The sequence below is a fragment of the Acetivibrio sp. genome (assembly GCF_035371925.1).
Classification (GTDB): domain Bacteria; phylum Bacillota; class Clostridia; order Acetivibrionales; family Acetivibrionaceae; genus Hungateiclostridium.
In genome coordinates, this window is record NZ_DAORXT010000008.1 from 1 (window position 1) to 54,046 (window position 54,046).

Here is a 54,046-nt window from a genome sequence, read left to right on the forward strand (position 1 = left end):
TGAGTCACTTCTTTTTTATCATGTTTGGGCAATTAATTTTACAACTTACCTTCATATCCTCATGGCCAACTTCTGTTGTCGGCTTTATTATAACTTTTTTATTGAATAAATTTTGAATTCTTGTAAGGTTGTCATTGTCTTCTCCCCTTAATACCTCGGCTACAGAGGGATGAACCTCAACCATAATAGCATTTGCTATTGTTTTTGTAAAGTATTTGCTTATCTCTTTTTCAACATTCCGTGCTACAGACTCGGGCGTAAGTATTTTTCCCCTTCCCTCACAATAAGGACAGTCATGGAGCATCATGGATTCCAGACCTTCTCTCACCTTTTTCCTTGTCATTTCAATGAGACCTAAGCCAGTCATACCAACCACAGTAGTTTTTGTACGGTCCTTTTTCAACACCTGCTTTAAAGCTTCCAGTACCTGACGCTGATGCTCCGGCTCATGCATATCAATAAAATCGATAATGATTATACCGCCAATATCCCTAAGCCTCAATTGCTTTCCAATCTCTTTAACTGCATCAAGATTGGTTTTTAGCACAGTTTCTTCCAAATTGTTTACTCCGACATATTTTCCGGTATTTACGTCTATGACGGTAAGAGCCTCGGTTCTCTCAATTACAATATATCCTCCGCATTTAAGCCAGACCTTTTTAGCCAATGCCTTCTGTATCATGCTGTCAATCTGATAATATTCAAATAAATCAATGTTTTTGTTGAAATACTCAACCCGAAGCTTCAAAGCCGGTGAAAGCATTTCAACAAGTTCAAGAACCTTGTTGTATTCCTGCCTGTCATTAATAACAAATCTATCAATGTTCCATGTAAAAATATCTCTGACAGCTCTATAAATTACACTCAAATCCTTGTGTAAACAACGGGGAACCGGTCCGCCCTGTTCTCTCTGCTTTATCTTTGCCCAAAGTTTAACCAAAAAATTCAGATCATTTTTAAAATCTTCTTCTCTTTTCCCTTCAGAAACAGTTCTCACAATAATCCCCATATTCTTGGGCTTAATCTTTTCTGCAATTTTCTTTAGCTTCGCCCGCTCTTCTTCCTGCTCTATTCTCCTGGAAATACCGATGTAATCGGCATTAGGAAGAAGTACCATCTGCCTTCCCGGCAGCGTTATATGGGTAGTAACTCTAGGTCCTTTCGTCCCTATGGGCTCTTTGGTTACCTGCACCGTTATCTCTTGACCCGGCCTTAATATCTCTTCAATATTATAACTTTTTACTTCATTGTAAATATCTTCTTCATCTTCCGAAAACTCTTTCTGAGGTATGGCATCTCCGACATACAAAAATGCATTCTTTTCATACCCAATATCTATAAAAGCCGCCTGCATACCAGGCAGAACACTTTCCACTCTTCCTCTGTAAATATTGCCGACAAGTCTCTCCGAATCGTTTCTTTCTATAAATACCTCAACCAGTTCCCTGTCTTCCAAAAGAGCAACTCTTTTTTCATTAAGCCCCACGTCTACTACAATTTCGCTAACCATTCTACCACCTCATACAAATAGTAATACATGACCCCCCAAAGGATCCGTCAACTTTTCTTTGTTTCCTGTAAAAAGACCGGAACGATGAATTTTCAAAATATCAAAATCAATACCTGAATATTTGCCAAAAGCCCTGATAACAAATTCCGGTTTTAAATTTGCCATACTTCCCGCAGCAAGCAGCATTTTAAAACAGAAAACCACCGGTTCTTCAATTTGCCTAAATTGATTATCCTCGGCTTTAAGCATATCAATATATCTTAAAATCCAGGGATTTACACAGCTGTTTTCTGCAAAATCAGCTTCCGCATTACCTAAAGCATCCACATTGACACTGTAAATCATTGGCCGTATATCAATTTCCTTTATCTTTCCCTTGGATTCTTTTTCAAAAAATATTCTCTCCTCATTAAGAAAATTCTGAAGCTCTCTTTTCAAGTCCTCTATTACAACTTTTCTATCCGCCAAAACCAATACCTCATATGAGGCTCCCGCAACTTGAGCCATAATATTGGAATTTGTATGGCTCTTTTTTGCATCAACAATTCTTATGCCCTCCGGAAGATTAGGATTGAGTCTTTGTGTGAATTCACCGGGCTCAATATCATTTTCAAGTTCAAAATCGGCATACTCCGATTCACTGGTAACTCCAACAGAAAGGGGAAGCCCAAACACCATGTGGGGGTGAGGGTTGAATCCCTGCGAATATGCCATGGGAATCTTGGCACGTCTTAGAGCTCTGTCAAACATCTTCATCAAATCCAAATGAGAAATGTATTTTACTTCCTCATCCCGTACAAATTTTACCCTGATACTACTCAATGCAAACTCCCCCTTCAAACACAGCTATCCCACAACCGGAACAGTTTACTCTGCAGTTTGGGGTAACTTCCTCTTTTAAAGCCTTTTCATGTTCTCTTTTTAAGAATTTCTTTGAAACCCCGACATCAATATGATCCCAAGGTAAAATCTCATCATATGACCTTTTTCTGTTGGCATAGAATGAGGGGTCAATTCCGCATTCAAAGAAAGCCTCCATCCATTTGTCAAACTTGAATTGCTCTCCCCAACTGTCAAATTTGCAGCCTTTTTCAAAGGCCCTAAGCAGCACTTTCCCCAATTTTCTGTCTCCGCGGGCAAAAATGGCTTCCAAAAAGCTAAGCTGCGGATCGTGCCAGTTGTATTTGATGTTCTTGCTTTTTATTTTACTTTTTAAGAAAAGCTGTTTTTCTCTTAAAGTGTCCATAGTGTCTTGCATTTCCCATTGAAAGGGCGTAAAGGGTTTTGGAACAAAGGAGGATGTACTTATAGTAACATTAAGCCCTTTGCCTCTTTTCTCTTTTGGCGTACTTTTATATGCATCAACAACTTTATATCCAAGCTCTGCTATGCCTTCGATATCATCAAAGGTTTCCGTAGGAAGTCCCAGCATAAAGTAAAGCTTTACTCCGCTCCAACCGCCTTCAAAAGCTGTGGAAACAGATTTTATAAGGTCTTCTTCGGTTACACCCTTGTTTATAACATTGCGAAGCCTCTGTGTTCCGGCTTCAGGTGCAAAAGTGAGACCGCTTTTTCGAACCTTCTGTGCCTTTTCCATAAGCTCAAGGGAAAAGGAATCCACCCTAAGAGACGGAAGCGAAAGGTTTACCTTTTTGGGCTCCATCTCTCCAATCAGTCCGTCGGTAAGCTCTTTTAGCTCCGTATAGTCGCTTGTGCTGAGAGAAGTTAAAGAAATTTCCTCATAGCCGGTACTCTCCTGAAGCTTTCGGGACAACTCCAAAAGCCTGTCCGCCGACCTTTCCCTTACGGGCCTGTAGATAAAGCCTGCCTGACAGAACCTGCATCCCCTGATGCAGCCCCGGAATAATTCAACCATTATCCTGTCATGGACAATTCCCGTAAAAGGAACCACTATTTTTTCCGGGAAAAAGACCTTGTCCAAATCCTTTATGATTCTTTTTCTTATTATCTTCGGATACTCGTCCTTTTTGGGCGAAAAAGAATTTATCGTACCGTCATCGTTGTATTTCACATCATAAAACTGAGGCACATATATTCCCTCAATTGAAGATATGGAATGCAAAAACTCTTCCCTGGGCAGGTTTTTCTTTTTCCACTGTACATACACATCCATAACTTCATTAATTATTTCCTCGCCTTCACCCGTCATAAAAAAGTCTATAAAATCAGCCAAAGGCTCAGGATTGTATGCACAAGGACCTCCGGCACAGACAAAAGGATGCTCCTTTGTCCTTTCGCTGCTTAAAACAGGGACTTTTGCAAGGTCCAACATATTTATTATATTTGTATAGCTCATCTCATACTGAAGGGTAAAGCCTATAAAATCAAATTCCTTTATAGGGTCATGGGTCTCAAGGGCAAAAAGAGGTATATCATACTCCCTCATTTTTGCTTCCATGTCAACCCAAGGAGCAAAAACCCTTTCACAGTAAGTATCAGCCCTCTCGTTCAGAAGATGATACAAAATTTTCATACCTAGATGAGACATTCCAACTTCATAGACATCTGGAAAACAGAAAGCAAACCTTATATCAATATCCTTTAAGTCTTTCCTGACACTATTCCACTCATTTCCAGTATATCTTGACGGTTTCTCCACATTTTCCAATATTCTATCACTAACTCTAATACCCAACTTAACCTCCATAAAAACCAAATGAATAGATATATAATATCACGTATATGTTTGATATATACCAAAGTTAAAACAAAATAAATATGTTCCAACTCTTATACCTTATTCTGAATTTTCAAACCATATTTTGCCCAAATCCAATTACCCACATATTTTATAAACATGTTTTATATATATAATAATAACCAATATACACTTTTTTATCAACATCAACCTATATTAGCGGAACATCATATTCAGCAAATCTATTCCATTTCAATTTTACCGGATACAGGAAATATCTGAACCCATGTTTGTCCGGGATTTAAAACTATTTCTTTTCCTTCGCTGTCCAAATATTTGGTTCTTTCCGTCCTGGAGGCTTTTGACCATGTAATCTCAATGCACTTTCCGTTGGTAATATAATAACCTTCTCCGCTTCCTACAGTGTTAACCTCCTGCCTTCCTGCCTGGTCTCCCTTTATATCATAATTTTTGACCTTTTGAATAATAATATTCTTTGTCGTAAGCTGTTCTTGAGTCTGCCTTTCGATATGGGGCTTTCCGTTTCTGAATCTCAAGTAAAGCTTTTTGTCGCCGTCATACTCATAATAGGACTTGTACTCTTGAGAGTATGAAAGGTTTATTTTTTCTGCCTTTTTACCGTTTGTGAGCTCTTGGTCTTTCTCGCTATATTTAAATACCATTTCTTTATCGGTAGTGGTTTTATAATTTACTTGCTTTACATATTCCTGAAGCTTCTCCATGGATGTATAGGTGTCCTGCCAGTTTGACTTGTCATTGGTAATATCCCAGAAAACACCGTAAGCACCGTTTATATTGTTTATCTTGAATTTTGATATGTCGGACATGGCCATAGGACTCCATCCGATATGCACATAAATTGCATCGTGCTCCATTGCATAGTCAAGGAAATAATGCCGTGCGCTTCTGACGGGACCTATAAGTTCTGTTTTTTGCCCCCAGAATACGGGCATAAATCTCGTTATGCCCCCCTCAACAATTGCCTCATAAATAACCTGTGCCTGGCTCATTCCTCCTTGGGGTAGGCAATTTGAACCCTGATTGTCAATCATTACGGCATAAGGTCTTACTCCTTTTTCAGGGAAAACAAAATCAATTTTTTCTTCAGCGCTGTCCGGTTCGGGACTTTGCTGGTCCATATAATCGAAGTTGATATTTTCCTCTGTAGGCATAGGACTTGCATCTATGTCATTTCCCGTATCTCGGCTTTTGCCGCAGGAAACGGCAAACACCATAAGTGCCAATACTCCAAATAAAATTGCTACCTTTTTAAAAGAAATACTCTTTATCATTTTAAACCCCCATTATCTTTTGTGAATCACGTTATATTTCTACATAAAAAAGTAAAATCCTTTTAATTTCATCAGAAAAAAGCAATTTATGCCTACATTCCCCGTATAAGTAAAACCCCGAATCTGAATCTTAAAGCACCAGATCCGGGGATGTCTCTTTTACTACTCTTCGTCGAATTCGAATTCTTCTTCCATTCTCATTTTAAACTCTTCAAAAACAGCCTCCAATTCATCATCATCTTCAACAGTCACAAAGCTGTCTTCACCGTCTTCATTCTGCTCAATTCTTAAAACAACCACTTCCTCTATGTCCTTTTCTTCTTCAGTCTGTTCAACCGGCAAGAGAACCACATATTCGTTCCCATTGTACTCAATTGTATCCAGATGCTCAAACTCAGTTTCCTCGCCGTTTTCATCAATTAATACCACAAGATCGTCTCTTTCTTCAGTCATAAAATATTCCTCCTATTTTCCATTATCAAATATAGATTATATCACAACCTTCGATAAATTCCAGTACATATAACTATTATTTTCACTTTCTCAATATTTATAGCAAAAAAATAATTTTTACAAAACCCTTCCCAAGCTGTCAAGATATCCTTGCAGAATATATACCGCAGCAATTTGATCCACTACCAGCTTCTTTTTTGATTTTTTCACTCCCATTTCATGCATGGTCCTGTTGGCAGCAACAGTAGTAAGTCTCTCATCCCACTTTATTACTTCAATATTTTTTATCCTTTCCTTTAAAAATTCGATAAACTCTATTGTCTTCTCTCCCCTGGCCCCTACAGTACCGTCCATGTTTTTCGGGAAACCTATAATGACAGTTTTTACATCATACTCCTCAATCAATTCAGATATTCTCTTAATCGGAACCTCCACATCCCCTTTCCAGTTTATGGTTTCAAGTGCTTGAGCTGTCCATCCCAACGGGTCGCTAATGGCAATCCCTATTCTGCTGTCGCCGTAATCAATCCCCATTACCCTCATAGATACCTCCGCCACTTCATTATTATTGTTTCGGTTCAGAGTTTTTTCTTGCAAATTATGATACTTTGATAGCAAATACAGGACATACCGATGCGCAGTAGCTGCATAATACACATTTTTCTTCCGAAACTTTCGCTTTTTTGTCAACCAAGCTTAGAGCACCTTGCTTGCATCTTTCCACGCATCTTCCGCAACCTTCACACCACCAGTCAATATGAAGCTGTCTCTTTTTACTCTCAAGACTATTTTTGACATCTTGAGGCACTTCTCTACCCTCAAATATGCAGACATTCATAATAACCTCCTCTATTGACTGCATACCGAGAGCTATGGAATGTATATACGGTATATTTAATACAAAATCCATTGCATCCTTATAGGACTTAACCAGATTACCCCCACCCAAAGGCTTCATGCTGTATATGCCTTTTCCTGCCGAATAAGCCTTTTCAACGGCTTTGAGCATATCGTCAATTGTTCCGTCTCCTATACCGATACCGGTCTTGTTTACTATGGGATGAATTACATCAACCTCCAGCATCTCACAGCAGGCTTCCACAACTTCAACATTGTGGGTAGATACCCCAACCGCTTTTATTATTCCCTTTTCCTTCATAGAAATATAATAATCCAGAGCTTCTCTATGCCCCTTTAATGTAAGCCTGCTTTCCTGCTCATGAAGCAAAAAAATGTCTATTACATCGATATCCAGTTCCTTTCTGGCTTTCTCAAGACTTTCTTTGGCTCCTTCAGTGGAATAAGCATAGGACTTTGTCGCAACCACAATATTTTTGTTTGTTTTTTTGAGCGCCTTTCCAATGTGGGGATAAGTGCCGTAAAGTTCTGCCGTGTCAATAAAATTGACCCCAAGCTCAAAAGCCTTTAAAATTATTTCGGCTCCAAGCTCAGGAGTAAGATTTGCTTGAAGAGGCCCAATTATAAGTCCGCCAAAACATAACTTTGAAACTTCCAAACCTGTGTTACCCAGTTTACAATATTCCAATTGCCACACCAGCCTAACAACTTTATTGTTTATCAAATGAAACCGTATAAAAAACTCCGTACATATCATACGGAGCCTTTATTGATAGATTCTTCCAGATAGCATCTTAATATTTCCTCTAAAAGCTCGTCCCTTTCCAATTTTCTGATAGAACTTCTGGCATCCAGATGATTAGTTATGTAGGTCGGATCCCCCGAAAGAATATAACCTACAATCTGGTTAATGGGATTGTAACCCTTCTCTTTTAAAGCCTGGTATACAGACAAAAGCAATTCCCTGGCTTCGTTAACCTTTTCTTTTTCAACATTAAACATCATAGTTTCATTGTTTGACATAACTAATCACTCTCCTGTCCAAATAAGGACTAATGGTAAATAGCACCAACCCAAGTCCATAACACTACGCGTATATATATATATAGTAATACAACAGGATAAATTATGCAATATTTTTAAGAGCAATTCACATCAATTCTGCTTATTTGATTATGTTGTATCTTTTATTATCGCAATTTCCTTGAAATTTTAACAAACTTCAAACTAACATAAGAGTCAGCTTACAATCTCGCCTATAATATAATCATCCTTGGTATCCTTTAGAAGAACATTAAAAATTTTCCCCTCTAAATCTCTGTTGCCCCTGCATTCAACCCTTATATAATTTGGTGTCAGTCCTTCCATAAAACCTTCCTTTTCCTTTACTTCCTGCTCAAACAACACCGGCAAAATCCTGCCCGTGAAGCTTTTGTTGTACTGTAGGGTCATCCGGGAAGAAAGTTCAATCAATCTTCGGCTTCTTTCTTCCTTTTTTTGCGGTGAAACCTGGTCAGGATAAGATGCCGCAGGTGTGCCCTTTCTGCGGGAATATTTGAATATATGCATCCTCGCAAAAAAGACTTCTTCAAGGAACTTATACGTTTCGTTGAATTCTTCATCGGTTTCTCCGGGAAATCCAACCATTACATCGGTTGTAACGGCGACATCCTTCAAATTATCCCTAAGAAGCTTTACAGACCTAAGATACTCCTTAGTAGTATACTTTCTGTTCATCCTCTTTAAAGTACTGTCACATCCGCTCTGAAGGGAAATATGAAACTGAGGACACAGTTTTTCCATTCCCGCTATTGCGTCAACAAAACTTTCCGTCACTGTTGTGGGCTCAATTGAGCCGAGCCTGATTCTTTCTATCCCTTCAATTTCATGAACCTTTTTTATAATATCAAGCAAAGAAGTAGTCTTTATATCTTTTCCATAAGATGCAACATGTATTCCGGTAAGTACTATTTCTTTGTAGCCGCTTTGTGCAAGTCCTGTCACTTCCCTAAGTATGTTTTCTTCCGGGCGGCTTCTTACAGGACCCCTTGCATAAGGGATTATGCAGTATGTGCAAAACTGATTGCATCCCTCCTGTATCTTAATAAAGGCCCGGGTGCGTTCCTTGTAAACATCAACACCCAATTCCTCAAATTCCCTGGTCTTCATTATATCTTCAACATAATTTCGCTTACCGCCAAAAGACTCAAGCTCCTTCAGATACTCTAAAATTTTGCTCCTGTCCTTGGTTCCGACCACCATGTTTACCCCTTCAATTTGGCTTACTTCCTCCGGAGCAGTCTGGGCATAGCAACCGACTACAATAACTACGGAATCCCGATTGTTTCTTTTTGCTCTCCTTATCATTTGCCGTGACTTTCTATCACTCAAATTTGTAACGGTACATGTATTTATCACATAAACATCGGCTTCTTGCTCAAAGTCAACTATCTTATAGCCTGCTTTTTCAAACATCTCGGTAATTGCCTCAGTCTCGTATTGGTTTACCTTGCAGCCTAATGTATAGAATGCAGCTCTTTTCATTGCTTGTTTAAAACTCCTCTACTTTATTTTGATATGAAAAAAATAGTTATAAAATACTAAGTAAATTTTAGCAATATCACGATTGACTTGCAACTTCAAACAGGTTAATATAATAGCAGGAAAATAAATAATGCCGAACGAATATAAAGGGGGAAATTGTATGAAATCATTTAATATTTCACTTAAGTCCATCACTGATGTTAAGGATTTTGTTAATATAGTTAATAAATATGATTTTGATATTGATTTAACATCGGGACGTTATGTGGTTGACGCAAAATCCATCATGGGCATCTTCAGTCTTGACTTAAGTAAACCCATCAGAGTAGATGTTCACACTGACGATTGCGGAAATTTCTGCGAAGAAATCAAAAACTTTATGGTTTAGCTTGTAATGAGGAGGTAAATAGATTTTACCTCCTCATATTTGTTATCCTTTCTTTTCATTCTCGGTGTTTCAAGCTTCTGACCTGTTATATATCTTCCTCCGACAAAACTGAAATTCCGTTTCTTATAAGAAGCTCCGAAGTTACGCCGTTGCCCTTTTTTGTTTTTCCCGAAAAGGTACCGTCGTAAATGCTGCAAAATCCGCAGGACGGACTTCTGGCCTTCAGTATTGCTTTTTTGACCCCCATGGTCCTTGCAATGTTCAGAACCTCCTGTGCGCCCTTTATAAAATGCTCGGTAACGTCTTCCCCGTTTTTGGTCATTACTCTGCTTTTGCCATCTAAAACATCCGCACCGTCACCGTCCAATATTTCAGACGGAACTCTCGGCGTAGGGCATCCCCCTAGCTGCTCAGGGCATACCGGTATCAAGGTCTCCTTTGAACCAAGTTCTACGACCTTGCTGTTTAAATTGTTCTTTCCGTTGTATTTACAATTCACTCCAAGTAGACATGCACTTACAAGCAGAATAGCAGTTCTCCCCCTATACTTCTATTTTTTTCACCTTTTTCTTTTTTCCCTGGACGTGAAGAATCACAGCTTCATCCATTATCTTTCTTTTGCGTTTTCTTTTGGGCTTTACATCTTCATCCCAGTCAGAATCCATGGCTTTTTCATCGCTTTCCGTATTGCTGTTGTCAACAAGGGTAAATTCTATTTTGCGTGTGGCAATATCGGCTTTAATCAGCATAACATTTACCACATCACCTATTTTATAAACCTTTCTGCTTCTTTCTCCTATCAGGCTGTAAGTCTTTTCATTATAGACATAATAGTCGTCCTCCAGGCTGCTCATTCTTACCAAGCCCTCTATAGTGTTTTCCAATTCCACAAACATACCGAAAGACGTTACATTTGAAATTATGCCTTCAAACACTTCTCCTTCATGCTTCTTCATAAACTCAACTTTCTTTAAATCCTCAGTCTCTCTCTCTGCTTCTTCCGCAGCCCGTTCTCTTTCAGAACAAAGCTTTGCAACCTCAGGAAGCCTGCCGTTTAACATATCCTCTCTTTCAGGTTTTACATTTCCCTTTAAGTATTCCTTCATTATTCTATGAATAATGAGGTCAGGATACCTTCTAATAGGCGATGTAAAGTGGCAATAGTACTTTGCGGCAAGCCCGAAATGCCCGCTGTTGATATGGCTGTATCTGGCTTTTTGCAAAGACCTCAGCATAACTGTGCTTATTATGGTCTCCTCTTTTGAACCTCTGGCCTTCTCCAAAACGTCCTGTAAAGCCTTAGGATGAATTTTATTTATGCCTTTTAGTGTATATCCCATGTTGTGTACAAATTCGCTGAATGCCTCAATTTTTTCCGTATCGGGGTCTTCATGAATTCTGTAAACAAAAGGTGTATTGGTCCAGAAAAAGTGTTCTGCAACTGTCTCATTGCATACCAGCATGAACTCTTCAATTATGTTATTGGCAATAGTCATTTCATATCTTTTAACCTCAACCGGCACACCTTTTTCGTCGAGTATTATTTTCGCCTCGTCAAAGTTAAAATCGATGGCTCCCCTGTCCATCCTCTTCTTTCTAAGTATAAGAGCCAATTCTTTCATCGTGCGGAAAGTGCCGCAGAGGTCTTTATAGCGCTCAATAAGTCTTTGGTCATCTTCCTCAAGAATTTTGTAAACGTCGGTATAGGTCATTCTCTCATTAACGTTTATTACGCTCTCAAATATTTCATGATCCACAACCCTGCCGGCTCTGTCAATCTCCATCATTACGGTAAAGGCAAGTCTGTCCACTTGAGGATTAAGACTGCAAATACCGTTTGAAAGTTCTCTTGGCAACATGGGTATAACCCTGTCCACCAAATAAACACTGGTACCTCTTTTCAAAGCCTCTTTGTCTAAAGGAGAATTTTCCTTAACATAGTAGCTTACGTCAGCGATATGAACTCCCAAACGATAATTTCCATTGGGAAGCCTTTCAATGGATACAGCATCATCCAAGTCTTTGGCATCTTCGCCATCAATAGTGACCATCGTCAAATCCCTAAGGTCGCGCCTTCCCTTTAGCATATTCTCGGTTACAGTCTGGCTGATGGATTTTGCCTCTCTAATAACCTCCTCCGGGAAGTCCTCTCTTAAGTTGTAAGCCTTGATAATAGACAGAATATCCGAGCCCGGCTCATCTTTGTCGCCAATTATTTCGATTATCCTTCCCTCGGCATTTCTTCTTTTTGCCGGCCATACAACAATCTCTGCTACTACTTTCTGCCCTGATTTTGCACCATTTATCTCATCTTTTGGAATAAAAACATCTCCCGATATTCTCGGGTCATCTGGCACCACAAAGCCGAAGTACTTGCTGCTTTCAAAGGTACCAACAATAGTCTTGTTAGCTCTTTTTACAATTCTAATTATTTCTCCTTCGGCCCTTTTGTCTCCTATGCCTTTTTTGTTGATCCTCGCGATGACCCTGTCTTTATGCATGGCACCATTTAAGCCGCCGGAAGGAATAAATATATCCTTTATGTTTTCGTCATCGGGAATTAAAAATCCATACCCATGCTCATTTCCCTGAAGATATCCGCATATTAAATTCATCCTCTCAGGGACTCCGTATCTGTTTTTCTGGGTTTTGAATATTCTGCCTTCTTCTTCCAGTTCGTTGAGCAGGTTTTCAAAATGTCCGATTTCACTTTTTGGGACATCCAGTACAGCAACCAATTCACTGAATAAAAGAGGTTTATATGCATCCTCCCTCATAAACGCCACTATTTTTTCTTTTCTATCCATCATATTTCCACAAAGCTGTATATAATTACAGCATTTTCCCTCCTTCTCATATTAGTAATTGGCCTGATTGTACTATTTTCCCCAAAAAGTACACTCTTTAATATATTTTTTTAAAATTACACCAAATAAAAAACCAAGATTATTAAACCCTGGTTTTTTGAATTATTTATATTATGGGCTTCTTTAAAAAGCTCTTAGAGCCCCAAAACGTAAGAAATTTTTTTCATAGCTTCCAAAGCGATTTCAATAAATTTTTCCAAGGAAAGTCCCAACTGTTCACAAGACTTTATCTGCTCTCTGTTTGCACCTTTTGCAAAACCTTTTTCATTCATCCTTTTCATAACAAAATCAACAGTCACATCTTCCAATTTTCTAGAAGGAAGAATTAAAGCAGAAGCTGTTATAAGACCCGCAACAGGGTCAGCACAATACAAAGCCTTGTCAATTTTTCGCTTTCTTTCAATACCATGATAATCATTGTGGGCTTTTACAGCATATATGATTGAACTCTCAATGTCAAGAGACTCCAAAATCTCAGCCCCGACCAAGCTGTGCTTTGAAATGTCGCCCGCTGTTTTTTCACAATCAATGTCATGAAGCAACCCGGCCAAGCCCCACTTGTCAATATCTTCTTTAAAGTAAAAAGCCAAATCCTTCATTATTGCTTCAACTGCAAGAGAATGTTTTATCAAGTTCTCATTTTCAATTCTGCTCTTTAACTCTTCCAGTGCTTGTTCCCTTTCCATCGAAACCAATACCTCCAATTTAATATTGAATAGCTTAAAACAATTAAAATATAACCCAACCAACAACCAAAAACTCATCGTAACTAATAAAGCTTGCAGACAAACTCAAAGCCCAATATTATATTACTAAATTAGAATAATAATTACAAGGAATAAAATAGAGTTTTAAGTATAAATTATATCAACAAGAAGAAGGGCATAAAAAGCAGCAAAAAAAGGAAACTGCGTATACAGTTCCCTCTTTTCGATATCTTATTTCGAAGTAATAATAAGCTGCAATACAACTGAAGTAATCAGGAATCCTATAGCTGCAACTGCTGTATATTTACTTAAAATAGCATCAATAGTTTTTCCCTTGTTCTTTCCAAAAAAAGTTTCAGCGCCACCGGCAATAGAACCTGACAACCCAGCCTGCTTACCTGACTGGAGCAATACAATCACAATTAATGATATTGAGAAAATCAAATGAAAAATAGTAACTACTATTTGCATGCTAAAGGCACCTCCTAAAAAATTGACAAGATACATTGTAACATACTAATTCAAAGAATACAAGCACCAATACCAATGATTTTTGAAAGTTTTTCATCTCGTGGTGTTCTTTTTATAGTATCTTGTCTTTTATACGGTAATATATCTGCCTTCTTTTATCTATTGTCCCAGTCTTGGTCTCTTATTTATTTTTCAAGTTAAACCATGCTTCAAGTCCGGGATAGCGGCTAACTGCCCCTATTTCCTCCTCTATTCTTAAAAGCTGATTGTATTTTGCCACACGGTCGCTTCTAGAGGGAGCTCCGGTTTTTATCTGACCGGCATTGGTTGCCACAGCAATATCGGCAATTGTTGCGTCTTCAGTCTCTCCGGACCTATGGGATACAACTGCAGTATATCCTGCACGGTTTGCCATTTCTATAGCATCAAGGGTTTCGGTAAGTGTTCCTATTTGGTTTACTTTAATAAGTATGGAGTTGCCCACTCCCATTTCTATACCTTTCTTAAGTCGGGTTGTATTTGTAACAAAGAGGTCGTCGCCAACAAGCTGGATTCTCTTTCCGAGTCTTTCAGTGAGCATTTTCCAGCCTTCCCAGTCTTCTTCCGCAACACCGTCTTCCAGAGAAATAATCGGATATTTATTAACCAGTTCTTCCCAGTAGTTTATCATCTCTTCCCTTGTTTTCTTCACACCGGATTTCCAGAAAAGATATGTTCCGTCTTCCTGGTACATTTCTGTGGAAGCAGCGTCTATTGCAATTCTAAAATCGTCACCCGGTTTGTATCCGGCCTTCTCAACTGCCTCCAATATAACCTGAATGGCTTCCTCATCGGTTTTAAGGTTCGGAGCAAAGCCTCCCTCGTCTCCTACGGCTGTACTGTAGCCTTTATCCTTTAATACTTTCTTTAGATTGTGGAAAACTTCCGCACACATTTGAAGGGCATTTCTAAATGAAGCAGCGCCTACCGGCATTATCATAAATTCCTGAATATTTACACTGTTATCTGCATGCTTTCCCCCATTTATTATATTCATCATGGGAACTGGAAGAGTCTTTGCATTTACACCGCCAATATACTGGTAAAGACTTATACCAAGTGCTTCAGCAGCGGCTTTTGCCGTCGCAAGGGAAACTCCCAAAATGGCATTGGCACCCAACTTTGACTTGTTCGGAGTGCCGTCCAAGCTTATCATAAGGTTGTCAATAGCCGCTTGGTCAAATACGTTCATACCTTCCACTTCAGGCGCAATAATATTATTTACGTTTTCCACGGCTTTTTGCACACCTTTGCCCATATATCTGCTTTTGTCGTTATCCCTCAACTCTACAGCTTCAAAGGCACCTGTGGATGCACCTGACGGAACTGCCGCTCTGCCTATAAATCCGCCTTCTGCTATAACCTCCACCTCTACTGTAGGATTACCCCTTGAGTCGAGTATTTCTCTCGCAAATACGCTTTCAATTTCCAAGTACTGTTTCATTACTCATTCTCCCTTCATGTAGCTATTTTTGTATTTTAAAAATCAACATTACATCCCCTATTATATTGCCCCAAAGCTAAATTAATAGAAGGCATTTGTTGCAAAACCATAGTATATTTTATCCATAATGTCCAAAGTTAAAACATTTTTTAATATTTTCATTTTAATATTTTCATAAATTCAAATCAATCTTTTTAGATGGCCTCATCGACACTTTCACAGACAATATCGCAGTCAATACCAAAGGTGCTTAAAAAGGCTTCCACCGTTTCAGGATCAAATTGTGTTCCCGAATTGCTTTTCAGTTCTTCCAGCACCTCATTCATATTCATTCCTTTTCTATAAGGACGGTCCGACAGCATGGCGTCAAAGGCGTCTGCCACACACAAAATCCTGGCTTCCAGCGGTATCTCCTTGCCTTTTTTCCCGGTGGGGTATCCTTTGCCGTCATACCTTTCATGATGATATTTTATAGAATCAATCAGCATCTCAATACTGGACAAAGGCTCCAATATGTCAACACTATACATTGGATGCCTGCGCAGACACCTCATCTCGGCAGAAGTCAGCGGCTCAGTTTTATTAAGTACAGTTTCGGGAATCTCCACTTTTCCTATATCATGAAGCAGTGCAGCTATTTTGAGGAGCCGCAATCTTTCACTTCCAAGACCCATAGCTTTTCCAATCCTCACGGCGTATTCCATGACGCGTTCCGAATATCCCAGCGTATATTTATCCTTTGCCGAAACCGTACCGAGAAGAGCTCTCAATCCCCCAAGCAACTGTTGCTCATCTGAGTTAAAAAATGTCTTTATATCCTCAAAAACATCCCTATAGATTCGAACGTTGTTTCTTCCCATGTTTTTGGCCTGATATAAAGCGCTGTCAGCCTGCATAATCAAGTCGACCTTGTTTTTTGCAAGCTCCGGATACATTGAATATCCCACAGACAAGCTGATTTCGTTTTTATGCATCCTAAACTCTTCTGTGTTCAAAAAAGCTGAAAATTCTTTTCTTATCTCTTCAATCATTAAAAGAATGCTTTTAGAATCGGCATCAGGCATTAATATTGCAAATTCATCTCCCCCATATCTGCAAACAATATCCTGCTGTCTTGCACCTGCGGTAAATATTTCGGCGGTTTTTGAAAGAAGCCTGTCCCCTGCTATGTGTCCAAGGGTATCGTTATATCTTTTAAAATTGTCCACATCAATCATCACCAACGCCAAAGTACCTTTTCTTATGTTTGCCTTCTCAATTTCTTCTTCAAGTCTGGTCTGAAAATATCTGTGATTATATACACCGGTAACTCCATCAACGCAAGCCAGCCATTCCAGCTTACTTATGTGTTTTCTCTCCTGCTCGCAAGAATAGGCAACAATTATCGATACAATCATCACCGCCACTCTGGCTGCGGAAAGGTTTACAAGAAGGCCGGGAGCGCTGTCTGCTATTATTCTTAAATTACCCTCCAAATGACCGGCTTCATTTGCCAACACTATATATATCTGCCTCGATATGTTAAAAAGACGCATTGATGCCAAACCGTTGGTTATTAGGGACAAGGACATTCCCATATAGCCGAAACGATAAGATAATAAAATTGAAAGTCCGATTTCAAATATTCCCGTTACAGCCCTAAATTCCACCGGCAACATACCTGATGCCTGTATTATTACAATAATCACATGAATTGACGCAATGATAAAAAATAACTTGGAAGACTCATTTTTGGGCATTCCCAACCACGACAAAAAACTTTCTTTCTTGTCTTTTTGAAGATCATTTTTGTGACTAATTGTCTTGTCAAACGTTCTAATCATAGCGACCTTCCTTTTTCATATTGCCGGGCCCCCTCCTTGGCAGAACCCAAAATTCATTATCATTGAAAAATACATAATGTCAGATAATCCTTTTCTTTTAAGAAACAACAATTTTATTCTACAATAATTTACTACAATATGAATGGATTTTCAAGAAATATTTTCTATTTTGTTCAATTTTTTATACTCCATAAAAAAACTTCAGCAATAATGCCGAAGTTTCAGGTATATTTTTATTTAATATTCAAAACAAATTGATATTATTTTACAATCAATGATTCTCCTGTCATTTCTTTGGGCTTTTCAAGTCCTAAAATACCAAGCATTGTCGGAGCAAGGTCTGCGAGCCTTCCTTCCTTAAGCTTGACATCTCCCAATCCTGCAACAATAAGGGGAACAGGATTTGTTGTATGTGCCGTGAACGGTCCTCCGGTTTCATAATCTACCATTTGTTCGGAGTTTCCGTGGTCTGCAGTTATTAATGCCACACCGCCCTGTTCAAGTATCGCAGGCACAACCTTGCCGAGGCACTCGTCAATGGCTTCAATTGCAGATTTTGCCGCCTCAAAGACTCCTGTATGACCAACCATGTCAGGGTTCGCATAATTTAATATTATTACATCGTATTCCTTTTTATTTATGCACTCCAACACTTTGTCGGTTACTTCGTAGGCGCTCATTTCAGGCTTCAAATCATATGTTGCAACCTTCGGAGAATTTATCAATACCCTGTCTTCTCCTTCATAAACAGCTTCAACGCCTCCATTAAAGAAGAAAGTAACATGGGCATACTTTTCTGTCTCGGCAATTCTAAGCTGTCTCAATCCATTCTTGCTGATATACTCTCCAAAAGTATTTTCAAGGCTTTCAGGCTTAAATGCAACAACAACATTTTCAAAAGTTTTATCATACTGGGTCATGCAGACAAAGAATACCGGGAAATATCCCTTTTCCCTTTCAAAACCGGAAAAATTGACATCCGTAAAGGTTCTGGTGATTTCTCTGGCTCTGTCGGGCCTAAAGTTGAAGAATATTATGGAGTCATTTTCTTCAATGGTAGCCACGGGAGAGCCGTTTTTCATAATAACCGTAGGCTTTACGAATTCATCAAACTCCTGTTTTTCATAAGATTCGGCAACTGCTTCTTTTGCGCTTGAAGCTTGGTTTCCTTTTCCAAGAACCATGGCGTCATAGGCAAGCTTTACCCTTTCCCATCTATTGTCACGGTCCATGGCATAATATCTTCCCATGACGGTTGCAATTTCGCCGATGCCAATTTCTTTAATTTTGTTCTCAAGCTCCTCTACGTAACCCATCGCACTGTCCGGCGGAACGTCTCTTCCGTCAAAGAAGCAATGAACATATACATCTTTCAGATTCTGTTTTTTTGCAAACTCCAGCAGGCCATACAGATGGGTATTGTGGCTGTGAACACCACCGTCGGAAAGGAGCCCGAAAAGATGCAGCTTTGAATTGTTCTTTCTGCAGTTTTCGGCAGCATCCAAAAACTCCTTCTTCTCAAAGAAGTCCCCATCCTGAATGGATTTGGTTATCCTTGTGAGTTCCTGATATACAATCCTTCCTGCACCAATGTTGGTATGTCCCACCTCGGAATTTCCCATTTGGCCTTCAGGAAGTCCAACATCCATACCGCTGGTACGGACTATTGTATTGGGATATTCCCTCATAAACCTGTCTATATTCGGTTTATTTGCAGCCTCTATGGCATTTCCCTCTTTCTGCGGGTTAATACCGAAACCGTCTAAAATAATCAACGTCACAAGCCTGTCTTTCATTTTTATACACTCCATTTCAATTTATTCACTAAGTATCAAATTGATTTAAATCCTATTTATATATACCACATTTTTAGGTATTTGAATATAGTTAAATAAAACAGTCCCTTTAATTTTTGGCGGGACTGTTTTTATTTAAACTATACAAATTTTTAAAGCCTTTTAATTACTTGTTGTACTTTGCAATTTTTTCAAAGTCATCAAGTTTGAGACTTGCGCCTCCTACAAGACCTCCGTCGATATTCGGCATATTGAAGAGTTCTGCTGCATTGGCTGCATTAACGCTTCCGCCATACTGAATTCTGATAGCTTGGGCAACATCGTCTCCGTAAAGCTCTTTTACGCAGTCTCTTATTATTGCACAAACTTCCTCAGCCTGCTCGTTTGTAGCAGTCTTTCCGGTACCAATAGCCCAAATGGGTTCATAAGCAATTACAGTCTCTTTTACCTGTTCTGCAGAAAGGCCCAATAAAGCAATCTTAACCTGGTACCTTACCAATTCGGCAGTAACTCCCTGCTCTCTCTGAGTCAGTGACTCACCCACACAGATAATCGGCTTTAAACCGTATTTAAATGCCGCATGTGCCTTTTTATTAACTGTCTCGTCAGTCTCACCGAAGTACTGTCTTCTCTCGGAGTGACCGATAATAACATAGTCAACTCCAAGCTCAGCCAACATAGGACCTGCAACTTCTCCCGTAAAAGCGCCTTTTTCCTCCCAGTGCATGTTTTGAGCCGCAACCTTTATATTTGAGCCTTTTGCCGCTTCAATAACGCCCGGCAAACATACAAAGGGTACACCTACTACTACTTCGGAATCGGCATCTGCCACTCTTCCTTTTAAAGCCTCAACAAACTCAACAGCTTCTTTTGCTGTCTTGTTCATTTTCCAGTTTCCAGCTGCAATAATTTTTCTACTCATAACCTTGTCTCCCCTTATTTATCCAATAATACATCAATTCCCGGCAATACTTTTCCTTCGAGGAACTCCAATGATGCTCCGCCTCCGGTTGAGATGTGTGTGATTTTATCTGCAAAACCAAGCTGTTCTACGGCTGCAGCAGAGTCTCCGCCTCCTATTATTGAGATTGCTCCGGAATCGGCAACTGCTCTTGCCACTTCCTTTGTACCGTTCGCAAAGTTAGAGAACTCAAATACTCCCATAGGTCCGTTCCATACCACAGTTTTAGCATTCTTGATTGCTTCTGAATACAACTTAACAGTTTCCTCACCAATATCCATACCCATCCATCCGTCGGGAATTTGATTTGAAGATACTGTCTGGCGTTCTGTGTCATTGCTAAACTCTTTACCTACAACATTGTCTACAGGAAGCAATAACTTAACTCCCTTGCTTTCTGCTTTATCCATAAGACTTTTTGCAAGTTCTACTTTATCGTCTTCACAAAGAGATGTACCTATGCTGTATCCCTTTGCCTTAAAGAAGGTATATGCCATACCTCCGCCAATTATAAGAGTGTCAACCTTGTCAATGAGGTTTTCTATAACACCAATTTTGTCCGAAACCTTGGCACCGCCCAATATTGCCACAAACGGTCTTTCGGGATTTGACAGTGCCTTGCCCATGAAATCGATTTCCTTCTGGATAAGGTATCCGCATACTGCCGGCAGATAGTCGGCAAGACCTGCTGTTGAAGCATGAGCTCTGTGAGCTGTACCAAACGCATCGTTTACATAGATTTCTGCCATGCTTGCCAATTCTTTTGCAAAAGCAGGGTCGTTTTTAGTTTCTTCCTTGTGGAACCTAACGTTCTCAAGCATTAAAACTTCGCCTTCATTTAATGCAGCTGCTTTTGCTTTTGCATCAGGACCGATAACATCCTTTGCCATTATTACTTCTTTTCCGAGAAGTTCACCAAGTCTCACAGCAGTTGGAGCCATGCTGTATTTTTCTTCAAAACCTTCCTTCGGCCTTCCAAGGTGTGAAACCAGTATAGTTTTTGCACCTTGGTCAACCAAATACTTAATGGTTGGAAGCGCACCAACTATTCTCTTATCATCAGTAATCTTTCTGTTTTCGTCCAAAGGCACATTAAAATCAACCCTGACTATGACCTTCTTACCTTTTACATCAACATCCTCAATGGTCTTCTTGTTCATCATTGACATAAATATTCACGCTCCCTAAACATATTGAACATTATTGTATTATTGATTTTAAAACCGCATTTTATGTATAAACGTCAAAAAATGCCTCTAGTTGACCGTTAACATTTTACCATCTTTTTATCATACTTTTCAATAGTACAACGTAAAATTTATCTATTTTTTAACAAAGTTTTTGCTTAAACAAAGAAGCTTAAATTCAAAAAGGCCCGGTTTTAACCGAACCTTTTCTTATATCTTCAGCAATAATTATTTCGCATCAACTGAAGCCATATAAACTATCAAATCAACAACTTTGTTTGAATAACCCCATTCATTGTCATACCATGAAACGAGTTTTACAAAGTTGCTGTTGAGGGATATACCTGCATCAGCATCGAAAATTGAAGTACGGGAATCGCCGATAAAGTCTGAAGAAACAACTGCATCTTCAGTGTATCCCAAGATACCCTTCAATTCATTTTCTGAAGCCTTCTTAACAGCTGCTTTGATTTCATCGTAAGTAGCAGGCTTTTCAAGACGGCAAGTCAAGTCAACAACAGATACGTCAAGAGTCGGAACTCTGAATGCCATACCTGTCAATTTGCCGTTCAATTCTGGAATAACCTTTCCAACAGCTTTTGCAGCTCCTGTTGATGAAGGAATGATGTTGCCTGCTGCTGCACGTCCGCCTCTCCAGTCTTTCTTTGAAGGACCGTCAACTGTCTTTTGAGTTGCAGTTGTAGCGTGTACAGTAGTCATCAAGCCCTCTACGATTCCAAAGTTTTCATGAATAACTTTAGCCAGAGGAGCAAGACAGTTTGTTGTACATGAAGCGTTGGATACAACGTTCATATCCTTTGTGTATTTGTCATTGTTTACACCCATAACAAACATTGGAGCATCTGCTGAAGGAGCACTGATAACTACCTTCTTTGCACCGCCCTTGAAGTGAGCTGAAGCCTTTTCTGTAGTTGTGAATACACCGGTGGATTCAACGATGTACTCTGCTCCGCATTCGCTCCACGGAATCTCAGCAGGATCCATGCAAGCATAAACGCTTATTTTCTTGCCGTTTACAACGAGTTTTCCGTTGTCTTCTGAGATTTCACCTTTGAATTGGCCATGTACTGTATCATACTTTAACATATATTGCATGTATTCAAGGTCAATAAATGGGTCGTTTATACCAACAACTTCAACATTGGGGTTGTTGAGACTAGCCCTGAATACAAGACGTCCGATACGTCCAAAACCATTGATACCTACTTTTACTGCCATTAATATCGCCTCCTATGTAAATTAAAATTTGAGTTAATGCTTATATTAGCTGCCATACAGCATGAATGCAGTAAGAAATTCATCCTCTGGCAAGTATATCTTGCACCATGTTTCATTTTATATTATTTTATTTTTATTTTCAATAGTTTAGTTAAAAATAATTAATTTTTTAACAAAGTATTTTTATCTTCCTTGGATGTAATTCTTTGTCTTTATCACGCATTAATATTATGGACAATTTTTAAGATTTTAGTCAATAATTTTAATTCTCACTAATATCCGATAATGCCAGGGAAATACAGTAATTGTTGCACACAAAAGATAACAGGCGCACATTGTTTTTTTCCGGAAAAATTATTGTGTCCTCCAAGGTGTCAAGTTTTTTAAAATCCATCTTCATTCCCAGGCGAAAAAGCTTTGACAAAGCCTCTTTTCTCGTCCATAAAATTGTGGACTTAACCGAATATTCGCCGCTATTTTCAATCCCTTTTAAAAACTCTTCCTCCCTGTGGGAAAAAAAATGCTTTATCAGCGCTTTTTCCGGAAAAAAAACCTTTTCCATGTCTATCCCGACTGCGCGATCCCAAACCATTCCGATGCAATACGGAAATGAGTGGGTTATCGATACGCACAAATCGGGATACTGGAGAATGAAAGGGGCCGAATCCGCCCCTTTCAGCACATCCAGACAGTTCGGATTTATCAGGCTTTGCTCCCTTAGCTTGTATTTAAAAACCGCAGATTTTACCGCATATCTTCCCGAAATCCATTGCAGCCTGTTCTTCGGGTTTCTCAAGTCTTTCAAATGCACAAGCTCCCTGTCGGACAACACCGACAAAACACCGTGTTCATCCTCTTTTAGCCTTTCGGCCATTTCCCCCATGTCCACAACATGATAGCAAAACCCGTACTTTGCTGCCTGTGTGTCCAAATGAAAATTGGCCAATCCCACTGTATCTTCGAAAGAAGCTCCCATCATGAGTGAATAAGCCTCATCTTAACGTTTTTAGCATAATAGCACACTTCATTTTTTTCATTGAGCATAATAACATCATATACTTTTACTTCTTCGTCATTATACTTTAACACCGAATATGCCTTGTAGCGAATTCTTTCCTTCGGAGCCTTGACGACGCCAAACTCATCCACCTGCCACGGCAAATACACATCCTCGCCGTCAACCAGGGAATGTACACCGCAAATCTGGAAAACCGAATCGGCAAAGGCCGGATTTATCAGCAATTTATCCAGATTATATTTTTTATTTGTGAGCTCTTCCTCAGGAAGAAGCATTGAAAATACCGCACCGTTCTTATTTCGTCTGAAAACATGGCTTTCCTTTTTCGCATCAATGAACAAAGTTCCAAGATTTATGGAATTGCCGTTTTTTCTTAAGAAGGCTTTTAGTGCTTCTCCGGTAAAATCTTCTTCCATAGGTTCATTTCCAATTTTCATAATCTCAAGAAGGTGACTGTATTCTCCCAAGTTGTTGCTGACATTCATGCTGTTTAAGCCTATAAGCTTTGAGATACCGAATCTGGAATTCAGATAAGTATATAACTTTACATCAATACTGTCCGTTCCTTCATTTTGATCCACCAAAGCAATTACTTCTCTCGGTTCCTCATGGAAAAGCTTCAACGGCTTGTCCATATTGATATTTCTGAAGCAGAATTGCTCGCTTTTCCCGGATATCAGGCTTAAAGCCTCCGCTCCCAGTTCCATGAAGGACACTGCCGGAGCCAAAGGTACCGTTCCCAGCCTGTGATGGTCGAAAATGGCATCCCTTTTGACGGATACGACTTTGAATACTTTCTCAATTTTACCGTCCTTCTTAGTTATCCAATCAATCATCGGCTTGTCATCCAAGTTTTCATCAGCAGCTTGGTTATTGGCAAGAGCGCCAAGTCCCCTGCTTATAACCACTTCTTTCGAGTCAAGGCCTCTGGTAAGAATATTGACAAACTCATTTGCTCCCCTGTCAGGTTCAATCAAATGAAGTCCCATTTCCTCAGAGTTTACTTTTACAAATTCATTCCTCCAAGCCATACCCAAGTCCTTCCATCCGGACCATGCCAAGCTTAAGGAATATATGTCTTTATGGGTTGAGCCAAGCATTGACATAAAGCTGCTTATAAAGCTATTGGCCGCACAGTAGTCAATTTGCGCTTCATTGCCGAATCTTCCGGATATGGAAGAGAAGGCAAAAGCAATCTTCAGTTCTCTTTTATCCAGTATCCGATAGAGGTTGCAAAGGCCCTTTGCCTTTACAGAGAATATCTCATTGAACTCTTCCCTTTCTTTTTGGCTTAAAAGTCTGCTCCTTTCCACTCCGGCTCCATGGATTAGAACGTGTACAGGCCCGTTTTCCTGTACAGCCTTGTCCAAAGCCTTTTTAAGCTCTTCATAGTTTCTTACGTCACAGGACAAATATTCCGCACTGTTTCCATCCTTCTTTATGCTTTCCAAAAGCTTTTTAATTGAATCGGACTTGACAAGCTTGTCAAATTCCTTTTGAACCATTACCGGAGTCACTTTTTTATTGGCCTTTTCCAGTCTTTTTTGAATTTCCAGCTTTATATTGTTCAAAGAAGCCTCATCATCACCAAGAATTACTCCGAAATCATCCAAAAGCTCCGTCCTTCCGATTATCGTGTACTTTCCCTTAAATCTTCGGGACAGTTCCTTTGTAATCTCCGAAGTGATTCCGTTTCCGCCGCCGGTAATCACGAAATGGGCATTTTCCGGTATATTCACTTGGTTGAAGCTTGCGCGATCCAGATTTTTAAGCTTTATTACGCCTCTTTTTCCTTCACAGTATCCAATTTCCCAATCATCACATTTATTTCGAAGTTCCTGGGCAAGTACCGACAAATCCTCATCCTTTAATACATCGCTTTTACCTGGGCCCAAGTCTACAATCTTGACTTTCGATTTGCCCCACTCTTTCCCAAGTCCTTTATAAATGCCCGACAGAGCGCCATAGAACGGGTCTTTTGCAATCTGCCCGTTTTGACAATAGCCGTGGCAGCCATCCATTGATATTGCACACACAATTCTTATTTCAGGTGCGTTCTGTTTTTGCGACAGCGCTTTATAGAATATAAATCTCGCCTCACTGCTCAAAAACAACATCTTCTTAAGTTCATTGTCGGAGATTTTGTCAAAATCAATATCAGTGCCTAAGTGAGTGCAATCGACAATGGCATCAACTTTAGTGTTTTTGCCGACGAAGTCAAAAGCCTTGTTTTCCAATTCGGCTGCATCGCCAAAATTTTCAAACACAAATTCTTCAATCCCGGCCGAAAGTTTTGCAAAATATTGCGCTGCTTTTTGAACCTGTTTGTCATTGTCACCGACAATCCATATCTTTTTGTCCTTTAGTTCGAAATCCGTGCCCTCTGCTTGTTTTTCCACAAAAACCGGTATCATAAGACAAAGATCCTTTTCAATCACAATGTCTTCATCGTCAATGCTTTCAACAGCCGCAACCTCATCTTTGACATCCTCTAAAATGGATTCTGCTTTTTTAAAACTGCCTTTTACCAAATCAATAATGCTTCCTATTGTTTTGTAGTCTGAAATATTTACCCTTTCGTCTTTTCCAATATCAAATTCTTCATTTAGCAATGAGAATATGGTGGCCTGCTTAACTGTATCTATCCCTAAGTCCGCTTCCATTTCCATATCTCTTTCCAGCATTTCTGCAGGATATTTCGTGATTTCCGAAATTATCCTGAGGACTTTTTCCTCAATGTCCGTTTCATTATTGCCACCAATGGGCTTAACCTTGTCGCCTTGAGGTTTACCCATCTCTTTGTCGCTTTGGAGTTTTTCGGTTGCTTTTTCAAGAGTGACAGTATTGGAGTTGCTTATACCCGCCCCAAAGCTTTCGGCTTCTTTTGATTTTATTTTCCTGCTCTCTTTCACAAGATCCACAATAGAGCCTACTGTCTTGTATTGGGATATATTTGCGCTATTTTGGCCAAGGTCAAATTTCTCACTGAGAATTGAGAAAATAGTCGCCTGCTTAACTGTGTCTATCCCCAAGTCAGCCTCCATTTCCATATTTCTTTCAAGAATCTCCACAGGGTATTTGGTAATTTCAGAAATAACCTTGAAAACTTCCTCTTCAACATCTTCAGCCTCGTTTCCGGCATCAAAGGCAGCATTATTTTTTGCATCAGTCCCGGTGCTTTCTTTTTTTGCGCCATCTTCCGTTGCGTATCTTGCCTGAACCATATTCACAACATGACCAATCGTAGGATAGTTTGAAAGCTTTATGCTGTCCTCCTGAGGAATATTAAATTTCTCCGATATTATCGAAAGGATTGTAGCCTGTTTTACCGTATCAATACCCAGATCCGCCTCAATTTCCATGTTTAAATCCAGCATATCTTTAGGATATCTGGTTATTTCGGAGTATATCTCAAGTATCTGATCCACAATGTTGCCATCCGCTGTCTTAGGCGTGTCCGTATAAGAAGCCATGGCTTTGGTATTCGCATCATAACTCGGTTTGCTGTCTGAAACCGCAGCAGCACTGTTACCTAAAGGAGCCTTATCCGTTGATGCTTCAATTTCTTTTTCCGCTCCCTCGGCCACAAGAATTCTTCCGCATTTTTCAAGCTTTGCATTTTTAGAACCCGTTATTTTGTCAAGCCATCTTTGATATACTTCCCTGTCCAAAATCCTTTCATCACCGTCAGCAATTTTTTGAAGAAGGTGATAGTTGCCCTGGGCACCATAGCCTGTAACCATTCTTATTACATAATCAAAGCTGTAGGATCCCCCTTGTGACAAATTCAGGCCTTCAAGGTCCGGATCCGGCTCCCTGAAATTGGCAACCGGAGGAATCTTCTGATACTGCAATGCTTTTGCCGCCACAGCTTCCTCGATTGAGGCACCCATGGTGTGTCCTGTCATTCCCTTTGTATTGATAACCTTTATCTCCCTGAAACTGCTGCCGAATGCACCCTCAAGTGCTGCTTTTTCGGCACTGGCGCATCCGCCCTTTCTCGGAGAGAAGGTTTCATGGGAGTAGTATACCGTCCTTTTCGCAATGTCCCTCCTGTCAAATCCATGCTCTTGTTCCATCTTGGTCATGAATCTGTCAAACTCAACTGAGAATCTGTTATTGTCAATCTTTGACGGATGTCCTGCCGTATTGAAGACATGGGTGCCTAAAATGCGGCAAATACCGTTCATTCCCCTTTCGGCGACATCCGACTCTTTTTCAATAACAAGTCCCACAGCGCCTGCTCCCAAAATCATTCCGTTCCTTCTGTTGTCAAATGGCACCGCAGCCTCAAAGACATCGGAAGAAGTGGTGAGTGCACCCATACTTAAAAAACTTCCTGCAGACCAAGGCAGAATTGATTTTGATGTAACATTTTCCGCTCCTATTACAATTATTCTTCTTGCATGTCCAGCTCGAATCAGGTCTTCAGCCACAGTAACAGCTGTAATTGTCGAAGAGCATGCAGCGCTCACGAAGAAATTGGGTCCCATCGCTCCGATAAATTGGGCAAGCCTGTTGTTGGCCAGTAAACAGAAACTATACAAAAACTCATGATTGAACTCGTATATTTCTTCCTCTCCACAATTGTACATAAGTCTTGAATAGTGGAGATTAAACCAATCCGTAAGATACTTTTTCACACTATAATCGCTAACTTTTGAAATAACCGATTCATAGAAATCTATCAAATCATTTCTTGTTTTTCTTGCAAACTTGCTTGCGACATATTTTGAAACCTCATCCACCCAAGTCTCAATCGGGAAGAATCCATTGGCATATATTATTCCGGTGTCATCCTGCATGTATTCCGGCAACACCAGTCTGCCCGGCAAATAAGAGCCGCAGGAAGTCTTTATCCGCTCTTTTATCAGCGGAATACCCGCGTCTTTTAATGCTTCGTATCCTGCTGCCACTCCGGCACACACCGTCATGGTCATCTGCTTAAGTACCTTTTCATCAATTTGATAGTCGCTCAGCATATCAATCTTGCCCAGCTTTCCGGCAAGCTGTATAACTTCATTAATAGACGCAAGTTTTTTGAAAGTAGCCTGAGCTTCAGTTTTTAAAAGCCTTGTGATATTTAAATCCAAAATGCTGTTTGCTTCATCGTCGGTAAGTCTTTCAATCAGGTTCTTGCCCTCAAAGATAAGGTCAAAATTATCATCGGAGAACACTTTTTTAAATGTACCGGGCAAACCCACCGAAACGCCGCTGTATACGAGACTTTCCTTGTCGCAAGGTTTTTCAGCATTAACATTTATTTGAACCGGTGCTTTCATTTCCGCTTGGAAACTTAATGCTTCGCAGGCTACGTTTTCTCTTCCTTTTGAGTGCTTCAAAGCCTTTCCTGACGGCAGGACAGAAACATCCATACCGTATGCAAAAAGCTCTGCCAAAGCCTGCTTGTATGCATCCACAGCATTCTTTCTTTTATTGTTTGAAGCCACAACTTTTACATCCTTGCCTTGAAGAATGTTCTTCACAAGGTTTGTAAGCACCGAAGAAGGACCGGCTTCCACAAAAACTCTTACACCCTTTTCATAAAGCTTTAATACCGATTCTGTAAAGTTAACGGATGAAACAATCTGCTCCTTTAGCATGGACGGAACAATGCTCATTTTTTCCTTGTCCTCAGGATAGAAATCCATCCTGTGGCATGCCATAACGTGAGCTTTAGGTACATCAAAGGCCATATCCTTGATTTTTTCATAATAGCTTTCCGCAGCGCCTGCAACCAGCTCCGTATGGAAGGCATGGGAGACATTCAGCTTCGTATATGTAATCTTATTTTTCTCCAGTATTTGGGTCATCCCATCTATCTGGTCTTCTCTTCCGCCTACAACCGTCTGTTCGGGAGAATTGAGGTTTGCGACAAATACTTTAAGTCCGCTTTCTTTGATCAATTCCTCTACCTTGAGCTTGTCCGCCTTTATGCTCATCATTACGCCGCGGTCCTCTTTTGGAATACCGTCAAAGGCAAAGCCTCTCTCCCCTATCAAAGTAAGAGCAGATTTTAAGTCCAGCATACCGCTTGCATGAAGGGCCGTTATTTCACCCAAGCTGTGACCTATCATAAAGTCAGCCTTTATGCCCGATTCCGAAAGGAGCTTGAACATCGCAATATTGCTCAAAAACATTACAGGGTGAGTGTTTTTGGTGTCTTTGAGCACCGTCTGAAGGTTCTCCTCGTCATCTCCAAAAACAAGGGATGTTACCTCATAGCCGTATTTTGATTTCCAGGCAGCATCCGCCTGCATATAAAGGGACTCAACCTGAGGATAGCTTTCATATATACTCTTTAACATGTTGGGATACTGGGAAGCTTGTCCCGGGAACATCCATGCCACTTTGTCCGGGGTCACCGCGTCCCCTTTTCCAAAGTATATCCCTTTTATGTTAAGCGCCTGAAGGTTTTCCATTTTACCTTCTTTTACAAATTCCTCGAAAAACTGGTATTTTTCCTTAAGTTCGTCCATAGAGCAAGCACATATAGCCAGACGGTATTCTTTTTTTGCCGAAACACAAGAGTTGTTATAGAATACCAACTGTTCAAAATCAGAGCTCTCTTTGTTTTCTTCAACAAACGACCTGTAAGCCTCACCAATTTCCTCTATTGACGAACCTGAAAACAGCACAACCTCTTGCACCGAAGACTGCTGCAGTTTTGCATCGGCTGAATTTTTAGCATTTTCAGCGGGTCCCGAAAAAGCATAAGTCTTCTTTAAAAATTCGGGTCTGAATTCTTCGAGGGCAACGCAATAATCCGCTCCGCCAAATCCATAAGCACTGACATTTGCCCTTCTTGGATGGGAAGAGTTTTCCCTCCACTGTTTTTTCTCCGTCAATATGTAGAAAGGCGAATCCTCAATCTCAAGCTTCGGATTTATCGTCTCAACGTTTGCAGTAGGAGGCAGAATCTTGTTATATATAGCCATGGCAGCTTTGATAAGCCCCGGACTTCCCGCTGCATACCTTAAATGCCCTATGTTTGATTTCACAGAGCTGATTCCGCAGAAGTTTTTCTTGGTAACTCCCATAGCTTCAAAGGCTTTTTTCAATGCTTTTATTTCAACAACATCTCCCACAGTTGTTCCCGTACCGTGGGCTTCTATATACTCAATGGTTTCCGTACTATAGTTGGTCATTTCCAACGCACTTTTAATAACACGCAGCTGTCCCTCTTCATTGGGAGCGGCAATATATTTACCCTTGCCGTCACTTCCCTGGCCAAATCCCGATATCAGAGCATATATTCTGTCATTGTCCCTCAGAGCGTCTTCCAATCTCTTTAAAATTAATACTCCTCCCCCGAGCCCGATTACAAATCCATTGGCACGAGAATCAAAGGGGTAGGAACCCGTTGGAGACAGTGCATTTATTGCGGAGAAAACCACAAAGGGGCTTTCGTCCAATGACACGTCCACTCCGCCGGTAATCAATACATCATAATCCTTTCTTAAAAGCCCCGTAATACCGCTTATAAGTGCAGCAAGACTGGATGCACATGCCGCATCAACGGTATATGCAGGACCATAAAGGTCAAACAGGTTGGAAATCCTTGATGCCGTGATGCTTTGAAGCATTCCCGGTGCACTGTCCTCGGTAATGGGGATTGTACCCGCAAGAGCCATATTTGAAAGCTCGTTGAGCACCTCATCCAATTCCTCTTTTTTCAAATTTGCGTTCAATTTCGGATTGTTGCGCAGATAATGCTCTATCTTGGCGTAATAGGTTCTCCTAATTATATTGTTGTATCGAATTCCCGGAGCACCAATATTCATTATGACGGCTGTACGTTCTTTATTGATATTGCTGTTTGCAAGGGATTGCAAAGCCTGATCCACGCAGTAAATTGCCACATGCTGATTCGGATCCATGTGTTCTGCCACAGCTGGGGGAATTTTAAATTTTCTGCTTAATGAAGTGTAATCATCAACACCGACAGGTGCTATAACTCTGGTATAAGTTTTGTCTTTCTTATTGATTTTTCTAAAAGCATCCCGATCATAATATATATCAGGATTTAAAACGTTTTCGGGCACTTCCCGAATGGATACCTTTTTACTTAGGATATTGCTCCAAAATGAATCCACATTGTTTGCATCGGGCAGCAATGCTCCCATTCCTACAATCGCTATTCTCTCTTCGGGATAAAAGTAATTCTTCATAGTATACCTCCCCACAAATAAAATAATATTTCTCTATATCTTACAAGCTTAAGAACACTTCATGAAAAAATCATAAATATCATTGGAAAGTCTCGGTACTCGTAAAATGTTCAAATGTCCTGCATGGTAGTCAAATACTTTTTTCAAGCCTGCGTTCTCAATTTTTTCGACAAATATTCTGTTTTTTCCCTCTCCTACAATTTGATCATATATGGAATATACAATCGCAATATTATCAACATTAAAGTCTGTGTTAATATTTTCACAAGGATCTAAAATTTTAAAAACATCAGCAACCTTTTCTTTTCCGAACCCGTGGTCTTCAAGGTCTTTTCTGACCTTAACCAGCAACGGATTATCCCATACCAACGTTAACATATCTGTAACGGGGTTAATCAGAAAGGTTCCTGTAAAGCTGCCTTTTAATATGTGATACCTGAAGGAAATGCATCCTCCCATGCTAAATCCGACAAGCAAACAAGGCAAAGCATTAATATTACAAATGAGCTTTCGAGCTGTCTCAATATCGTATATGCTTTGGATAAAAGCATTGCGGGATCTTAGAAGGTCCGCGCTTACGAAATATTCTCCACTAAAAGAGCTTTCCGCCGGTTTCCTGTTAAAATGGAAAGGCAGCTCCATAAAAAAGACATTGAACTTAAGCTCATTTAGCATCTTTATTAAGAATGCATAATTAAACATATTGTCATCATACAAACCGTGCAATAGCAGAATATTGCATATGGGCTCCTTAGCAGGATGACAATAAAGGTATATGGTATTATTTTCGATATAATCCTCTGTCTTCATGGAAGACGGGATTTCAAAACGATTTACGTTTTTATCGCCTTCGACCAATTTAACTGTCGACATATCCAGCTCATACTTATAAAGACCGTCAAATATTCTTTCACCCTCGTCAATAATTAAATTTTGTGGCTTGTGTGTCACCTTTATAAGTTTCTCTTTGAGAAGCTTCTCAATGGCCAGATTATCCACAAATTTCGAACTTGCTTCATTCATAACAAAACACCCTTTGTATGCTACATATTTTTTAATGCCTTTTTATCAACTTTTCCGACATTATTTCGTGGAAACTCATCAACAAACACAACATATTTAGGTACTTTAAAGTTTGCCAGTTTGTCGGAAACATATTTTATCAGTTCCCTCTCAGTCAAACTCGAATTTTGCTTCTTGATAACAAAGGCTTTTACAACTTCTCCATAAATATCGTCTCCAACTCCGACAACAGCAGAATCGATTACATCAGAGTGGGAATTTAAAGCGGTCTCAACCTCAACCGGCGATATTTTAAGCCCTGCAACGTTGATGAATTCTGTTTTCCTGCCACAAACAACCAAGGAACCGTCAGGGTTCTTGTATCCCAAATCGCCGGTATAAAGATATCCGTTTCTAAGTCTCTCCTCCGTATCCTTAGGACGATTGAGATATCCAAGCATGAGCCCTTGTCCGGTTACCCTTATTTCTCCTATTGTTCCGTATTCTACTATATTGTCGTTATCGTCAACAATATCGACAGATATTATTCCTTCCGGCGGGTGACCCACATCCCCCGAAGCTGAAGGAAGCCTGGACATTCTTGTGGTAATAAGGGTGGTTGCCTCACTCATTCCGTAGCCTTCATCCAAATATATTCCTGTTTTTTCGTACCACAACCTGGCTACTTCACAACTAATAGGCGCAGCAGAGCAAAAAGCCGCTTTCAGCTTTCCTAAATTGTTTATAAAAGGCTCATATCTTAATAATTGCCGGTAATGGGTCGGTACACCCAACATGTGGGTAATGTTCTCTTTTAACACTGTTTCAGCAACTTTTGCAGGATGAAATGTTTTCTGAAACACAATTCCCGCTTTATATGCCAATGCCGGGATTAGGACGGAAATTGAACCAAATCCGTGGGAAAAGGGTACAAAACACAAAATTCTGTCATCGGGCTCATACCTGTACATCGACTGATGATTCTTTCTTAAAAATGTATAACAGCAGCCCGTTGTAAGCATCACACCCTTGGGAGTGGAAGTTGAACCTGAGGTATATAAAAGCAGCGCAAGTTCATCTTCTTTAAAATCATACATTGGTAGGGGCTCTTCAAAATCATCCTTTTCACATACTTCCCGGATCTCTTTTACATTTATCACATCAATTTCAGATGTTAATCCGCCAACTATCTCTTCTTTTTCCAAGTGGGTAATGAGGCATTTTGAACCGGAATCTTGTATATAGTACGGTACTTCATCTGCTTTAAAAAGCGGGTCCACAAGACACACTACACATCCGATATATTCAATGGCCAAAAATGCAACTGCTGCCTCAGCACCATTGTAAAGATGTGTCGCAATAACTGTTCCGGGGACATATCCCTTTGACTTCAAAAAGTTTGCAACCTTTACTACTTCTGATTGAAGCTCCTTAAAAGTCAGTCTCTTTCCAGTTTCCCCATCAATGATGATTTCCCTGTCAAGGTCCTGCTTTTGAGTGTCAAACAACCAATTGCAATAGTTCATTTTAGCTTCCCCCCAAACTTAGTATTATATTAAAATTTATATTTTGGTATATATCAGTATCTAAATATCATCCCCCCACTGCTTGCGCCTGCTCCGTGAGCATGCATCATTACAAGGTCTCCCCTTTTAAGCCTGCCTGATGTGATAAGCTCATTAAGAATCAACGGGCTCATTGCTGCAACTGTATTGGCATGTTTATGAAACAGGCTCAGGCTCTTTTCAAAGGGAATTCCCAATTCTTTGACTTGTGCTTCCCATATTTTTGTTGATTGGTCGGATGTAATAAAATAATCAATATCGTCCAAAGTAAGATTTGTTTCTGCCAAAAGCTTGTCGGTTATCATTCTGCAATACTCGACAGAGCTTTGAAGAATCAAATCCCCGTTTATTACGTTCATATTGAACAACTCGGGTTCGATTTTTACATTCTCATTTTTAAAAAGGGTTGTCCCAAACGGAATAAAAGCATTATCATACAGGAGATGATTGGTCATAAGATAAGAAGCCAGGAAATGCTTATCTTCAGAATAACCGATTAACACTGCAACTACAGCATCCCCAAACAAAAATACCGTTTTTTGATTCGGCTGTTTCCATATCTGAATACCCTTTGAAGTTATGCCGCCTCCAAGGATAAGGACATAGTCGTCTCCGGAATCAATATACCGTATTGCAAGATCTAAAGCATGCATAAACCCGCTGCATGCACATGTCATATCGAAGGCCGGTATTCCTACCTTTGCCCCCAACTTTCTGAGAGCACCTATGGAAGTTGCCGGTATCTGATAATCTCCCAAAAGTCTTGAATATATGATTCTATCCACACTGTCAATATCAAGACCTGCTCTTTCAAGACACTGGGAAATTGCCATAGCCACCAAGTCTTCAAGTTTTTCGTCCTCGACCCATCTTCTTTCGGTTATTCCTACTGAATACCGAACAGCTCTGTCGGTTGCAATAATGCCGTATGTATCAATAATATCCTGATTGGTAACCACTCTATCAGGAAGACCGACACCCGTAGAAACTATTTTTGCATATCTCTCTATTTCAAGCGGCCTTACTTCCGGAAATCTAATATCATTATTCATAGTCTCCCCCATTTACAATCCGTTGCTGTGGTAAATTAAACAAAATACTTGATATGTAATCTTATATATCGTACGTGTTTGCAAATACTCTCTAATTATTTCCCCTCGGCGTTGTCCAATATAAATTTTACAATATTATCCATAACAAACAAATCCGGCTTTGATTCCATCATGGGCACAGAAAAAGTTTCGGAAAATCTAAACCCCAACTCCACCAATGCAATAGAGTCGGCACAAAGGTCATCAACAAGATTGGTTTTAGGATTAATCTCACTCTCATCCACTCTTAGATAATCGGCTATCAATTCCTTTGCTTTGCTGTAAACTTCATCGTAACACATAATAATCCCCCTTATAAAAATAGTCTAAGTTGTAAAAAAAAACAATCTACAAAATATACATATCCAATCCTATTCTATATAATTTTTTTATATAATTTGACAACATTTTTAGATTTAGACCTTATATATAAGTCCTCCTCCGCTAAATCCTTCTCCATGGGATATCATCATAATATTCATCCCCTTCTGTATTTTTCCCGAGCAAAATCCATGGTCTATAAGCAGCGGAAGCATTGCTGCCATAGTATTGCCATATTCTCCAACCAAAGAAATGCTTTTATCGGGGTTCACACCTAAAGTCTCCAGCGTCAATTCCCATATTTTTATATTGTTCTCGGTAACCAAAACCAGGTCAATATCTTTCATTGAAAGGCCGCTCTCTTCGAGAATATTCCTTGATACTTCTCTTGTTGCCTCTCTATAAAAGCTTTCCGCAGTCTTCCAGTTCTCCATTTTGTACAAATCCCATACTGCCGTCGAGAGTTCCTCTCTGGAAAATTTCGACAAGCTTAAGTAGCTTAACATAACAAACATATCGTAATACTGACAGTTAGAATAAAAATAACTTGCCAATATATGCTTTTCTTCCGAGTAACCTAAAAGTATTGAAGCCGAAGCATCTCCAAACAAAAATGCAACCCTTGGATCTGTCTTGCTTACAAACTTGGAAATTATGCCTCCCGACGATATAAGAACATATTCATCGCCGGAATTAATAAATCTTGATGCCGCATCCATAGAGTGAATAAAAGCCGAAGTTCCCCCATCGATATCAAAAGCGTGTACAGCAGTCTTGCTACCAATCTTGCCTTGGAGTCTGCTTGCTGTCATGGGCAAGAAATTATCACCCACAAACTTGTTCACAATGATTCTTGAAAGGTCATCCGGCAATACTTTGCATTTTTCGAGGCATCCTCTTGCCGATTTTGCAAGGATGTCACTGTCATCCATGTCGTTTTCGGCAATATGCCTTCTTTTCACCCCAATGGTTTTAACAATCACTTCATTTTTGAAGAAAGGATGATATTCCTTTATTATTTCGTCGTTTTCAACTACTCTCTCCGGAATATAAGAGTCGGTAGACAATATTTTACAAAACCTGCGAATTGTTTTCTTCTTTCTCTTGGGAAAATAAAATAACTCAGCCATAATCCCCCTCATAACATATCAAAAATATTCTATATCTCTTTCTATCAACTCAATGCTATCGGGAAATAAATCCTTTGAACTAATCTTATATTTAATTTACCATAAAATCAACATATTTTTCAATATTTTGTTTGATTTATCTGTAAAAACCCAAAAAACGACAATTTATGCAAGGGGTAAATAAGTAAACTTAAGCCTATCATGTTTCAACCGCACATGATTTCATTGCTTTTATAAAAACTTCTACAATTTCCGGATCAAACTGGGTTCCAGCATTCTTTTCAAGCTCACAGAAAGCCTGCTTCTTTGTCATGCTTTTGCTGTACGGGCGGTCGGACACCATGGCATCAAAAGAATCTGCAACACACAATATTCTTGCACCAAGGCTTATTTCCTTACCTTTAAGTCCGTCTGGATAACCCTTGCCGTCAAATCTTTCATGATGATGTCTCACATAATCCGTAAGCTTGTCCATATCGGCCAAAGATTCAAGTATGTTTTCGCTATAAATGGGATGCCGCCTTAAATAATTTATCTCTTCATCTGTCAGTTCTTCTTTTTTATTCAAAATGTGCTTGGGCATTTCTATCTTTCCAATATCATGCAATAGCCCTGCGCACTGAATTATGCTGATTTCTTTGGCACTCAATTTCATCGCTTCCGCAATTAACACCGCATAAGCCGCCACCCGTTCGCAGTGCCCATGAGTGTACTTGTCCTTTGCCGATATAGTGCTTAACAATCCCTTGAATATTCCGATAAGCTGCTGATGGTCGGAACTGATATTCTTGCGTATTTGCATTATCGCATCCTGATAAAGATGCACTTTATCCTTTCCAAGATTTTTCGCATGATACAAGGCCGAATCAGCTTGATAAATGAGCTCGTTCTTGTTTCGCGACATATTGGGATATTCCGACAAACCGAAAGACAGTGTTACCTTCTCGTACAATTCGTGTTTATAATATTTTTGTTTCAGTTCTTCAAACTCTTGACGAAGATTGTTTGCCATATACTCCAGATTATTTATCTGGGCATTTGTAATAATAACCACAAATTCATCTCCGCCATAGCGGCACAAATAGCTGCCTTCATCCAATATTTCCAAAAGTATTGATGCAGTCGTTCTTAATATATTATCCCCAAAGTCATGTCCGTAAGCATCGTTATACATTTTGAAATTATCGACATCTATCATTATTAGACTGACAGAGCTATTATTCTTCTGAGCCTTATCCAGCTCACTTTCCAGCTTCATATGAAAAAATCTCTGATTGTACGCTCCCGTCAACTCATCTGTAATCGCCATTTGCTCAAGCTTTTTTTTCTGAATCTGCTGCCTGTTTGTAAGTACTGCAATAAAAGTGGTCACAAAAATCGTAAACAGTTTTAGCGTAAGCCCCAACAACAAATAATTATTAAAGCTAACCAAATAGGCTTCAATTATAAATATTGTCTCAGTCATAATCAACACCATTGCTGTTGCCAATCCCAAATAACTAAATCGGAAAGCCATCAGAATTACAATGCTTGATTGTATATGGCTGATATAGCCTCGAATGTTATAGGTATCTTCGTAATCCAACAGCAGATATTGGATAACCCCAAGTATTATTGAAACTAAAATGTAAAAAAGCAACTCGGCTTTTTTTAGCTCAGTATTTAAATATGTATCCCTCAAGTCAACATATTTTCTTTTCAATAGCGAAACAAATTTGCCCATAATATCCTACCACCCGAATAAACTGTCATTAAGTCGTCAACATAAACTATTTATATCTATCATTATAACTATATATTATACTTTAGTATTTGAAATATTTCCACATAAACGTTCATCAAAAAGGCTTTCTTAAGAAAAAAATCAACTAACGCTTTTGGCAAACCCTTAAACAATAATTAAAATACAAAATTTACATTATTTGGATTGTATGGTGGGAGTAGATTTGCACCAAGAAACTCTGCTGCCAAGAATTTCGTCGCTTAATTATCTTTTTCTCCACCCGCCAAAGCTGCCCCGACAACATACTTTACTTTCTACTTTGTTTTTAAAACATCCAAATTACCATGTATATCTAGTCAACTTTCCACAAGGCGCAAGTCCGGCAAAATTGTTTTGACGTAATGCTTCAAAGACAACTACGGCAACAGAGTTCGAAAGATTCAAAGAACGAATATCACTTTTCATCGGAATTCGAATGCACCATTCTCTATTTTCCACAAGCAATTCTTCCGGCAAACCTGCTGTCTCCTTGCCAAATACAATAAAACAATCCTCAGTATACTTTACATCGGTATACAGATTTTGAGCTTTGGTAGTAGAAAAATAAAAAGTATGGTCTTTATATTTCTCCCTTAATTCACTGAAACTATCGTAATATTTTATGTTTACTTTATCCCAGTAATCCAAACCTGCACGCTTTAAATATCTGTCATCAACCGAAAACCCCAAAGGCTTGACCAAATGCAGATTAGCCCCCGTTGCTGCACATGTCCTAGCAATGTTTCCTGTGTTTTGAGGTATCTCCGGCTCTACCAATACAACATTAATTGCCATTGTTTTCTCCCTTCCAATAATCCTGCCGTTTATGACATTTAAGGCTTCTACATGGAATTTTGGCCTTTTGGCTTAATTCCGGAAAGCCAAGCAAAAAACAGAGCATGCGAAAACTTGTTTTTACAAGTTCCGCTATGCTCTATTTTAAATTACATTGTAAAGTTAATCAACTACTGAAATATCCAACTCAATTTTTTTATTTTCGTCCAAAAGAAGGGGAATGGATATAGTTTTCATTTTCGAAGGCGATATCTGCATATTCTCCCCCATTAGGAAGGACGGTGGAGTTATTTCAACTCCAACTCCTCTATTATAAAGGATAGTGGCAGTATTGCCAAGAATCATGTTGGTCAGCTCCGACAGGGCGCTTTTTGATATTTCATCCAGCTCCGTCAGTTGAGTCCCTCCCATCATGCCAGAAGCTACAGTCAAAGCAACCGCTTTATTCATGGCAAAGATTGCCTGCCCCCTGATTTTCCCCGTAAGGCCTACTAAAATTACAATATTATCGCTCGTATATGGAGAGCTTTTTAAAGTAACACTACCCAACTTCACATCTATTCCGGCAATTTTTTTTAATACCGTTTGACTTGCTTCTATGAAGGGATTAATGTATTCAACATTCATAAAACAATACCACCTCTCACTTTTGCTGGATAGAACGGACACACACAACAGGTACAAAGTCTGCACTGTAAAACTTTAGTGTTTTACAGTACTTCTCTTTATTACCTCTTCCAATGCCTTCGTAGTTACGGGAGCTCCCTTTTCAATTGAGTCATAAAAGTCCATTTTTCCCGGATCTCCCATTCCAACAATAACCAAATCTTTACGTCCTCTTAAAATACTTAGAGTATCACCGCAGATCTTTCCATTGCGAGTCGGGACCCCTCTTTTGTCCACCGAGCCCCCAATCACTTTTCCTTCCCTTGTAATAGAGCATGTCAGCTTTATCCCGTTGCAGTCCTTGCCATCGGAGGACACTGCCACTATACCCAGTACTTCAATATCGTTATTGTTCAAAATTGATTCCATCGCAGCTTCTCCGGCTCCTCTGCCTTTACGCCCCTTGTCGTCCACCATCACAATCACCGGATCCTGTTGGGATGCTTTTATAAGCTCAACTATCTCGTATCCCGTCAAAACAGTGGGATTTCCGGCAGTATAAGAAATACACCTTCCTCCAATATTTGAAGCGGCAACTTCCAAAGCTGCTTTAGCTGCCATATCGCCGTCGGTGACAATAATAACTTTTCTCTTATCCATTATTATCATACCCGCATTCAAAATAAGTTTAACTTAAATTAAAACCATTACCTTTTAGCTTTAGGTGTAAAGGCAACGGACATAAGGTAGCCAAAGAATATAGCTGCAGCAATTCCTGCCGCTGCGGCTTTTACTCCCCCTGTAAATGCGCCAAGAACACCCAATTTGTCAACTTCCTTGAACGTCCCGGTCACAAGGTTGTAACCAAATCCCGTAAGCGGTATTGTAGCTCCAGCACCGCCAATTTCAACCAATTTCTGATAAACTCCCAGAGCTGTCAGCACTGCACCTGCCGATACAAACAGCACAAGGATTCTGGCCGATGTAAGCTTCGTCTTGTCAATCAGGATCTGTCCTACAGCACAAATCACTCCTCCAACAATAAACGCACTTACGTATGTCATTATAGTATTATCCATATAATCACCTCAAAAATGAGTAATAGCATATTAATCTCTCCCTTATTGATTAAGAGACGTTGTAATGCTAATTGCATGTGCTATGGAAGGTATTGATTCGCCCTGTTGTGTACTTACGGGGCTTAACAAAGCTCCAGTGGCAATAAACAGAACATTCTTTAAGGTTCCGTCCATAAGTTTCTTGTAAACAAACCCAGCAAATACAGTTGCTGCACATCCACAGCCGCTTCCTCCCGCATGAGTGTCTTGTTTTTCGCGGTCGAATATCATCACGCCACAATCATTGTAAATATTGGCAATATTAAACCCCTGCTCTTTCACGAGTTCAATACATATTTCTTTTCCTATGGCACCAAGGTCTCCTGTCAATATAAGGTCATAGCTCTCCGGAGTAAAACCCGTGTCTTTAAAATGGGTAACTATTGTGTCAACTGCCGCAGGTGCCATAGCGGCTCCCATATTGTTTGCGTCCTTAATTCCCATATCAACAATTTTGCCTGTGGTAATATGGGTAATATACGGACCTGGTCCTTTGCCGGAAAGCAGCACTCCTCCAGAGCCGGTTACCGTCCATTGTGCGGCGGGCGGCCTCTGAGTTCCCAGCTCCAAAGGATAGCGGAACTGCTTTTCTGCAGAGCAGAAATGACTGGATGTTATGCACACTACATCATCGGCAAACCCGCCATCAACCAGCATGGCTCCAATGCTCATCGATTCCGCAATGGTGGAGCAGGCACCATATACTCCAAAAAACGGAACATCCGACTCTCTGAGCCCAAAATTGGCAGCAATGCATTGATTAAGTAAGTCTCCCGAAATTACATAATTAATCTCTTGACTTGTTTTACCGGCCTTTTGCAGAATCTTTGAAAAGGTCTCTCTAATCAGCTTGCTTTCAGCCTTTTCCCAGCTTTTTTCCCCCCACATCTCATCTTCAATAATATTGTCAAAAAAGAGCCTCAAAGGTCCTTTTCCCTCTTTCGGTCCTACAATTGAGGCAGTTGAAGTAATGCTGGGGGGATTTTGAAGCTTTACGGTTTGTTTTCCCAATCTTTTAGAAGCCATAATTCACCCCTCTCCGATTTTGAAGCAATTGTCAGCAAATTATCACTGTTTTAATAAAAAGTAAATAATTCCTGCAACTATTGAAGTCGAAATGCCATATACCAACACCGGACCGGCAATAACAAACATTCTTGCTCCGACGCCCATAACATATCCTTCACTTTTGAATTCCATTGCAGGAGAGACTATTGAGTTTGCAAAGCCTGTTATAGGCACAATAGAACCCGCACCTGCGTATCTTCCCAAGTCATCATAGATATTAAGCCCTGTTAAGAGGGCTCCCAAAAAAATCATTATCAGCGATACTATCGAGGAAACCTGTTCCTGTCCATAGCCCTTCATCTTTAAAACATTGGATATAAACTGGCCGACTACACAAATCAGGCCCCCGACTAAAAAAGCCCTGAGCACATTTCTTCCTGTTTTGGAATTAGGCGTCATCTTTTCGACATAAGACTGGTACTCTTTATTTGTCATCGTTTTCTGCATATGAAACCTCCAAATATTGTTAGACTCTTTCTTAGGTCTATACTTTTATCACACCTGCCTCACTAGTATTTGCAAAAACGAAAATCCCTTTAGAAGGCACTTTGTCAGGTTTTTGAGCAAAAATAGCAAGAGTTAAAAATGCGATCACCATTGTCAGGCCCAAAATTATTAAAATCATTTTGTACCTTTTTAGTGCTTCGGTCATATTAAAATCCAATCTCCTTATGCTATAAATTTTTTAAAACTTTGCATACAAATGATTATTATTTATTATTAGGAAATAAAAAAACAATATGCAGGAACATATTGCTTTATATAGCAGTATCAAAAAAAATATACTTTTAAAAAAATTATCAGATTAGTTGTATTTTATTTTCTTTCGGATCTCCTCCAAAATTTTCTTCTCAATTCTTGATACTTGTACTTGGGATATTCCAAGCATTTTTGCAATTTGAACCTGGGTTTTTTCTTTAAAATATCTCAAAACTATAATCTGCTTTTCTCTTGGCTTTAGAGTATCCAAAACCTTCCTTAAGTCAATCCTGTCAACAATGTCTATTTCCTGGTTGTCGCTTTCGTTTGCGATTTTATCAATAAGAAGACTGGAGGAATTGTCCCCCTCTCCCAATGTACTATACAAGGATTCGGGAGTACAATTCGCCTCCATTGCCATAACCAGCTCTTCAACAGGAATTCCAAGCTGCTCCGAGATTTCACCTACAGTCGGCTCGCGCCCCAATTCCTTCGACATAATTTCTTTCGTGATTCTTGCCTTGTTTGCCAATTCCTTAAGGGAGCGACTCACCTTTATCATTCCGTCATCGCGAATAAAGCGTTTTATTTCGCCAATTATCATAGGAACTGCATATGTAGAGAATTTTACATCAAAGGAGCAATCAAATTTGTTTATGGCCTTAATAAGTCCTATGCACCCTATTTGGAAAATATCTTCGGCTTCATACCCTCTGTTTTGAAATCTTCGTACAATGCTCCATACAAGACCGACATTTTTCTCCACCAATACGGACTGGGCATCTTTGTCTCCTGCTTTGGCAGCTGCTATCAATTCCAGAGTTTCCTTTTCATATAATTCGTCCATATTCATCCCCATATCCTCTCAGGTATTAGTTCCATAAATAAAACTGCCTGTGTCCCACATACTGTAAATAATCATTGCTTCGGGGCATCGTTTTTACCCCTGACGGATTTAAAAGTCTTAAACATTGTCACGGTAGTACCTTTGCCAACCTCGGACGCAACCTCAACCCTGTCCATAAAACTCTCCATTACTGTAAATCCCATGCCGGACCTTTCCATATCCGGCCTGGAAGTATACATGGGCTCCCTTGCCTTCTCTATATCTTCTATACCCTTGCCCTCGTCGCTCACACTTATCTCCACAGCATCTTCGTAGAGCTTGCAGACCATCTTCACCAAGCCTTTTTCATTTTCATATCCATGGATTATTGCATTTGTCACTGCTTCAGAAACTGCCGTTTTTACATCCGCAAGCTCTTCTATATTCGGATCTATTTGAGATACAAAAGCGGCCGCCACTACTCTGGCAAATGCCTCATTACATGATTTGCTGACAAACTCCAGCTTGACTTCATTTATTGGATTCATCCCTAATACCCCTTTACATTTTATTAATAGCTTCATCTATGCTATCATAAGCCGAAATTAATTTCATAAGTCCCGACATTTCAAAAATGCGCTTTATCTTATCGTTAACACCTGCTAAAGCCATTTTTCCGTTTAACTTCTGTATATTTTTATATCTTCCCATAACCACTCCAATTCCCGAGCTATCCATAAAAGTAACTTTTGAAAAGTCCAAAACCATGTTTTGGGTTGTGGACTTCAGCATTTCAGCGTCCAATTTCTGCCTTATGTATTCGGCGGTATGGTGGTCCAATTCACCGTTTAATGTTGCAACTAAAGTATTTCCCCTGTTCGATAATTTTATATTCAAGCTTATCCTCCTCCACTGTCAGTTGTCCTAACCTTTATTCTTCCAAAACATTATTTCCCCCTTCAAAGAATATTGTAAAGTTTTGCAATATGGGCAAAAAAATATCGACAAACCGCATCAGAAATCAACATTAAAATATTAATTCCGTTGCAATTTGTCGATATTTTTTATTTTAAAGCTGTTTTCCTTTATTTAATCCTCGGTCAGACCTGAAGTAACAAGATCAATAAGCTCATTTACAGCCCTGTCCTCATCTTCGCCCTCCGCACCTATTACAACCTCTGTACCCGGTGCAACAGCTAAAGACATAAGTCCCATTATGCTCTTGGCATTTACCTTTTTTTCTCCCGCCTTAATCCAGACACTTGAAGTAAACTTCCCTGCAGTTTGTACGAAAAGTGCTGCCGGTCGCGCATGCAGTCCTTCCGGATTAGTTATCGTAATAGTCTTCTCAACCATTTTCATAACTCTCCTTTCTTGTTTCTTAAGCTCTCAGCAATCTTGTCAAGCTTTCTCAATCTATGATTAACTCCAGACTTTCCGAGGGGGGGGCTTAGCATTTCTCCAAGCTCTTTTAAAGTGGCATCACTGTAATCAAGCCTCATTTTTGCTATTTCCCTGAGATTTTCCGGCAGTTTGTCAATGCCAAGATTATCTTTAATATAGTTGATATTCTCGACCTGCCTTACCGAAGCATCGACTGTCTTTTGAAGATTTGCCGTTTCACAGTTCACTATTCTGTTGACATTGTTCCGCATTTCTTTTAAAATCCTGATGTTTTCAAGCTCTAAAAGCGCAGAATGGGCTCCGATTATATTCAAAAAATCAACAATGTTTTCCCCCTCTTTGAGATAAACCACATAGTTTCCTTTTCTCTTTGTAACCTTTGAGTTTAATTTAAAACTGTCCATCAACTCACTGACTTCAGTTGCCAAAGTCATGTTGTGGCAGGTTATCTCCAAATGGTATGTCTTTTCCGGGTCACTCATTGAGCCTGATGCTAAAAATGCACCCCTAAGATATGCCTTTTTGTATTCCTTTTTCTTCATAAGTTGAGCATAGGGTACATATTCCACATTTTCGGACACTTTAATGTTAATATCCTCAAGCACCTTCATAAGACCTTTCGATGAAGTGAGCACGATGATATATACAATATTTTTTTTAAGTTTATGGCTCCTTCTTATGCTTATCTCGGCGTTAATCCCATACAAATCCTTAATCTGCGAAAACACTCTTCTGGCAAATGCAGCATTTTCGGTTACAAGCCTTAAATTGATGTCATTGGTATTAACAGCCTTTATAAGCCCGCTTATTCTCGCTGCGGCAGCAAGCTCAAACATGCTGCTTACGCGCTCCATCTCAATTCTACACAACTCATTTTTAACTGCAGATGAAAACGACAAGGCGGACACCTCATATAATAATTATTGCTTTTTTATGAAAGCTACAAATCGCACACAAATTATACCCTATATCACAATAAATTTCTAGTGTTTTAGCTATATTAATTGCATTACATCCTCAACATAAGCCCTAAGTATCTCTGCCACACTCCACGCCTGGGCAAAGCATCCTCTTGGTATCAGCGGTTCATTGCCGTCAAATATTTCTGAAATGGAACCGAGACAAGCATCTTCAAGATGGTCCTTAAATGGCTCAATAAACCTCAATGCCATTTTCTTGGCTTCCGGCGAATAGTTATTTACCTTAAGGTATGCAGTTATAAAGTGCCCCAAAGGCCATGTCCACACCGTGCCTTGATGGTATGCTCCGTCCCTTCTGTATTGGTCGCCAACATACACTCCCACATATTCCTTTTCTTTAGGAGATAGACTCCTTAGCCCATAAGCAGTATAGAGCTCTTTTAAAACCGTGTCTACAACACTCTTTGCCTTTTCTCCCTCTATTATCGGATAGGAAAGACTTACCGCCAATATCTGATTGGGTCTTACCTTGTCATCCTTATAGCTTTCTGTCAGACAATCATAAAGACACTTTTTATCCTTATTCCAGAAGCTGTCAACAAAAGACTTCTTTACTTTCTCCGCCATCTCATCGTACAATGTGTAATCTTCCTTAAAATGCTTGGAAAGCTGGGACATAACTTTTAAGGCATTGTACCACAGAGCATTTATTTCCACAGCTTTGCCATGACGCGGAGTAACCACCCAGTCACCCACTTTTGCATCCATCCATGTAAGCTGGGTATGCTCATCTCCGGCAGTAATTAGACAATCCTCATCAGCTTTTATATTAAAATGGGTTCCTTTTGAGTAAAATTCAATTATTTCTTTTAGCCCTTTATAAATATTCTCCTTTATGAATTTATAGTCATGGGTGTATTTTACATATTTGTTTACAGCTTCAAAATACCACAAAGCAGCATCAACGGTGTTGTATGGCGGCTCATGCCCGGCATCGGGAAACATATTCGGTATAAGTCCGTCTTTGACATATTTGGAAAATGTATAGAGAATTTCTTTTGCATCCTCAAAACGCCGGGTTGACAAAGTAAGGCCGGTAAGCGCTATCATGGTATCCCTTCCCCAGTCGGTAAACCATGGATATCCGGCAATTATGGTTTTTGCATTTGTAGATTCTCTATGTACGATAAAGCTGTCCGCTGCCAAAACCAGTCTTTTTGCCAGTTCATCCTTGTATCCGGCTTTATCTATAAGCTTTTTAAGCCTCTTTTTTTCTTTTTCTATTATCTTTTGGCCATCCCTATGGTTTATGCTTTTTTCTACAGTTGCAACAAAAGTAATACATTTTTCTTCCAAAGGTTTTATTTCAACATCATAATACCCGGGTATATAATGGTCCTCAGTTGAAGACAGGCCCCTTTCCCTTTCCACCGCATAATCCATATTGTAAAACCAGGTATCGTCAAGCTCCGTAAACTTTCCGTCACTAGAATACAATCTGATGTCAATATCGTAGCAGGAAGGCCGCAAAATTAAAACGTCCTTGTCAAACTTCCTGTAAAAACTCATATATGCCCTGCTGGAATTAAAATGATAATCCCTGAAGTTAACAAGAGGAGTAAGTCTTAAATTCGTTCTGCTTTTTCCGTTTATGATACGGTAAACTACCGCAACAGTGTTTTCACCGTACACCATGCATATTTCCTTTTCAATATAAACATCCCTCACTCTGTAAATGTACTTTGGATTAAAATCATATTCAAATCGCTCCAAATAATGGTATCCACTCATCGTGAAACCCGGAACCTCATAGGAAAACAAATTGAATGATTCATTGTCAATAGTAACGCATTCATCAATTTTGGACAATATCAAGTGCCTGCTTACAGGAGGTTTCAAAGCTGCTACCAACAGTCCATGGTACCTTCTGGCGTTTGAACCTATAATTGTTGAAGAGGAAAACCCTCCAATGCCGTTGGTCAAAAGCCATTCCCTCTGAATCCCTTGCTCGTAAGTTCTCCAACTTGATTTTCCAAAGTTCATGATCATTCCTCCGTATTTTTAGTTTTTATCCAACCATATTTTTAAACTGCTTGATTGCATTTACATAACCGGCTGACTTTCTATTGTCTTTCCCAAATGCGTTCTCTATAACCAGTTCCATGATAGTCTGTGCCAATCTTCTTGTATCATGCCTGATATAACCGTTATTTATGCAGACAAAGTCCCCTCCCCTTAGTTTTATTCCCAATCTATCCAACTCGTCAAAGTCAACTCCGACAATTTGCGCTCCATCCTCACTATACTTCTTTTTCAAAAGCTCCGGTATATCTGCGGTATTAAAAATGCAGTAATCAACAATTCCTTGAAAAGAGTGCCTTTCAAGTGCCTTTATATGATCGGAAACGGTATATCCGTCGGTTTCCCCCGGCTGGGTCATTACATTGCAAACGTATACCTTCAATGCCTTTGAATTTTTTATCGCCTCGCAAACACCGTCAACCAAAAGATTGGGAATTATGCTTGTAAAGAGACTTCCCGGGCCTAGGACAATAACATCCGCTTCCCCGATTGCTTCTATCACCTCATCCAAGGGCTTTACATTTCCGGGCTCCAAATACACCTTCCTGATTGCACATTTGTGAAAGCTGTTGTGACTGCCGATTTTTGACTCTCCGGCAACAACATATCCGTCTTCAAGCTCCGCACACAGTTTTATGTCCTCAAGAGTAACCGGAAGTACCCTTCCCTTTACTGCAAGAACATCACTCATTCTTTGGACAGCCTGTTCAAAGCTTGGAGAAATGCCATCCATCGCTGCAAGAAATAGATTTCCAAAGCTCTGTCCTTTCAGCATCCCATCCTGAAACCTGTATTGAAGCAGCTTTTCCATAATGGGCTCGGTATTGGCAAGGGCCATAATACAGTTTCGTATATCCCCGGGAGGAAGTATCCCAAGGTCCTGTCTCAAAATCCCCGAGCCCCCTCCATCATCGGCAACCGTAACCACAGCCGTTATATTCGAGCTGTAAGCCTTAAGGCCCCTTAGCATAGTTGAAAGGCCGGTACCTCCTCCAATTGCCACTATTTTAGGCCCCTTGTCAAGGATTTTCTTTTCATACGAGTAACTTTCTTTGTCTTTGCCGCATATCCCTTTTGTACCGTTTCCCATGTATTTATACATCATGTCAGTTGCAATAAGCCGAACGGAAGCAACAATAAAAATACATCCCGATATAAAAAGGAGTATCGAGCAAATTATGTCCAAAATGCCTTCCTGCTTATATGCCAAAAACATGCTTGCACCAATCAGGATAATTCCGAAAATGCTCAAAGGATACCATCGATATCCCGGAAGTTTTTTTTGCAGCCAATTGATTTTTTTCATTTTCGCTTGCTCCTGCCATCTTTATCTATATCTCTGTGGTCAATAAACACCCTGTGTTGCTTACCGCAAAGATACGAAAACAATGCTTCGGAAATAGCGACGGATCTATGTCTTCCGCCTGTACATCCCACTCCTATGACAAGCTGGGATTTCCCTTCTTTTATATAGTTCGGTATTAGAAAATCCAGTAAATCTTCGAGCTTGGTCAGAAAATCAGTGGTTTCTGCAAACCCCATCACATAATCCCTGACTACTTCTTCCTTGCCGGTTTTATTTCTCATACTGTCTATATAATAAGGGTTTGGAATGAACCTGACATCAAAAACCAGGTCACATTCAATAGGAATACCGTATTTAAAGCCAAAGGAAACAATGTTTACTATCATCCCGTCAAACTTCCTGCCCTCGACAAATATAGCCAAAATCTCTTCTTTCAGCTGCCTTGGCATAAGATTTGACGTATCAATAACATAAGTTGCGTTTTTTCTGACTTGGGACAGAATTTCCCTTTCGGTTTTTATACCCTTAACCAGTCTTCCCTCAGCCGCAAGGGGGTGAATACGTCTGCTTTCTTTATACCTTTTAATAAGCACATGATCCGACGCATCAAGGAAAAGAATCTCATAATCAATTCCCGCTTCTTTTAAAGCATTAAGCTCGGGAACAAGGTCATTGAAAAGCTCTCCCCCCCTAATATCTATAACAAGAGCTATTTTGCTTATTTTTCCTCTGCTTTTGACACAAATCTCGGCAAATTTGCTTATAAGCACAGGCGGAAGATTATCCACACAGAAAAAACCTATATCCTCCAAATATTTAACAACAAGACTCTTTCCGGCTCCGGAAATTCCCGTAATTATCAGTAATCTCATTTGTACCTCCCAAAATATCCGTCTGTCAGTGAGAATCTCTTTACCCTTCTCCAACAATTCTCACTTCTGTTTGCATCTCAACTCCAAATTTCATCTTTACCGTATTTTGAATATGCTCGATTAAATCCAATATATCCTTGGCTTTGGCATTTCCTATATTGACGATAAAACCGCAGTGTTTGCCGGAAACCTCAGCACCACCTATGCGATATCCGCGAAGTCCGCAATCTTCAATAAGCTTCCCCGCAAAATACCCTTCCGGCCTTTTAAAAACACTGCCTGCACTGGGCATCTCCAGAGGCTGTTTGTCCTGCCTTCTTTGGGTCAAATCATCCATCAAAGCTTTTATTTCTTCTTTATTTCCCTTTTTAAGCTTCATTGAAGACTTAATAACTATTCCGGAATTTTTCAGGATAAAGCTGGTCCTGTACCCAAACTGGTGCTCGTCATTCCGGATAACTTTAATCTCACCGTCACTATCCATAAATTCGGTTTCCACTACGACATCCTTCATTTCGCCTCCGTATGCTCCTGCATTCATAGCAACCGCCCCTCCCAGCGTCCCTGGTATGCCCGAGGCAAACTCAAGACCTGAAAGTCCGTTCTCATAAGCAACTTTTGAAATTTCGGAAAGAAGCACACCGGCACATGCAGTAATAATATCGTCTTTAACGGTAAATTCATTTAGATTATCGTATATTTTTATAACTACTCCTCTTATTCCTTTATCCCTGACAATCAAGTTTGTTCCGTTTCCCATAACAAACACCGGAACGTTTTCGCTTTTACAAAATTTAATAATTTGGCTCAATTGTAAAAAAGATATAGGAGTAACAAAAATATCCGCCGGCCCTCCAACCTTAAATGAAGTGTGATTCTTCATAGGTTCATCTAATTTAACATTCTCCGGACCGGCAATCTCCGCAATTCTCCGTACCAAAAGCTCTTTTTCCAATAACGTCAGCTCCTTACCAAACTATTTTACATTTTACAGTCCATACTATTATTTTACTTGAGCAGCACAGCATATAGAATTCAATATATTTATTTTATACAAAAATTAAGCTGACTACACTTTATTTCCTTTTGATTCTCGCCTTCTTCTGTTTAATATATTCATCAAGCTTGTCGACGGATGTATTCATAATGAGCTCGGAAGGCATATCTACCTCCTCTAGAAGCTTGTATATCCTGTCAAAACGTCCCACATCAAAACTGATATGAAAGTCGCTTCCGCACACTATCTTGACTTGCTGCCTCTTGCACTCTCTGGCAAACTCTTTGCAATTTTCCTCGGAGCCTTTTCTTGTCAAAAAAGAATGATTGTTTAATTCTATTAGTTTTCCGTTCTCCTTTGCTTCCCTTACAACCCTTTCTATATCTACCGGAAACTGCGGATTTCCCGGATGTGCAATTGCATCCACATAGGGATTCTTCAGTACATTTATCACGGCCCTGGTATGCTCTTCCATAGTTTTAGACTCAATACAAATATCATGAAAACTTGCAATGACAAAATCCAGTCTCCTCAAATACTCGTCAGGCATATCCAGGCCACCGGAATAGTCAATTATGTTTGCCTCCACTCCCTTTAGTATTCTTACTCCATATATTACCTCCGGTATAACCCTGAGATTGCCAAAGTGATAAAGATAAGGAGCTCCTTTCATAGCAGGACCGTGGTCTGTAATTGCAAACATTTCAATACCGTTTGCCGAAGCTTCTTTGGCCATTTCTTGAACTGTGCTGTAGGCGTGTCCGCTGGATATGGTGTGCGTATGTGTATCAACTACAAATTTCAAAATTATTCCTCCATTCATCAAGACATGTACATTACTCATCGGATGATTTGCTGATTTCTCCCAACACTCTTTCATTTAAAGCCCTGGCGGCATTGTAACCCAATTTCTTCTGTCTGTTGTTCAAAGCTGCCACTTCCACAATTATGGCAAGATTTCGACCCGGTCTCACAGGAATGGTAAGGCATGGAACATCGATTCCCAGTATCGTCTTATACTCATCCACCAAACCCAACCGTTCATAGTTTTTCTTTTCATTCCAGAATTCAAGCTGTATAACAAGGTTTATGTTTTCGGTAAGCTTTACCGAACCCACACCATATAGGTTCTTGACATCAAGTATTCCAACTCCTCTTATTTCAATAAAATGCCTTATAACGTCGGGAGCAGTTCCAAACAAGGTTTTGTCGGATACTTTTCTGATTTCCACCACATCATCCGCCACAAGCCTGTGCCCCCTCTTCACCAGCTCCAAGGCAGTCTCACTTTTACCGACACCGCTTTCTCCCAATATCAGAATACCTTCTCCATATACCTCGACTAGTACTCCGTGTGTTCTTTCCCTGGGAGCAAGCTCAACATTAAGGTAGCTGATTAAGGCACTCAATATTCTTGATGTGGTCTCCTTTGTCCTAAAAATCGGAATACCGTATTTCTTTGCGACTTCCAGCATTTCCGGGAAAATCTCAAGTCCTCTTGCCACTACCATGCAGGGAAAACCGTATTTAAAAAACTCATCTAATCTGGAATAGCGTTCTTCAGATGTCAAACCCGCAAGATAACTGGTCTCAACCTTTCCCACCATTTGTATTCTGTCAGTCCCGAAATGCTCCAGATATCCTACCAGCTGCAGCCCCGGCCTGTTTACATCTGTAGACTTTACCAGAATATCCTCCAATCTATCTGTGTCGTCTGTAATGAGCTCAAGCGAAAGGTCTTCCTTTAACTTCTTTAACGTAACCGAATACATAATTATTACCCCCTGCTATAAAAATATTTTTATCCTCCCAATATTACCTTTACATAATGTCATTGATAAAATTTTATGCTCAAAATCATCCGTAATTTATTATATTATATCATAGCAATAAAATAAACATAGGTGAAAAGATGCAAAAAGAGAATGGCAAATTATTCGCCATCCTCTTTAGACTTTACACTAAGTATTCTTTAGCAGGTTAAAACACCTGTTTGCGTTTAATCTATAGTACCCTTCTTCACCGGAATTACGCTTATAATTTTGAGTATGTATTTCTTAAATATCTGCAGATCTGTCGAATTCACAATCCCATCTTCATTTAAATCTGCTCTGGGATCATATCTTCTCTCGAGAATGCATTTTCTTATTAATCTAAAATCTGTTGAGTTAGCATTACCGTCATCATTTAAATCACCATAGCGAATTATTTGCACATTTTGAGGTACTTCAAACTTGTATAACTGTTCGTAACCTTTTGATTTAAACATAAAATAGTATATTCCCGGTTTAAGCTCGCCCAGATTGTAGCTCAGAACCTTATAGGTTATTACCTGCAGAGCCGGTCCCGTCCATTCCTCGATAATAGCTGCTCCCAAAAATGGAGCTTTCTCCGAGCCGTCCGGAAGATCTTCTTCCGGAGCTGAACCAACAGGATCATAGCTTACTCTAAAGCCCGTATGAGGAAGAGTAAGCTTGACATTGGCAACATACTCCCCATTCTCGTCAGGCACTACGGAAATTGATACTTCTTTGTCTTTGGGAATCCAATTCACATAACCCTCGGAAACTGCAAACTCAATTGCCTTGCTAAAGTTATTGCTTTTGAATATAAAGGAATAAATGCCTTTGTCGAGCTTGCCCAAATGATATTTCAAAGTTTCCTCAGTTATAACTGTAAAGGAATTACCTGTCCATTTCTCAATATCAGCCGAACCTACGAAAGATATTCTCTGGGTACCATCCGGCAAAGCACCCTTCTCAACCGCTACGACATCCTCATAGCTAACTCTGTAACCGGTGCTTGCGAACTTAATCTTTACAGTAGCAACATACTCTCCTGTGTCATCCGGTTTTACAGAAATCAACACATTTTCACTTCTAGGTGAAAACTTTACCCATGTGCCTTCCAATGTCTCAGCAAACGCTGCTGCCGGCAAAAAGGCAGTGACAAGGAGCAAAACAGCCAGTAGAAATGAAATTTTCGTTTCTTTTGCAGTTATAGTTTAAAAGAAAAATTACCAAAGGCAATAATA

General features: G+C 39.8%; 47 protein-coding genes. 1 reads left to right on the plus strand and 46 read right to left on the minus strand.

Translation table 11 applies throughout. The features are described from left to right. Positions 1–4: 4 nt before the first annotated feature. From PLH43_RS02130 to mtaB, 9 genes are all read right to left on the minus strand, one after another. Positions 5–1,510 (minus strand): Rne/Rng family ribonuclease, encoded by a 1,506-nt coding sequence (locus PLH43_RS02130; protein WP_324359591.1) that lies wholly within the window; start codon positions 1,508–1,510, stop codon positions 5–7. Between the two features lie 9 nt (positions 1,511–1,519). Beyond that, positions 1,520–2,332 (minus strand): TIGR03936 family radical SAM-associated protein, encoded by an 813-nt coding sequence (locus PLH43_RS02135; RefSeq protein ID WP_324359593.1) that lies wholly within the window; start codon positions 2,330–2,332, stop codon positions 1,520–1,522. After that, the gene (locus tag PLH43_RS02140; protein ID WP_324359595.1) at positions 2,325–4,166 is read right to left on the minus strand and encodes a TIGR03960 family B12-binding radical SAM protein; all 1,842 of its coding nucleotides are present in this window, start codon (positions 4,164–4,166) and stop codon (positions 2,325–2,327) included. The genes PLH43_RS02135 and PLH43_RS02140 overlap by 8 nt, the downstream gene beginning before the upstream one ends. A 245-nt stretch (positions 4,167–4,411) precedes the next feature. Then, the gene (locus PLH43_RS02145) at positions 4,412–5,482 is read right to left on the minus strand and encodes a DUF3048 domain-containing protein (RefSeq protein ID WP_324359597.1); all 1,071 of its coding nucleotides are present in this window, start codon (positions 5,480–5,482) and stop codon (positions 4,412–4,414) included. 162 nt (positions 5,483–5,644) lie between these two features. Then, the gene (locus tag PLH43_RS02150) at positions 5,645–5,935 is read right to left on the minus strand and encodes a DUF1292 domain-containing protein (protein WP_324359598.1); all 291 of its coding nucleotides are present in this window, start codon (positions 5,933–5,935) and stop codon (positions 5,645–5,647) included. Between the two features lie 117 nt (positions 5,936–6,052). Then, on the minus strand, positions 6,053–6,478 hold the full coding sequence (ruvX, locus tag PLH43_RS02155; RefSeq protein WP_324359600.1) for a Holliday junction resolvase RuvX: 426 nt from the start codon (positions 6,476–6,478) through the stop codon (positions 6,053–6,055). A gap of 55 nt (positions 6,479–6,533) precedes the next feature. After that, entirely contained in the window at positions 6,534–7,481 is a 948-nt protein-coding gene (locus PLH43_RS02160; protein ID WP_324359602.1) for an aldo/keto reductase, read from the minus strand. A gap of 65 nt (positions 7,482–7,546) precedes the next feature. Further along, entirely contained in the window at positions 7,547–7,816 is a 270-nt protein-coding gene (locus PLH43_RS02165; RefSeq protein ID WP_324359604.1) for an IreB family regulatory phosphoprotein, read from the minus strand. A 216-nt stretch (positions 7,817–8,032) separates the two neighbouring features. Beyond that, positions 8,033–9,337, minus strand: a complete 1,305-nt coding sequence (gene mtaB, locus PLH43_RS02170; protein WP_324359607.1) for a tRNA (N(6)-L-threonylcarbamoyladenosine(37)-C(2))-methylthiotransferase MtaB — start codon at positions 9,335–9,337, stop codon at positions 8,033–8,035. 160 nt (positions 9,338–9,497) lie between these two features. Between mtaB and PLH43_RS02175 the strand changes: the two genes are divergently transcribed. After that, positions 9,498–9,725: an HPr family phosphocarrier protein gene (locus PLH43_RS02175; protein ID WP_324359609.1), complete on the plus strand. Its 228-nt coding sequence runs from the start codon at positions 9,498–9,500 to the stop codon at positions 9,723–9,725. A gap of 85 nt (positions 9,726–9,810) precedes the next feature. Here the strand turns inward: PLH43_RS02175 and PLH43_RS02180 are convergent, their stop codons facing one another. The 37 genes from PLH43_RS02180 to PLH43_RS02360 all read right to left on the minus strand — a co-directional run bounded on the left by PLH43_RS02180 (position 9,811) and on the right by PLH43_RS02360 (position 53,971). Then, positions 9,811–10,254: a DUF523 domain-containing protein gene (locus tag PLH43_RS02180; RefSeq protein WP_324359681.1), complete on the minus strand. Its 444-nt coding sequence runs from the start codon at positions 10,252–10,254 to the stop codon at positions 9,811–9,813. Between the two features lie 13 nt (positions 10,255–10,267). After that, positions 10,268–12,535, minus strand: coding sequence for a ribonuclease R (rnr, locus tag PLH43_RS02185; protein ID WP_324359612.1), 2,268 nt, complete (start codon positions 12,533–12,535; stop codon positions 10,268–10,270). 191 nt (positions 12,536–12,726) lie between these two features. Continuing rightward, on the minus strand, positions 12,727–13,278 hold the full coding sequence (locus PLH43_RS02190; protein WP_324359614.1) for an HDIG domain-containing metalloprotein: 552 nt from the start codon (positions 13,276–13,278) through the stop codon (positions 12,727–12,729). 252 nt (positions 13,279–13,530) lie between these two features. Next, a complete protein-coding gene (secG, locus tag PLH43_RS02195; protein ID WP_324359616.1) occupies positions 13,531–13,770 on the minus strand; it encodes a preprotein translocase subunit SecG in 240 nt (79 codons plus the stop codon). 181 nt (positions 13,771–13,951) lie between these two features. Beyond that, complete coding sequence (gene eno, locus PLH43_RS02200; RefSeq protein ID WP_324359618.1) at positions 13,952–15,253, minus strand: phosphopyruvate hydratase; 1,302 nt, start codon at positions 15,251–15,253, stop codon at positions 13,952–13,954. 194 nt (positions 15,254–15,447) lie between these two features. Beyond that, positions 15,448–17,076, minus strand: coding sequence for a diguanylate cyclase (locus PLH43_RS02205; RefSeq protein ID WP_324359620.1), 1,629 nt, complete (start codon positions 17,074–17,076; stop codon positions 15,448–15,450). Positions 17,077–17,336: 260 nt separating this feature from the next. Continuing rightward, positions 17,337–18,872 carry a 2,3-bisphosphoglycerate-independent phosphoglycerate mutase gene (gene gpmI / locus PLH43_RS02210; protein WP_324359622.1) on the minus strand — a complete coding sequence of 512 codons (1,536 nt, stop codon included), beginning with the start codon at positions 18,870–18,872 and terminating at the stop codon, positions 17,337–17,339. A gap of 166 nt (positions 18,873–19,038) precedes the next feature. Next, on the minus strand, positions 19,039–19,794 hold the full coding sequence (tpiA, locus tag PLH43_RS02215; protein ID WP_324359624.1) for a triose-phosphate isomerase: 756 nt from the start codon (positions 19,792–19,794) through the stop codon (positions 19,039–19,041). Between the two features lie 14 nt (positions 19,795–19,808). Beyond that, positions 19,809–21,002: a phosphoglycerate kinase gene (gene pgk, locus PLH43_RS02220; protein ID WP_324359626.1), complete on the minus strand. Its 1,194-nt coding sequence runs from the start codon at positions 21,000–21,002 to the stop codon at positions 19,809–19,811. A 246-nt stretch (positions 21,003–21,248) separates the two neighbouring features. Continuing rightward, entirely contained in the window at positions 21,249–22,259 is a 1,011-nt protein-coding gene (gene gap, locus PLH43_RS02225; protein WP_324359628.1) for a type I glyceraldehyde-3-phosphate dehydrogenase, read from the minus strand. A 262-nt stretch (positions 22,260–22,521) separates the two neighbouring features. Further along, on the minus strand, positions 22,522–23,238 hold the full coding sequence (locus tag PLH43_RS02230) for a 4'-phosphopantetheinyl transferase superfamily protein (RefSeq protein ID WP_324359630.1): 717 nt from the start codon (positions 23,236–23,238) through the stop codon (positions 22,522–22,524). Then, positions 23,235–31,448: an SDR family NAD(P)-dependent oxidoreductase gene (locus tag PLH43_RS02235; RefSeq protein ID WP_324359632.1), complete on the minus strand. Its 8,214-nt coding sequence runs from the start codon at positions 31,446–31,448 to the stop codon at positions 23,235–23,237. The genes PLH43_RS02230 and PLH43_RS02235 overlap by 4 nt, the downstream gene beginning before the upstream one ends. A 48-nt stretch (positions 31,449–31,496) precedes the next feature. After that, positions 31,497–32,471 carry an alpha/beta hydrolase gene (locus PLH43_RS02240; RefSeq protein ID WP_324359634.1) on the minus strand — a complete coding sequence of 325 codons (975 nt, stop codon included), beginning with the start codon at positions 32,469–32,471 and terminating at the stop codon, positions 31,497–31,499. A 20-nt stretch (positions 32,472–32,491) separates the two neighbouring features. Beyond that, positions 32,492–33,976, minus strand: coding sequence for a class I adenylate-forming enzyme family protein (locus PLH43_RS02245; RefSeq protein ID WP_324359636.1), 1,485 nt, complete (start codon positions 33,974–33,976; stop codon positions 32,492–32,494). Between the two features lie 53 nt (positions 33,977–34,029). Next, positions 34,030–35,067, minus strand: coding sequence for a ketoacyl-ACP synthase III (locus PLH43_RS02250; RefSeq protein ID WP_324359638.1), 1,038 nt, complete (start codon positions 35,065–35,067; stop codon positions 34,030–34,032). 95 nt (positions 35,068–35,162) lie between these two features. Beyond that, positions 35,163–35,408, minus strand: a complete 246-nt coding sequence (locus tag PLH43_RS02255) for a phosphopantetheine-binding protein (protein ID WP_324359640.1) — start codon at positions 35,406–35,408, stop codon at positions 35,163–35,165. Positions 35,409–35,522: 114 nt separating this feature from the next. Continuing rightward, complete coding sequence (locus PLH43_RS02260) at positions 35,523–36,557, minus strand: ketoacyl-ACP synthase III (RefSeq protein WP_324359642.1); 1,035 nt, start codon at positions 36,555–36,557, stop codon at positions 35,523–35,525. Between the two features lie 199 nt (positions 36,558–36,756). Continuing rightward, entirely contained in the window at positions 36,757–38,280 is a 1,524-nt protein-coding gene (locus PLH43_RS02265; RefSeq protein WP_324359643.1) for a diguanylate cyclase, read from the minus strand. A gap of 339 nt (positions 38,281–38,619) precedes the next feature. Beyond that, complete coding sequence (trmL, locus tag PLH43_RS02270; RefSeq protein ID WP_324359645.1) at positions 38,620–39,114, minus strand: tRNA (uridine(34)/cytosine(34)/5-carboxymethylaminomethyluridine(34)-2'-O)-methyltransferase TrmL; 495 nt, start codon at positions 39,112–39,114, stop codon at positions 38,620–38,622. A gap of 162 nt (positions 39,115–39,276) precedes the next feature. Beyond that, the gene (locus PLH43_RS02275) at positions 39,277–39,741 is read right to left on the minus strand and encodes a chemotaxis protein CheX (protein ID WP_324359647.1); all 465 of its coding nucleotides are present in this window, start codon (positions 39,739–39,741) and stop codon (positions 39,277–39,279) included. A 75-nt stretch (positions 39,742–39,816) separates the two neighbouring features. Continuing rightward, positions 39,817–40,380 (minus strand): stage V sporulation protein AE, encoded by a 564-nt coding sequence (locus tag PLH43_RS02280; RefSeq protein WP_324359649.1) that lies wholly within the window; start codon positions 40,378–40,380, stop codon positions 39,817–39,819. A gap of 47 nt (positions 40,381–40,427) precedes the next feature. Then, entirely contained in the window at positions 40,428–40,784 is a 357-nt protein-coding gene (gene spoVAE, locus PLH43_RS02285; RefSeq protein ID WP_324359683.1) for a stage V sporulation protein AE, read from the minus strand. A 57-nt stretch (positions 40,785–40,841) separates the two neighbouring features. Then, positions 40,842–41,864, minus strand: coding sequence for a stage V sporulation protein AD (gene spoVAD / locus PLH43_RS02290; RefSeq protein WP_324359651.1), 1,023 nt, complete (start codon positions 41,862–41,864; stop codon positions 40,842–40,844). Positions 41,865–41,906: 42 nt separating this feature from the next. Continuing rightward, positions 41,907–42,353, minus strand: coding sequence for a stage V sporulation protein AC (spoVAC, locus tag PLH43_RS02295; RefSeq protein ID WP_324359653.1), 447 nt, complete (start codon positions 42,351–42,353; stop codon positions 41,907–41,909). A 37-nt stretch (positions 42,354–42,390) separates the two neighbouring features. Further along, positions 42,391–42,558 carry a hypothetical protein gene (locus PLH43_RS02300; protein WP_324359655.1) on the minus strand — a complete coding sequence of 56 codons (168 nt, stop codon included), beginning with the start codon at positions 42,556–42,558 and terminating at the stop codon, positions 42,391–42,393. A gap of 153 nt (positions 42,559–42,711) precedes the next feature. Then, positions 42,712–43,458 (minus strand): RNA polymerase sporulation sigma factor SigF, encoded by a 747-nt coding sequence (gene sigF / locus PLH43_RS02305; RefSeq protein WP_324359656.1) that lies wholly within the window; start codon positions 43,456–43,458, stop codon positions 42,712–42,714. 65 nt (positions 43,459–43,523) lie between these two features. Next, entirely contained in the window at positions 43,524–43,979 is a 456-nt protein-coding gene (spoIIAB, locus tag PLH43_RS02310; protein WP_324359658.1) for an anti-sigma F factor, read from the minus strand. Between the two features lie 13 nt (positions 43,980–43,992). Then, positions 43,993–44,328: an anti-sigma F factor antagonist gene (gene spoIIAA / locus PLH43_RS02315; RefSeq protein WP_324359660.1), complete on the minus strand. Its 336-nt coding sequence runs from the start codon at positions 44,326–44,328 to the stop codon at positions 43,993–43,995. 192 nt (positions 44,329–44,520) lie between these two features. Further along, entirely contained in the window at positions 44,521–44,787 is a 267-nt protein-coding gene (locus tag PLH43_RS02320; RefSeq protein WP_324359662.1) for an HPr family phosphocarrier protein, read from the minus strand. A gap of 2 nt (positions 44,788–44,789) precedes the next feature. Then, positions 44,790–45,734 carry a DNA-binding protein WhiA gene (whiA, locus tag PLH43_RS02325; RefSeq protein WP_324359664.1) on the minus strand — a complete coding sequence of 315 codons (945 nt, stop codon included), beginning with the start codon at positions 45,732–45,734 and terminating at the stop codon, positions 44,790–44,792. Between the two features lie 96 nt (positions 45,735–45,830). Beyond that, positions 45,831–47,798: an amylo-alpha-1,6-glucosidase gene (locus PLH43_RS02330; protein WP_324359666.1), complete on the minus strand. Its 1,968-nt coding sequence runs from the start codon at positions 47,796–47,798 to the stop codon at positions 45,831–45,833. A 25-nt stretch (positions 47,799–47,823) separates the two neighbouring features. Further along, positions 47,824–49,143 (minus strand): YvcK family protein, encoded by a 1,320-nt coding sequence (locus PLH43_RS02335; protein WP_324359668.1) that lies wholly within the window; start codon positions 49,141–49,143, stop codon positions 47,824–47,826. Then, positions 49,140–50,015 (minus strand): RNase adapter RapZ, encoded by an 876-nt coding sequence (gene rapZ / locus PLH43_RS02340; RefSeq protein WP_324359670.1) that lies wholly within the window; start codon positions 50,013–50,015, stop codon positions 49,140–49,142. The genes PLH43_RS02335 and rapZ overlap by 4 nt, the downstream gene beginning before the upstream one ends. Before the next feature lie 40 nt (positions 50,016–50,055). Beyond that, on the minus strand, positions 50,056–50,970 hold the full coding sequence (murB, locus tag PLH43_RS02345; RefSeq protein ID WP_324359672.1) for a UDP-N-acetylmuramate dehydrogenase: 915 nt from the start codon (positions 50,968–50,970) through the stop codon (positions 50,056–50,058). A 121-nt stretch (positions 50,971–51,091) separates the two neighbouring features. After that, a complete protein-coding gene (locus PLH43_RS02350) occupies positions 51,092–51,817 on the minus strand; it encodes a phosphatase (protein ID WP_324359674.1) in 726 nt (241 codons plus the stop codon). 31 nt (positions 51,818–51,848) lie between these two features. Continuing rightward, positions 51,849–52,784 carry an HPr(Ser) kinase/phosphatase gene (gene hprK, locus PLH43_RS02355; protein ID WP_324359677.1) on the minus strand — a complete coding sequence of 312 codons (936 nt, stop codon included), beginning with the start codon at positions 52,782–52,784 and terminating at the stop codon, positions 51,849–51,851. Positions 52,785–53,011: 227 nt separating this feature from the next. Continuing rightward, a complete protein-coding gene (locus tag PLH43_RS02360) occupies positions 53,012–53,971 on the minus strand; it encodes a dockerin type I repeat-containing protein (protein ID WP_324359679.1) in 960 nt (319 codons plus the stop codon). Positions 53,972–54,046 lie beyond the last annotated feature (75 nt).

Coding starts and splice junctions, on each gene's coding strand:
- trmL (WP_324359645.1), bottom strand. CDS start 39,114: ATGGCAATTAATGTTGTATTGGTAGAGCCGGAGATACCTCAAAACACA.
- gap (WP_324359628.1), bottom strand. CDS start 22,259: ATGGCAGTAAAAGTAGGTATCAATGGTTTTGGACGTATCGGACGTCTT.
- tpiA (WP_324359624.1), bottom strand. CDS start 19,794: ATGAGTAGAAAAATTATTGCAGCTGGAAACTGGAAAATGAACAAGACA.
- PLH43_RS02320 (WP_324359662.1), bottom strand. CDS start 44,787: ATGGTTGAGAAGACTATTACGATAACTAATCCGGAAGGACTGCATGCG.
- pgk (WP_324359626.1), bottom strand. CDS start 21,002: ATGTCAATGATGAACAAGAAGACCATTGAGGATGTTGATGTAAAAGGT.
- eno (WP_324359618.1), bottom strand. CDS start 15,253: ATGAAACAGTACTTGGAAATTGAAAGCGTATTTGCGAGAGAAATACTC.
- spoVAD (WP_324359651.1), bottom strand. CDS start 41,864: ATGGCTTCTAAAAGATTGGGAAAACAAACCGTAAAGCTTCAAAATCCC.
- gpmI (WP_324359622.1), bottom strand. CDS start 18,872: ATGAAAGACAGGCTTGTGACGTTGATTATTTTAGACGGTTTCGGTATT.
- mtaB (WP_324359607.1), bottom strand. CDS start 9,337: ATGAAAAGAGCTGCATTCTATACATTAGGCTGCAAGGTAAACCAATAC.
- secG (WP_324359616.1), bottom strand. CDS start 13,770: ATGCAAATAGTAGTTACTATTTTTCATTTGATTTTCTCAATATCATTA.
- PLH43_RS02130 (WP_324359591.1), bottom strand. CDS start 1,510: ATGGTTAGCGAAATTGTAGTAGACGTGGGGCTTAATGAAAAAAGAGTT.
- PLH43_RS02265 (WP_324359643.1), bottom strand. CDS start 38,280: ATGGGCAAATTTGTTTCGCTATTGAAAAGAAAATATGTTGACTTGAGG.
- rnr (WP_324359612.1), bottom strand. CDS start 12,535: ATGATGGATAGAAAAGAAAAAATAGTGGCGTTTATGAGGGAGGATGCA.
- PLH43_RS02165 (WP_324359604.1), bottom strand. CDS start 7,816: ATGTCAAACAATGAAACTATGATGTTTAATGTTGAAAAAGAAAAGGTT.
- PLH43_RS02230 (WP_324359630.1), bottom strand. CDS start 23,238: ATGATGGGAGCTTCTTTCGAAGATACAGTGGGATTGGCCAATTTTCAT.
- ruvX (WP_324359600.1), bottom strand. CDS start 6,478: ATGAGGGTAATGGGGATTGATTACGGCGACAGCAGAATAGGGATTGCC.
- PLH43_RS02150 (WP_324359598.1), bottom strand. CDS start 5,935: ATGACTGAAGAAAGAGACGATCTTGTGGTATTAATTGATGAAAACGGC.
- PLH43_RS02335 (WP_324359668.1), bottom strand. CDS start 49,143: ATGAAAAAAATCAATTGGCTGCAAAAAAAACTTCCGGGATATCGATGG.
- PLH43_RS02280 (WP_324359649.1), bottom strand. CDS start 40,380: ATGGATAAGAGAAAAGTTATTATTGTCACCGACGGCGATATGGCAGCT.
- PLH43_RS02190 (WP_324359614.1), bottom strand. CDS start 13,278: ATGGAAAGGGAACAAGCACTGGAAGAGTTAAAGAGCAGAATTGAAAAT.
- PLH43_RS02300 (WP_324359655.1), bottom strand. CDS start 42,558: ATGACCGAAGCACTAAAAAGGTACAAAATGATTTTAATAATTTTGGGC.
- PLH43_RS02240 (WP_324359634.1), bottom strand. CDS start 32,471: ATGAATGAAGCAAGTTCGAAATTTGTGGATAATCTGGCCATTGAGAAG.
- PLH43_RS02145 (WP_324359597.1), bottom strand. CDS start 5,482: ATGATAAAGAGTATTTCTTTTAAAAAGGTAGCAATTTTATTTGGAGTA.
- PLH43_RS02255 (WP_324359640.1), bottom strand. CDS start 35,408: ATGTGTTACGATGAAGTTTACAGCAAAGCAAAGGAATTGATAGCCGAT.
- spoVAE (WP_324359683.1), bottom strand. CDS start 40,784: ATGACATACGTAAGTGCGTTTATTGTTGGAGGAGTGATTTGTGCTGTA.
- rapZ (WP_324359670.1), bottom strand. CDS start 50,015: ATGAGATTACTGATAATTACGGGAATTTCCGGAGCCGGAAAGAGTCTT.
- PLH43_RS02275 (WP_324359647.1), bottom strand. CDS start 39,741: ATGAATGTTGAATACATTAATCCCTTCATAGAAGCAAGTCAAACGGTA.
- spoIIAB (WP_324359658.1), bottom strand. CDS start 43,979: ATGAATCCAATAAATGAAGTCAAGCTGGAGTTTGTCAGCAAATCATGT.
- sigF (WP_324359656.1), bottom strand. CDS start 43,458: ATGAATATGGACGAATTATATGAAAAGGAAACTCTGGAATTGATAGCA.
- PLH43_RS02260 (WP_324359642.1), bottom strand. CDS start 36,557: ATGGCTGAGTTATTTTATTTTCCCAAGAGAAAGAAGAAAACAATTCGC.
- PLH43_RS02205 (WP_324359620.1), bottom strand. CDS start 17,076: ATGATTAGAACGTTTGACAAGACAATTAGTCACAAAAATGATCTTCAA.
- hprK (WP_324359677.1), bottom strand. CDS start 52,784: ATGTATTCGGTTACGTTAAAGAAGTTAAAGGAAGACCTTTCGCTTGAG.
- PLH43_RS02235 (WP_324359632.1), bottom strand. CDS start 31,448: ATGAAGAATTACTTTTATCCCGAAGAGAGAATAGCGATTGTAGGAATG.
- PLH43_RS02250 (WP_324359638.1), bottom strand. CDS start 35,067: ATGAATAATGATATTAGATTTCCGGAAGTAAGGCCGCTTGAAATAGAG.
- PLH43_RS02175 (WP_324359609.1), top strand. CDS start 9,498: ATGAAATCATTTAATATTTCACTTAAGTCCATCACTGATGTTAAGGAT.
- PLH43_RS02330 (WP_324359666.1), bottom strand. CDS start 47,798: ATGAACTTTGGAAAATCAAGTTGGAGAACTTACGAGCAAGGGATTCAG.
- spoVAC (WP_324359653.1), bottom strand. CDS start 42,353: ATGCAGAAAACGATGACAAATAAAGAGTACCAGTCTTATGTCGAAAAG.
- PLH43_RS02245 (WP_324359636.1), bottom strand. CDS start 33,976: ATGAACTATTGCAATTGGTTGTTTGACACTCAAAAGCAGGACCTTGAC.